54 protein-coding genes and 1 pseudogene (1 of these 55 running past the window's edge) are annotated in these 56,654 nt (G+C 70.6%); 24 read left to right on the top strand and 31 right to left on the bottom strand.

Annotated features, from left to right (window positions below; genetic code table 11):
• Together Psi02_RS12470 and Psi02_RS12475 are read right to left on the bottom strand one after the other, a co-directional pair.
• Positions 1-2,544, bottom strand: a 2,544-nt coding sequence (locus Psi02_RS12470; RefSeq protein ID WP_203973683.1) for an AAA family ATPase, incomplete at its 3' end; no start/stop codon positions are given.
• Between the two features lie 13 nt (positions 2,545-2,557).
• The gene (locus Psi02_RS12475; protein ID WP_203973685.1) at positions 2,558-3,253 is read right to left on the bottom strand and encodes a hypothetical protein; all 696 of its coding nucleotides are present in this window, start codon (positions 3,251-3,253) and stop codon (positions 2,558-2,560) included.
• Between the two features lie 213 nt (positions 3,254-3,466).
• Here Psi02_RS12475 and Psi02_RS12480 point away from each other — a divergent pair, with 213 nt between their 5' ends.
• On the top strand, positions 3,467-4,468 hold the full coding sequence (locus Psi02_RS12480; protein WP_203973687.1) for a pirin family protein: 1,002 nt from the start codon (positions 3,467-3,469) through the stop codon (positions 4,466-4,468).
• Between the two features lie 157 nt (positions 4,469-4,625).
• Positions 4,626-4,949: a carboxymuconolactone decarboxylase family protein gene (locus tag Psi02_RS12485; RefSeq protein ID WP_203973689.1), complete on the top strand. Its 324-nt coding sequence runs from the start codon at positions 4,626-4,628 to the stop codon at positions 4,947-4,949.
• Positions 4,950-4,956: 7 nt separating this feature from the next.
• On the opposite strand, the gene Psi02_RS12490 is transcribed toward Psi02_RS12485, so the two are convergent.
• Positions 4,957-6,216, bottom strand: coding sequence for a nucleotide sugar dehydrogenase (locus Psi02_RS12490; protein ID WP_203973691.1), 1,260 nt, complete (start codon positions 6,214-6,216; stop codon positions 4,957-4,959).
• 135 nt (positions 6,217-6,351) lie between these two features.
• Here Psi02_RS12490 and Psi02_RS12495 point away from each other — a divergent pair, with 135 nt between their 5' ends.
• Positions 6,352-8,637 (top strand): hypothetical protein, encoded by a 2,286-nt coding sequence (locus tag Psi02_RS12495; protein WP_203973693.1) that lies wholly within the window; start codon positions 6,352-6,354, stop codon positions 8,635-8,637.
• On the opposite strand, the gene Psi02_RS12500 is transcribed toward Psi02_RS12495, so the two are convergent.
• Positions 8,634-9,452, bottom strand: coding sequence for an aldo/keto reductase (locus Psi02_RS12500; protein ID WP_373317627.1), 819 nt, complete (start codon positions 9,450-9,452; stop codon positions 8,634-8,636). The genes Psi02_RS12495 and Psi02_RS12500 overlap by 4 nt on opposite strands.
• Positions 9,453-9,466: 14 nt before the next feature.
• Positions 9,467-10,429 carry a glycosyltransferase family 2 protein gene (locus Psi02_RS12505; RefSeq protein ID WP_203973697.1) on the bottom strand — a complete coding sequence of 321 codons (963 nt, stop codon included), beginning with the start codon at positions 10,427-10,429 and terminating at the stop codon, positions 9,467-9,469.
• Positions 10,430-10,506: 77 nt separating this feature from the next.
• Here Psi02_RS12505 and Psi02_RS12510 point away from each other — a divergent pair, with 77 nt between their 5' ends.
• The 8 genes from Psi02_RS12510 to Psi02_RS12545 all read left to right on the top strand — a co-directional run bounded on the left by Psi02_RS12510 (position 10,507) and on the right by Psi02_RS12545 (position 18,128).
• Positions 10,507-10,971 (top strand): GtrA family protein, encoded by a 465-nt coding sequence (locus Psi02_RS12510; protein ID WP_203973699.1) that lies wholly within the window; start codon positions 10,507-10,509, stop codon positions 10,969-10,971.
• 108 nt (positions 10,972-11,079) lie between these two features.
• Positions 11,080-12,147 carry a glucose-1-phosphate thymidylyltransferase gene (locus Psi02_RS12515; RefSeq protein ID WP_203973701.1) on the top strand — a complete coding sequence of 356 codons (1,068 nt, stop codon included), beginning with the start codon at positions 11,080-11,082 and terminating at the stop codon, positions 12,145-12,147.
• Positions 12,144-12,842, top strand: a complete 699-nt coding sequence (locus tag Psi02_RS12520) for a class I SAM-dependent methyltransferase (RefSeq protein WP_203973703.1) — start codon at positions 12,144-12,146, stop codon at positions 12,840-12,842. The genes Psi02_RS12515 and Psi02_RS12520 overlap by 4 nt, the downstream gene beginning before the upstream one ends.
• Positions 12,843-12,849: 7 nt before the next feature.
• Positions 12,850-13,938, top strand: a complete 1,089-nt coding sequence (locus Psi02_RS12525; RefSeq protein ID WP_203973705.1) for a glycosyltransferase family 4 protein — start codon at positions 12,850-12,852, stop codon at positions 13,936-13,938.
• Positions 13,935-15,272, top strand: a complete 1,338-nt coding sequence (locus Psi02_RS12530; protein ID WP_203973707.1) for a polysaccharide biosynthesis protein — start codon at positions 13,935-13,937, stop codon at positions 15,270-15,272. The genes Psi02_RS12525 and Psi02_RS12530 overlap by 4 nt, the downstream gene beginning before the upstream one ends.
• Positions 15,273-15,338: 66 nt before the next feature.
• On the top strand, positions 15,339-15,956 hold the full coding sequence (locus tag Psi02_RS12535) for a methyltransferase domain-containing protein (RefSeq protein WP_203973709.1): 618 nt from the start codon (positions 15,339-15,341) through the stop codon (positions 15,954-15,956).
• Between the two features lie 7 nt (positions 15,957-15,963).
• Positions 15,964-16,947 carry a polysaccharide deacetylase family protein gene (locus Psi02_RS12540; protein WP_203973711.1) on the top strand — a complete coding sequence of 328 codons (984 nt, stop codon included), beginning with the start codon at positions 15,964-15,966 and terminating at the stop codon, positions 16,945-16,947.
• The gene (locus tag Psi02_RS12545; RefSeq protein ID WP_203973713.1) at positions 16,944-18,128 is read left to right on the top strand and encodes a glycosyltransferase; all 1,185 of its coding nucleotides are present in this window, start codon (positions 16,944-16,946) and stop codon (positions 18,126-18,128) included. The genes Psi02_RS12540 and Psi02_RS12545 overlap by 4 nt, the downstream gene beginning before the upstream one ends.
• A 10-nt stretch (positions 18,129-18,138) precedes the next feature.
• Here Psi02_RS12545 and Psi02_RS40080 read toward each other — a convergent pair.
• The 3 genes and pseudogenes from Psi02_RS40080 to Psi02_RS12555 form a co-directional block, all read right to left on the bottom strand.
• Positions 18,139-19,086: pseudogene (locus Psi02_RS40080) on the bottom strand (acyltransferase family protein); the annotation flags it as partial.
• 2 nt (positions 19,087-19,088) lie between these two features.
• Complete coding sequence (locus tag Psi02_RS12550; RefSeq protein ID WP_203973715.1) at positions 19,089-21,419, bottom strand: hypothetical protein; 2,331 nt, start codon at positions 21,417-21,419, stop codon at positions 19,089-19,091.
• Positions 21,416-22,690: a hypothetical protein gene (locus Psi02_RS12555; protein WP_203973717.1), complete on the bottom strand. Its 1,275-nt coding sequence runs from the start codon at positions 22,688-22,690 to the stop codon at positions 21,416-21,418. The genes Psi02_RS12550 and Psi02_RS12555 overlap by 4 nt, the downstream gene beginning before the upstream one ends.
• 267 nt (positions 22,691-22,957) lie before the next feature.
• Between Psi02_RS12555 and Psi02_RS12560 the strand changes: the two genes are divergently transcribed.
• Genes Psi02_RS12560 through Psi02_RS12580 form a run of 5 tightly spaced genes read left to right on the top strand, consistent with a single transcriptional unit; the run spans position 22,958 to position 28,489 of the window.
• Positions 22,958-24,133, top strand: coding sequence for a glycosyltransferase (locus tag Psi02_RS12560; protein ID WP_203973719.1), 1,176 nt, complete (start codon positions 22,958-22,960; stop codon positions 24,131-24,133).
• Positions 24,130-25,086 carry an NAD-dependent epimerase/dehydratase family protein gene (locus Psi02_RS12565; protein WP_203973721.1) on the top strand — a complete coding sequence of 319 codons (957 nt, stop codon included), beginning with the start codon at positions 24,130-24,132 and terminating at the stop codon, positions 25,084-25,086. Before Psi02_RS12560 ends, Psi02_RS12565 begins: the two co-directional genes overlap by 4 nt.
• A gap of 13 nt (positions 25,087-25,099) precedes the next feature.
• On the top strand, positions 25,100-26,083 hold the full coding sequence (locus tag Psi02_RS12570) for an NAD-dependent epimerase/dehydratase family protein (protein ID WP_203973723.1): 984 nt from the start codon (positions 25,100-25,102) through the stop codon (positions 26,081-26,083).
• Positions 26,080-27,120, top strand: a complete 1,041-nt coding sequence (locus Psi02_RS12575; protein WP_203973725.1) for a glycosyltransferase family 4 protein — start codon at positions 26,080-26,082, stop codon at positions 27,118-27,120. Before Psi02_RS12570 ends, Psi02_RS12575 begins: the two co-directional genes overlap by 4 nt.
• Before the next feature lie 4 nt (positions 27,121-27,124).
• Positions 27,125-28,489, top strand: a complete 1,365-nt coding sequence (locus Psi02_RS12580) for a polysaccharide biosynthesis tyrosine autokinase (RefSeq protein WP_203973727.1) — start codon at positions 27,125-27,127, stop codon at positions 28,487-28,489.
• Here Psi02_RS12580 and Psi02_RS12585 read toward each other — a convergent pair.
• The 3 genes from Psi02_RS12585 to Psi02_RS12595 form a co-directional block, all read right to left on the bottom strand.
• Positions 28,450-29,118, bottom strand: a complete 669-nt coding sequence (locus Psi02_RS12585; protein WP_203973729.1) for an arsenate reductase/protein-tyrosine-phosphatase family protein — start codon at positions 29,116-29,118, stop codon at positions 28,450-28,452. The two genes, Psi02_RS12580 and Psi02_RS12585, sit on opposite strands and share 40 nt — an antisense overlap.
• Before the next feature lie 26 nt (positions 29,119-29,144).
• Complete coding sequence (locus tag Psi02_RS12590; protein WP_203973730.1) at positions 29,145-30,086, bottom strand: LCP family protein; 942 nt, start codon at positions 30,084-30,086, stop codon at positions 29,145-29,147.
• A 106-nt stretch (positions 30,087-30,192) separates the two neighbouring features.
• The gene (locus Psi02_RS12595; RefSeq protein ID WP_203973732.1) at positions 30,193-31,416 is read right to left on the bottom strand and encodes an ABC transporter ATP-binding protein; all 1,224 of its coding nucleotides are present in this window, start codon (positions 31,414-31,416) and stop codon (positions 30,193-30,195) included.
• 122 nt (positions 31,417-31,538) lie between these two features.
• Here Psi02_RS12595 and Psi02_RS12600 point away from each other — a divergent pair, with 122 nt between their 5' ends.
• A complete protein-coding gene (locus Psi02_RS12600; RefSeq protein ID WP_203973734.1) occupies positions 31,539-32,525 on the top strand; it encodes a LacI family DNA-binding transcriptional regulator in 987 nt (328 codons plus the stop codon).
• Here Psi02_RS12600 and Psi02_RS12605 read toward each other — a convergent pair.
• The gene (locus Psi02_RS12605; RefSeq protein WP_203973736.1) at positions 32,515-33,003 is read right to left on the bottom strand and encodes a glutathione peroxidase; all 489 of its coding nucleotides are present in this window, start codon (positions 33,001-33,003) and stop codon (positions 32,515-32,517) included. The genes Psi02_RS12600 and Psi02_RS12605 overlap by 11 nt on opposite strands.
• 344 nt (positions 33,004-33,347) lie before the next feature.
• Between Psi02_RS12605 and Psi02_RS12610 the strand changes: the two genes are divergently transcribed.
• On the top strand, positions 33,348-33,854 hold the full coding sequence (locus Psi02_RS12610; RefSeq protein ID WP_203973738.1) for an aggregation-promoting factor C-terminal-like domain-containing protein: 507 nt from the start codon (positions 33,348-33,350) through the stop codon (positions 33,852-33,854).
• A gap of 53 nt (positions 33,855-33,907) precedes the next feature.
• Here Psi02_RS12610 and Psi02_RS12615 read toward each other — a convergent pair whose 3' ends face one another.
• A complete protein-coding gene (locus tag Psi02_RS12615; protein WP_203973740.1) occupies positions 33,908-34,552 on the bottom strand; it encodes a TetR/AcrR family transcriptional regulator C-terminal domain-containing protein in 645 nt (214 codons plus the stop codon).
• A gap of 91 nt (positions 34,553-34,643) precedes the next feature.
• On the opposite strand from Psi02_RS12615, the gene Psi02_RS12620 reads away from it, so the two are divergent.
• Positions 34,644-35,762: a ferritin-like domain-containing protein gene (locus Psi02_RS12620; RefSeq protein ID WP_203973742.1), complete on the top strand. Its 1,119-nt coding sequence runs from the start codon at positions 34,644-34,646 to the stop codon at positions 35,760-35,762.
• 25 nt (positions 35,763-35,787) lie between these two features.
• Here Psi02_RS12620 and Psi02_RS12625 read toward each other — a convergent pair whose 3' ends face one another.
• Genes Psi02_RS12625 through Psi02_RS12635 form a run of 3 tightly spaced genes read right to left on the bottom strand, consistent with a single transcriptional unit; the run spans position 35,788 to position 36,849 of the window.
• Entirely contained in the window at positions 35,788-36,102 is a 315-nt protein-coding gene (locus Psi02_RS12625) for a DUF202 domain-containing protein (RefSeq protein WP_203973744.1), read from the bottom strand.
• On the bottom strand, positions 36,099-36,434 hold the full coding sequence (locus Psi02_RS12630; protein ID WP_203973746.1) for a YidH family protein: 336 nt from the start codon (positions 36,432-36,434) through the stop codon (positions 36,099-36,101). Before Psi02_RS12630 ends, Psi02_RS12625 begins: the two co-directional genes overlap by 4 nt.
• Before the next feature lie 43 nt (positions 36,435-36,477).
• Positions 36,478-36,849 carry a DUF8711 family protein gene (locus tag Psi02_RS12635; RefSeq protein WP_203951406.1) on the bottom strand — a complete coding sequence of 124 codons (372 nt, stop codon included), beginning with the start codon at positions 36,847-36,849 and terminating at the stop codon, positions 36,478-36,480.
• A 49-nt stretch (positions 36,850-36,898) separates the two neighbouring features.
• Between Psi02_RS12635 and Psi02_RS12640 the strand changes: the two genes are divergently transcribed.
• On the top strand, positions 36,899-37,156 hold the full coding sequence (locus Psi02_RS12640; protein ID WP_203973748.1) for a ubiquitin carboxyl-terminal hydrolase 14: 258 nt from the start codon (positions 36,899-36,901) through the stop codon (positions 37,154-37,156).
• A 33-nt stretch (positions 37,157-37,189) separates the two neighbouring features.
• Here the strand turns inward: Psi02_RS12640 and Psi02_RS12645 are convergent, their stop codons facing one another.
• A complete protein-coding gene (locus Psi02_RS12645; protein WP_203973750.1) occupies positions 37,190-38,779 on the bottom strand; it encodes a Na+/H+ antiporter in 1,590 nt (529 codons plus the stop codon).
• A 51-nt stretch (positions 38,780-38,830) separates the two neighbouring features.
• The gene (locus Psi02_RS12650) at positions 38,831-39,877 is read right to left on the bottom strand and encodes a hypothetical protein (RefSeq protein WP_203973752.1); all 1,047 of its coding nucleotides are present in this window, start codon (positions 39,875-39,877) and stop codon (positions 38,831-38,833) included.
• A 223-nt stretch (positions 39,878-40,100) separates the two neighbouring features.
• Between Psi02_RS12650 and Psi02_RS12655 the strand changes: the two genes are divergently transcribed.
• A complete protein-coding gene (locus Psi02_RS12655) occupies positions 40,101-42,074 on the top strand; it encodes an ATP-dependent DNA helicase (protein ID WP_203973754.1) in 1,974 nt (657 codons plus the stop codon).
• A gap of 29 nt (positions 42,075-42,103) precedes the next feature.
• Here Psi02_RS12655 and Psi02_RS12660 read toward each other — a convergent pair whose 3' ends face one another.
• The 11 genes from Psi02_RS12660 to Psi02_RS12710 form a co-directional block, all read right to left on the bottom strand.
• Positions 42,104-43,675 carry an endonuclease/exonuclease/phosphatase family protein gene (locus Psi02_RS12660; RefSeq protein ID WP_203973756.1) on the bottom strand — a complete coding sequence of 524 codons (1,572 nt, stop codon included), beginning with the start codon at positions 43,673-43,675 and terminating at the stop codon, positions 42,104-42,106.
• A 142-nt stretch (positions 43,676-43,817) separates the two neighbouring features.
• Complete coding sequence (locus tag Psi02_RS12665; protein ID WP_275415188.1) at positions 43,818-44,636, bottom strand: MOSC domain-containing protein; 819 nt, start codon at positions 44,634-44,636, stop codon at positions 43,818-43,820.
• A 33-nt stretch (positions 44,637-44,669) separates the two neighbouring features.
• On the bottom strand, positions 44,670-45,452 hold the full coding sequence (locus Psi02_RS12670) for an SGNH/GDSL hydrolase family protein (RefSeq protein ID WP_203973760.1): 783 nt from the start codon (positions 45,450-45,452) through the stop codon (positions 44,670-44,672).
• A 31-nt stretch (positions 45,453-45,483) separates the two neighbouring features.
• A complete protein-coding gene (gene aroQ, locus Psi02_RS12675; RefSeq protein ID WP_203951414.1) occupies positions 45,484-45,918 on the bottom strand; it encodes a type II 3-dehydroquinate dehydratase in 435 nt (144 codons plus the stop codon).
• Complete coding sequence (gene aroB, locus Psi02_RS12680) at positions 45,915-46,991, bottom strand: 3-dehydroquinate synthase (protein WP_203973762.1); 1,077 nt, start codon at positions 46,989-46,991, stop codon at positions 45,915-45,917. Before aroB ends, aroQ begins: the two co-directional genes overlap by 4 nt.
• A complete protein-coding gene (locus Psi02_RS12685; protein ID WP_203973764.1) occupies positions 46,988-47,500 on the bottom strand; it encodes a shikimate kinase in 513 nt (170 codons plus the stop codon). Before Psi02_RS12685 ends, aroB begins: the two co-directional genes overlap by 4 nt.
• Before the next feature lie 14 nt (positions 47,501-47,514).
• Positions 47,515-48,693 carry a chorismate synthase gene (aroC, locus tag Psi02_RS12690; RefSeq protein ID WP_203973766.1) on the bottom strand — a complete coding sequence of 393 codons (1,179 nt, stop codon included), beginning with the start codon at positions 48,691-48,693 and terminating at the stop codon, positions 47,515-47,517.
• Positions 48,694-48,713: 20 nt separating this feature from the next.
• Entirely contained in the window at positions 48,714-49,385 is a 672-nt protein-coding gene (locus Psi02_RS12695) for a prepilin peptidase (protein ID WP_203973768.1), read from the bottom strand.
• Between the two features lie 10 nt (positions 49,386-49,395).
• Complete coding sequence (locus Psi02_RS12700) at positions 49,396-49,956, bottom strand: SseB family protein (RefSeq protein WP_203973770.1); 561 nt, start codon at positions 49,954-49,956, stop codon at positions 49,396-49,398.
• 11 nt (positions 49,957-49,967) lie between these two features.
• On the bottom strand, positions 49,968-51,077 hold the full coding sequence (gene bar, locus Psi02_RS12705) for a barbiturase (RefSeq protein WP_203973772.1): 1,110 nt from the start codon (positions 51,075-51,077) through the stop codon (positions 49,968-49,970).
• On the bottom strand, positions 51,078-52,019 hold the full coding sequence (locus Psi02_RS12710; protein WP_239094838.1) for a carbamate kinase: 942 nt from the start codon (positions 52,017-52,019) through the stop codon (positions 51,078-51,080).
• 134 nt (positions 52,020-52,153) lie between these two features.
• Here Psi02_RS12710 and Psi02_RS12715 point away from each other — a divergent pair, with 134 nt between their 5' ends.
• Entirely contained in the window at positions 52,154-52,492 is a 339-nt protein-coding gene (locus tag Psi02_RS12715; protein WP_203973774.1) for a hypothetical protein, read from the top strand.
• Positions 52,493-52,505: 13 nt separating this feature from the next.
• On the opposite strand, the gene Psi02_RS12720 is transcribed toward Psi02_RS12715, so the two are convergent.
• Both Psi02_RS12720 and Psi02_RS12725 read right to left on the bottom strand, forming a co-directional pair.
• Positions 52,506-53,363 (bottom strand): sulfotransferase family protein, encoded by an 858-nt coding sequence (locus tag Psi02_RS12720; RefSeq protein WP_203951422.1) that lies wholly within the window; start codon positions 53,361-53,363, stop codon positions 52,506-52,508.
• Positions 53,364-53,441: 78 nt separating this feature from the next.
• Positions 53,442-54,605: a pyridoxal phosphate-dependent aminotransferase gene (locus Psi02_RS12725; protein WP_203973775.1), complete on the bottom strand. Its 1,164-nt coding sequence runs from the start codon at positions 54,603-54,605 to the stop codon at positions 53,442-53,444.
• 222 nt (positions 54,606-54,827) lie between these two features.
• Here Psi02_RS12725 and Psi02_RS12730 point away from each other — a divergent pair, with 222 nt between their 5' ends.
• Both Psi02_RS12730 and Psi02_RS12735 read left to right on the top strand, forming a co-directional pair.
• Positions 54,828-56,519 carry an NAD-binding protein gene (locus Psi02_RS12730; RefSeq protein ID WP_203973776.1) on the top strand — a complete coding sequence of 564 codons (1,692 nt, stop codon included), beginning with the start codon at positions 54,828-54,830 and terminating at the stop codon, positions 56,517-56,519.
• Between the two features lie 32 nt (positions 56,520-56,551).
• Positions 56,552-56,654, top strand: partial view of a DUF418 domain-containing protein gene (locus tag Psi02_RS12735; RefSeq protein ID WP_203973777.1) — the start only. The gene runs 884 nt beyond the window's last position; 103 of the gene's 987 nt are visible here — the first part of the coding sequence; its start codon is at positions 56,552-56,554; the stop codon falls past the right edge of the window.

The following is a 56,654-nucleotide window of genomic DNA, read 5'->3' on the forward strand; positions in this document are numbered from 1 at the left end:
GGGACCGGCCGGAGGCGGCCCGCCGTTCCAGGGCACGAAGTCCGGCTGGATCACGTACCCGTTGCCGCCGGCGTTCGGCGGGGCGAAGACCGCCGACTGCGTGCTCCCCACCGGTGCCACCGCGGTGGAGGTGGTCACGGCGGCCGGCTCCAGTTCCAGGACCCGGCTCACCGGGACCGGCAACTCGACCTCGACCCGGCTGTGGGTGCGGTGGGCCTCGGCGGCTGCGACGTGGTAGGCCTCGATCTCGTCGTAGAACGGGTCGGAGGTGTAGATCGTGCCGTCGATGAGCGGGCCGCGCGTGCTCTCGATGACCGCGACGACGTCCTCACCGTCGAGCGTCTTGTGCGTCTCCAGGGCGTGGGCGACGCACAGCACCTCACGGCGGTTGTCCCGCAGCAGCGCCTCGGTCCTGGCCAGCAGGCGGACGAGGTTGTGCTCGATGCGCTCGCCCAGCATGTCCGGAACGATGTCGTCGCGCCGCGAGGACGGCTCGTTCCCGGAGCCGGCTCCTCCCTCGCCGGTCTTGGGCTTCTGCACCGGCTTGCCCGCCATGATCTGGAGTTCCTGCAGCGCGGGCAGTGACGAGACGCCGACGCCCATCCCCCAGTAGGACTCCATGAGCCCGGTGACATAGGTGGCGGAGGTCAGGTCCCCGGAGACGCCGGAGGAGTTGTCGTCGGAGAAGAACATGCGCTCACCGGCGAGGGACGCCAGGGAGACCATGACGTCCGCCTCGTACTCCGAGCGCCATCCCGTGAACTGGTCCTCCGGCTTGATGCTGGAGACCATGCCCAGGTAGTCGGCGCCCTTCTCGATCGTCGCGAGGTCGATCTCGAGGTGGTGCCGCGTCCGGTAGGCCACCACCGCGTGGCACGCCTCGTGGACGGCCACCGCGTGCCGCTCGCGCTCGATGTACTCGACGTTCTCGGGCGGGCCGAGTTGCTTGAGCCGCTTGGCGCGCACCACGTCCGACCACTGGATGACCTCGCGGCCGTCCCGGATCGCGTTGATCAGGGACTCGTTGACCAGGTCCTTGATGGTCGCGCCCGTGGCGTACGGCGTTATGGTGGCCAGCTTGTCGATCTGGGCCTCGGTGAGCTGGTGCTGCACCTTGTCGAAGTAGCCCTCGTAGGTGCGGATGCGACCGGCCTTCGACGGATAGCCGACCTTGTAGATGCGGTCGATGCGGCCGGGCCGCAGCAGAGCCTCGTCGAGGGCGTTCGGCATGTTGGTGGCCATCATGACGAGGATCCGGTACTTGGGCGGCGGCTTGGGCCGCATGCCGAGCAGTCGCCGGACGTGCCGGTTGACGATCCCGCGTGGCTTCTTCAGACCGGACAGCTCGGTCAGCAGCGCCTGGAGGGTTCCCGGGTCGCCGCCACCGCCGCCCATCATGTTGCCGCCCATGACGAACCGGTTGCGCCGAGCCGGCTGTCCTTCGTCCTGCTGCCCGTTCATCGACTGCCGCGCGATCATCGAACGGACGTCTTCCGACAGGTAGGAGAAACCGTGGCAGCCGGCCTGCGCGCCGAACCGGCCCTGCCCCTGGGGACCCTGCTGGGCGAGGCTGCCGCGCCGGCCGAGGGAGTCCGCCTCGTCGAAGAAGACGATGACCCCGCCGTACCGCAGCGCGAGCTTGCGCAGCTTGCGGAACAGCGACTTCACCTTCAGGATGCCGATGCCCATGAACATGTTGACGAACGCGCCCGGGTCGACGAAGACGTACGGCCTGCCCGTCTCGCCCGCGACGGCCTCGGCCATGAGGGTCTTGCCGGTCCCCGGCGGCCCCCACAGGAGCAGGCCGCTCGGCACGTAGCCGCCCTTGTCCTCGATCTCGTCGGGCCGCTCCAGGAAGACGATGTTCTCCTTGACCCGCTCCACCACGTGGTCCTGGCCCCAGACATCGGAGAACCGCGTCTTGATGTCGTCGGGGAAGTAGGTCTCGACGCCGCCTCGCGACAGCAGCCAGAACATGCCGATGAACTGGAAGGCGATGAAGAAGAACGCGAAGGCCAGTTGCGCGGCGTACGGCAGGGCGCTCCAGAGCAGCTGCGGCGCCTTGAACAACGCCAGTACGGGCGAGGTGTCGAGGACGGCCCCGAGGATCAGGGCGAGGACCACGAGCCAGAACAGCCACTTGAGCATCCGCGCCATGCGGAAGCGGTTCCAGTCGCTGAAGCGCCTCTTGCTCCAGCGGTCGGAGCCGCCGAAGACCTTGTGGGTCCAGAACCGGTGGTAGCCCGCCGACCGCTCGCTGATCAGGAAGTGCGCCTGGCGCAGGACCTCGATCCCCATCAGGACGAAGATCCACGGCCTTTCCCTGGCCGTCACCACGAGGGCGTCGGAGAACGACATGATGCCGGTGAAGGACACCACGTTGTACCAGACGAGGACCAGGTAGATGATGCTGAAGATCAGCAGGAACTTGGCACGGTCCCACAGAGAGATCTTCTTACGGGTCTTGGGGTCCCGGTCGTCGGGTCCCGAGCCGGGCGGGCGCAGCCCCTCGGGGTGGACGTGCGGCGGTGGCGCCGTGTTCATATGAGGGGCTCCTTCATTGGTTGAGAAGTCGCGTGACCTTGAAGGACTGGGCGATCTGGTCGATCTCCTTGGACCGCTGCTGGTAGCACGCCGCCGAGCAGCGGATCAGCAGGGTCGAGATGCGTGAGCCGTCAGCCGACAGGTACGACGTCTCATCGAAGGTCTGCACCCCGTTGGCGAGACGGAAGTTGAAGACGCTCCGCACCCCCCGGACACCGTCCTGGGTGGGCAGCACCTGGTCGCCCAGGAGCTCGAAGTTCTTGAACGGATACTCCGCCGCCGACTCCATCTGCTTGCGCGTGTCGTCCGGTACGGCGACCGGCAGCCCGATGGCGTTGCGCATGGAGTCGAGCGAGACCTGGTTCCGCTGGGACTCGGTGAGCGTCTGGACCTTCGCCATCACGAACGGCTGGTCCTCGGATCCGCCGGTGCCGATCAGGAGATGATCGGCCGAGGGCTCGGCCTGGGCGTCGTAGGCGACGCTCCAGGTGAGCTGCTTCTGGACCTGCGCCGTCGCCGACGACGGGTCGCCGAACAGCTGCCCCTCGAGTGCTGCCTGGTCCACTTTCTTCCACGCCGAGGGAACCTTGAAGTAGGTGCCCCCGTCGGCGTCCTTCACGTAGGTGTACTCGGGTCCGGCGCAGCCGGACAACAACAAGGCGGCCGCAGCCGCCGTTATGACCCCCGATATCGCCCGCGATCTATCCACCTGGGCCCAACCTCCGCTTTGCGGGTCTACGAGGTACTACTGCCCGTTTTCTCAGTATCACTCTCAGCCCAGGTCTCGGACAGACTGGAAAACTTGACCAAATCTTGGCCCGATGCTGGCTGCACTTGTGACACGAGGGGAGGAAACCTTGGTGGAGGAATAGTTGATCCGTCAATAGTTGTTGCGCGGAGCGTATTCGACAGAGGAGACCCGATGCCAGCCATCACCGCAGACACGCTTACGCTTCCCCGCCTCCCCCGGCTGCCCGAGGCGGCCACGACGTGGCGTCCCGTCGCCCGCGTCGTCACGGCGCAGCGCTTCCTCGAGGGAGAGGGCTTCGCCGTCCGGCGCCCGTTCCCCGGCGTGGACCTGTCGCTCGCCGACCCTTTCCTGCTTCTCGACCACATGGGGGCCGTGGAGTACGCCCCCGGTGAGGCGAAGGGCACTCCCTGGCACCCGCACCGCGGCTTCGAGACGGTGACGTACATCATGGACGGCGCCTTCCAGCATCGGGACACGAACGGGGGCGGCGGGCTCATCTCCGATGGCGATACCCAGTGGATGACCGCCGGAAGCGGCCTGCAGCACATCGAGCAGCCCCCGCCGGAACTCGTCGCCAGCGGCGGCCTGTTCCACGGAGTGCAGCTCTGGGTGAACCTGCCGCGCGCCCAGAAGTGGGTGCCGCCGCGCTACCAGGACATCCGCGGGGGCGATGTGAAGCTCCTGGCCAGTGACGACGGCTCGTCCCTCGTCCGGGTCATCGCGGGCTCGCTCGCCGGATACGAGGGCCCGGGGGCGACCTACACCCCCATCACCTACGTCCACGCGACGGTGGCCCCCGGCGCGCGGCTGGCCCTCCCGTGGCCCGCCGACTTCAACGCCATGGTCTACGTCCTGAGCGGCGAGGGGAGCATCGGCCCGGACGACCGGACGCTCCGCGAGGGACAACTCGGCGTGTTCGGCGGCTACAAGGGCACCGCGGGCGCGCTGAGCATGCGCGCGGCGGACAACCAGCCGCTCGCCTCGCGCCAGGGCTGGGAGATCCTCGTGCTCGGCGGCCTGCCGATCCGCGAGCCGGTCGCCCGTTACGGGCCGTTCGTCATGAACACCCGCGAGGAGATCGTCACGGCCTTCGAGGACTTCCAGGCGGGCAGGATGGGCGTGGTCCCCGCGGAGCACGTCCCCCACCGGTCGGCCGTGGACGAGTCCTTGTAAGTCAGAACGTAAGCCAGAACGGCGCAACGTTCATGCAACCGTCCTCTTGCGACAATGCGCTCGCACAGGGCCACCCGGCCATGTAACGCCTGATCCCCCCGAACGCGACATATCCGTGCATGTCTCGAAATTTGGGCCGACGGACGTGGAGTGCCGCATGAGCGACAGCATCGATGACCTCGACCGCCGGGCCAGGAGCCTGGAATTCGGGATGGCGGTCGAGCACACGTTCGCGGAGGTGTGGTCGGGAGACGCGCTGACCATCAGGGATCGGCGCCTGCTGCTCCTGGGCCTGCTCGTGGCCCAGGGGCTGGACGATGTGATCGCGCCGCAGCTGGACGCGGCTCTGCGCACCGGGGAGCTGACGCCGAGTGAGCTGCGCGAGATCGTCGTCTTCCTGACCCACTACGCGGGCTGGCCCCGCGGGGCGAAGTTGAACGCCCAGGTCGAGGACCTGATAGCCAGGTTCATGGCCGCCTGAGGCGGGCTCACAGTCTCTCGACGTTGGGTCCGCGGCAGCGGTTGCGCGTGTCGAAGACGAACTCGCTCGACCGCTGCACGAGGTCGTAGTCGAAGCGGTCGTGGTCGGTGAGGACCACGACCGCGTCGGCCCTGGCCAGCTCCTCGCCGGTCGGCTCCACCAGCTCGATCCCCACCGGCAGCAGGAAGTCGTCGACGTGCGGGTCGGCGGCCCTGACCTCCGCGCCGAGCTTGCACAGGGCCTTGGCCACCTCGATCGCGGGAGACTCGCGGCAGTCGCCCGCGTTCTTCTTGTACGAAAGACCGAGCAGGAGGAACCGGCTGCCCCTGATCGAGCGGTAGCGCTGGTTCAGCGCCAGGCCGAGCCGGTGGACGACGTGTTCCGGCATGTGGTCGTTGATGTCGTTGGCCAGCTCCACGAACCGGAAGTTGTGCCCGAGGCTGCGCTTGACCTTCCACGACAGGTATGACGGGTCGATCGGCAGGCAGTGGCCGCCGACGCCGGGGCCGGGAGTGAAGCGCATGAAGCCGAACGGCTTGGTGGAGGCCGCGTCGACGGCCTCCCACACGTCGATGCCGAGCTGCCTCGCGAAGATCGCCAGCTCGTTGACCAGCGCCACGTTGACGTGCCGGAACGTGTTCTCCAGGAGCTTGCACAGCTCCGCCACCCGGAGCGAGGAGACCGGGACCACCTCGCGGACGATCCGGCTGTAGAACGCCTTGACGTGCTCGAGGGAGACCGCGTCGATGCCGGACACGACCTTCGGCGTGTTGTCCAGCCGCCACCGGGTGTTGCCCGGGTCGATCCGTTCCGGGCTGTACCCGAGGTGGAAGTCCTCCGGCGTCCGCAGGCCCGAGCCGTCCTCGAGCAGCGGTCTGAGGTACTCCTCTGACGTGCCCGGATAGGTGGTGGACTCCAGGATCACGGTCACGCCCGGCCGTAGCAGCGGCGCGATCGACTGGCCGGCGGAGCCGATGTGCCGCAGGTCGGGCACGCCGTCGCGCAGCGGGGTCGGCACCGAGATGACGCAGACGTCGAATCCCTCGGCGTCGGCGTAATCGGTGCTCACGCGGTACCGCCCCGATCCGAGGGCGGCGGCGAGCACACCGTCGGGGACGTCCCCGACGCACGACTCGCCGGCGGCGAGACGCTTGACCCGCCACTCGTCGACGTCGATCCCCACGACGTGGAACCCGGCCTCGATCGCACGCATCGCCAGAGGCAGCCCGACATAGCCCTGCCCCACGACCACCAGCCTGTCTCCCATGCCCCACGACTGTAAGAGCCCGGCTCCACGCCCCCGTTCGGGCGGCCTCCCACTCCGGCAAAGGAATCGCAAGAACATCACCGCGCCGATCATGGAAGGGCGGTCCGAAACGTCCGGCCGATCAAGATTGCGCGCATGGCCGAGATCATCGCCGTCAGACCACCCAGGATCGACCCGCCTCGCCGGCCGTCCGCGGGCGAGCGCCTCGGGTCACGGCTCCTGTGGCCGCGGTGGCTGCCTGCGGCGTCCGCCGCGGTCTTCAGCGTCGCGGTGCTCGTCGCCTACGGCGTATCCGTCCGCGACATCGTCGTCTTCTGCGGCTACGTCGCGCTCTGCCTGGGCCTCCCGGGCGTGCTGATGGTCCGCGCGCTGCTCGGCGGGACGCGGTCACACGCCGAGGAGATCGCCCTGGGCCTGACCCTCGGTTACGCCGTGGAGGTCGCCGCCTACATCGCCGCGCGCGCCGTGGGCGCCCCCCTGCTGGTGCTGGCCTGGCCCGCAGGCGTCGTCGGGGCGTTCCTGGTGCTCCCCCGGCTGCGTGCACACTGGCGGCCCGGGCGGCGGCCGCGCCCTCCCGTCTGGTGGTCGTGGTCGATCGCGCTGGTCGTCGTCTATCTGGTCGCGTGGAGCGCGCGCACGGTCTTCAGGGCCACCCCCGTGACCTGGCCCGGACTCGCGGGCTCGTTTCAGGACATGTCCTACCATCTGGCCCTGATCGGTGAGCTGAAGCACCACGTGCCGCCGACCCTGCCGATGGTCGCCGGAGAGCCCCTCTTCTACCACTGGTTCGTCTACGCGCACCTCGCCGCGGCGAGCTGGATCACCGGGATCGAACCGGTCGTGCTCCTGCTCCGGCTGGCCATGCTGCCGATGCTGGCCGCGCTGATCGTGCTGGTCGGGATGCTCGCGCAGCGGATGACGGGCTCCCGGCCCGCCGCCCTGCTCGCCGTCCTCGGCACGCTGTTCGTGGCGCCGCCGAGCCTCTACCTGGGCACCAACGGGGCGTTCACCTGGGGCGGCGTGCCCGACCTCCTGTGGACCAGCCCGACCCAGACCTTCGGCTCCCTGCTGTTCGTCCCCGTCGTGCTGTTCCTCACCGATCTCCTCGGCCGCCGCGGGCCGGCGCGTGGCCGGTGGCCGCTGCTGGGCGTCCTCCTCCTGGCGCTGTCCGGCGCGAAGGCGACCTACCTGCCCCTGCTCGGCGCGGGCCTCGGCCTGGTGGTCGCGGTCCAGGTGGTGCGGCGCCGGTCGCCGTGGGCCGCAGTCGCGGCGCTCGGCATGACGGCCGTCTGCTTCGGCTACGCACAACTCGTGCTCTTCGGGCACACCAGGCAGGGCATGCTGGTCGAGCCGTTGTACTCCATACGCACCACGTGGGAGGAGCAGACCGGCCTGATCGGCCCGGCCGGGCCCTCCGCGCCCGTCCTGTACGGCATCGCGGCGGTGCTCGCGCTGTGCTGGGGCGTCGCCTGGTCGGGAGCCTTCGGGCTGCTCGCGCGGCCACGCCTGCTCGTCCGGCCCGATCTGGTCCTCATACTCGGGTTCGGCGCGGCGGGGCTGGGGACGTTGTTCCTGCTCGGGCACCCGACGAGGAGCCAGCTCTTCTTCGTGTGGGGGGCGGGCCCGTACATGGTGATCGTCGCCGTCCACGGGCTCGTGGTCCTGCTCCGCCGTGCGCGCCTCAGCAGGCGGACGATGGTCACGGCCGCCGGGGGCGGGATGCTCGCGGCCTACCTGATCCCGGTGATCTGCGGGGTCAGGGTGCCGCTGAGCCCGGGCCGGCAGGACGTCGCCCTGTTCCTCCCGTACGTCGTCTTCGTGGCCGTGGCCCTCGTCGCGGCCGCCGCGCTGTGTCTCGCCCGCGGCCGCGTCCGGGCGTGGGCCGTCATGAGTGTCGCCCTGGCCGCCGTCGGCCTGCCCGCCGACGTCCATGCCCGGGTGCTCGCCGTCGGGCGAGACGTTCCCACGGCCGCGGACCCGGGCGTCGCCGTACCGCAGGGCACGATGACGGCCGCGCGCTGGCTTCGCGCCAATTCCGACCCGGACGACCTGGTCGCCACGAACGCCCACTGCCTGTGGGGACAGGACGAGCCCTGCGACAGCCGCCACTTCTGGGTGTCCGCGCTGTCGGAGCGGCGCGTGCTGGTGGAGGGCTGGGCGTACGCCCCGAAGAACCTCGACACCTGGCTTCCGGGCGAGCAGCCCTTCGAGCGCCCCTTCTGGGACACGGCCCGCATCCAGGCCAACGACGCCGTCTTCACCGCGCCGTCCGCCGCCGCCGTACGGGGACTGCGGGACCGGTACGGCGTCCGCTGGCTGTTCGCCGATGAGCGCCTGCTGCCCCCCGGGTCGGCACTCGGCGAGTTCGCGAGCCTCCGGTTCCGGTCCGGCGAGTACGCCGTCTACCGGATCCCGGGTTAGAAGGAGGCGTCGGGGTCGGCGCCGAGCCGGCTGCCGGTGTCCATCCCCGCCATGAACTCCATGTCCTCCGCGTCGAGTTCGAAGCGGAAGACGTCGGCGTTCTCCCTGACGCGGGAGGGCGTCACGGACTTCGGGATCGCGGCGTTGCCCAGCTGGAGGTGCCACCTGAGCACGATCTGGGCCGTGGTCCTGCCGTGCTTGGCCGCGAGGCCTTCGAGCGTGGGATCGCGCAGGAGGTCCCTGCCCCGGCCGAGGGGGCTGTAGGCCATCGTCGCTATCCCCCGCTCCGCGTGGAAGGCGCGCAGGTCCGCCTGGGCCAGGTTCGGATGGAGCTCGACCTGGTTCACCGCGGGCACGACGTCGGACTCGGCGGCCAGGCGCCCGATCGCGCCGGCGGTGAAGTTCGACACCCCGATCGCGCGGACGCGGCCCTCCGCGTAGAGGCTCTCCAGGGCGTGCCAGGTCTTCACGTACATGTCCCGCCCGGGGCAGGGCCAGTGGATCAGGTAGAGGTCCACGTGACCGAGACCCAGGCGGTCCGCGCTCGCGTCGAACGCCCGCAGCGCCTCGTCGTAGCCGTGGTCGTCGTTCCACACCTTCGTGGTGACGAACACCTCAGCGCGCGGCACACCGGAGGCGCGTACGGCACGGCCCACCGACTCCTCGTTCCCGTAGCGGCTGGCGGTGTCGAGGCAGCGGTAGCCGGCCGCCAGCGCCGCGGCCACCGCCGGGCCGGCGCCGTCCGCGGGCACTCTGCCCACGCCGAAGCCGAGCCGCGGCATGACGACGCCGTTGTTGAGCGTGAGCGTCCGCACGTCCGGCATCCCTGTCACAGGTGGGCGTGCGCGTCCGGCCGGGTCGCCGGCACGCCCGGGCCGGCGAGTTCGCGGACGACGTACGCCGGCCGGCCCATTCCGCTTCCGTGGATGCGCCCGACGTACGCGCCGAGGATCCCGATGGCCGTCAGCTGGACCGCGGAGAAGATCGCGACCATCGAGGCGAGCATGGTGAAGCCCGCCACCTTGGTGTCGCCCGCGGCGAAGCTCCACAGGACCACTCCCGCGAGCGCCAGGCCGACGAAGCCCACGAGGAACCCGAGGTAGCTCGCCGCACGGAGCGGCGCCGTGCTGTAGCCGAGCAGCATGTTGACGGCATGCCGGACCAGCAGGCGCGGGGTGTAGTTCGACCGGCCTGCGTGCCGTTCGCTCATGAGCACCCGGACCGAGCCGACCCGCGTCGTGACCCATGACAGCGCCACGTCGACGGACACGTGCGGCCCGGACAGGTCCCGGAAGCCGTCGCGCAGGGCCGTGCGGAATGCGCGGAACGAACTGATCGTCCGCGCGTGCCGGATCCCCAGGACCGCGGCCATCCCCGCCTTCACGGACCTGGAGGCGAGGCTGCGCGCGAAGCCGTGCTCCTCCTCCCGCGGCACGCCGTACACCACGTCGAGAAGGTCGCCCTCGAGCGCGGCGAGCAGGAGCGGGACCTCCTCGGGCAGGTGCTGGAGGTCGTCGTCCATGGTGACGACCACGTCGAACCGTGCCTCCCTGATGCCCGCGACCAGTGCGTTGTGCTGGCCGTAGTTGCGGGACAGGCGGATCGCCCGCACGGAGTCGAAGCGCCGGGTGAGTGCGGCCGCCGCCTGCCAGGTGTCGTCGGGGCCGCCGTCGACCGCGAGGACGACCTCGTGCCGCGGCGAGATCCCGCGCAACACCGACACGAGCCGGGGAACCAGGACAGGAAGTGTTCTCGCGGAGCGGTAACACGGAATGACGACCGACACTGACATTGATCCCCCGACATGATCCATGGATTCCCGCGAGGCAGTTAGGCTCCTCTCGGTCCGGCCCTATCGAGGAGCTTCAGGTGATTGAAATAGCGACCGCCGCCGCGGGCGACGGGAATTCGAAGACCACACGGTCCGCCCTGCGCGCGGCTCTCAGCCGGGAGCGCATCACATATATGGCGGCCGGCGCCACGACCGCCCTCGTCTATTACGTTTTCCTAGGCCTAGGATTGCTCGTGACTGGAGATCGGGTTCCTTACCTTTTTCTTGTCGCCGCCTGTTATTCGGCCACGGTGCCGGCCGCCTATCCCGTGTACCGGCGGCTGGTCTTCCGCGACGCCGGCGGGTCGTGGCTCACCGGCTGCCTGCGGTTCTACGCCGTGGGGGCGTCCTTTCTCGCGGTGTCGATGACCGGCGTGCCCCTGCTGGTGGAACTCGCCGGATTTCCCGTCCTCGTGGCACAGGGACTCATCATCATCGCGAGTCCTCCATTGACCTACCTAATACACAATAAATGGACTTTTCGCTCCGGGCAGCCGGTCTAATATTGGCAACGTCTCGCATCCTGTTCAACAAAAGCCGACGCGCCGGGGCACATCGATTCCCCATTGGCATAAATTCAGGCCCCGGACCTTCGTGGAAGGACACGGGCGATGAAGGCACTTGTTCTGGCCGGCGGCAAGGGCACCAGGTTGCGCCCGCTGACACATACGTCGGCGAAACAACTGGTGCCCGTCGCCAACAAGCCCGTGCTCAATTACGGGCTCGAGGCGATTCGTGACGCCGGGATAACCAGTGTGGGAATGGTCGTCGGCGACACCGGTTCCGAGATCATGCGAGCCGTCGGGGACGGCTCCGAATTCGGCCTCGACGTGACCTACATCCCGCAGGAGGCCCCGCTCGGACTGGCCCACTGCGTACTGATCGCCGCGGAGTTCCTCGCCGACGAACCGTTCGTCATGTACCTGGGGGACAACCTGCTCGTCGGCGGCATCTCGAGCCTCGTCGAGTCCTTCCGCCACCGACCGTGCGACGCGCAGATCCTGCTCACCAGGGTCGCCGATCCCCGGCTCTTCGGGGTCGCCGAACTCGGCCCCGAGGGGGAGATCGTCGGCGTCCAGGAGAAGCCCCTCGTCCCCCGGAGCGACCTCGCCATCGTCGGCGTCTACTCGTTCTCACCGGCGATCCACCAGGCGGTGCGGGCGGTCAGGCCGTCCGCACGCGGGGAACTGGAGATCACCGATGCCATCCAGTGGCTGATCGATACCGGCCGTTCGGTGCGGTCGCACGTGGTCACCGGTTACTGGAAGGACACCGGGCGGGTCCAGGACCTGCTGGAATGCAACCGCATCGTCCTGGAACTGGTCGAGCAGGACATCCGCGGGACCGTCGACGGCCTGACCGAGATCACCGGCAGGGTGTCCGTCGAGCCCGGAGCGGTGGTGGAGAACTCCGTGCTCCGGGGGCCGATCGTCGTCGGAGCCGACACCAAGATCCTTTCATCGTATGTCGGGCCCTTCACGTCGATCGGCCCGGAGTGCGTCATCCAGGACGCCGAGATCGAGGACTCCATCGTCCTCGGCGGCTCGTCCGTGCACGGCGTCTCCCGCGTCGCCCACTCGCTCATCGGGCGCAACGTCGAGGTCAGCCGTGCCGTGGGCACGCCCAACATCCACCAGCTCGTGGTCGGCGACCACAGCAAGATCCAGGTGCGCGCATGAGGACCACGGAGATCCGCCGCATGGTCGAGATCGAGGAGCGGCACTGGTGGTACCGGGAGCGCCGCGCCCTGCTCGCCCGCGAACTCCGCCGCATCCGGAAGGTCGGAACGGCGCTCGACATCGGCGCCGGCGGCGGGGGCAACACCCGGGTGCTGCTGGCACACGGGTGGCACGCGATGGCCGCGGACTACTCCGAGACGGCGGTCGAGCTCGCCCGCGAGCGCGGTCTCGAGGCGATCCACGCCGACGCGCAGGACCTGCCGCTCCCGCCGATGGCGCTGGACCTCGTCCTCGCGTTCGACGTGCTGGAGCACATCGAGCGCGACGACCTGGCCGTCAGGGAGATGGTGCGCGTGCTCCGCCCGGGCGGCACGGCGCTGATCACGGTGCCCTGCGACATGGCCCTGTGGTCGGCCCACGACGTGGCGTGCCAGCACCAGCGGCGGTACTCCAGGGAGGGACTCGTCTCCCTCCTCACCGGGGAAGGCCTGGTCCTCGACCGCGTACGCAGCTGGAACGTGCTGCTCAGGCCGGTCGCCTCCTGGCGCAGGAGGCGCTGCACCGGCTTCGATCTCGAGGAGACGCCGCGCCTGGTCGACGCGCTGCTCACGGCGGTCGTGCGGACCGAGAGGTTCCTCCCGGTCGGATCGTTGCCCGGCGTCTCCCTCATCGTGCGGGCGCACCGGCCGAGATGAGGACGACGTGAGGATCCTGCAGGTGAGTTACCGCCTGCCGCCTGAACCCGGCGGGCTCGAGCGCCACGTCCAGCGCCTGGCCCGCGAGCAGGTCAGATCCGGGCACGAGGTCCTCGTGGCCCGCAGGAGCGGGCACGCCCCCGAGGGCACGCGCGCGCTGCGGGTGACGCCCACCGGGGCCGGCAGGATCGCGTCGCTCAAGTCCGACGTGCTCGCGTTCGCCGTGGACTGCGCCCGCGCGCTCCGGAAGGCCGGTCCGCTCGACGTCGTCCACCTGCACGGCGACCACCGGGAGGCGCTCGCCATCGGACCGGCCGCGCGGCGCCTGGGGATCCCGGTCGTGCTCACCGTGCACGGGTCGCTGTCGGCGCACCACCGGGCGATCATGCCGCTCGCCTTCCGCCATGTCCGCGGCTTCGTCACCGTGGGGAAGCGGCCGGCGGCCGAACTCGCGAAGGTCGGCGTCCCCGCGACGAGGATCCACCAGATGTCCAGCGGTCTCGATCTGGCCCGGATGGAGCCGTTCCGCGAATCGCACCGGTTCGACCCCGGCCTCATCGTCAGCGTCGGTTCCCTGGAGAAGGTGAAGAACCACGCGCTGACCCTCGACGCCTTCCGCCGGCTGCGGATCCTCCGTCCGCACGCGCGCCTGGTCATCGCGGGGGACGGTCCCGAGCGCCGGCATCTCGAACGGCTCGCGGGGCCGGGGGTGGAGTTCACCGGGCGCCTGACGGAGGACGAGGTGTACGCGCTGGTGAGCCGGGCCCACGCCTTCGTGCTCGCCTCCCGGCGCCTTCCGTCGATCGGAGAGGGAATCCCCACCGCCGCCCTCGAGGCGCTCGCGCTGGGCACCGCCGTCATCCTCTCCTCTGACATCTCGCTCGACCCCGTCGTGACCGACAGGACCGCCTACCGCACCTTCCGGAGCGGATCCGCGCCGGAGTTGCTGGCGCAGATGGCGGCGGCGATCGACGACGACACTCCCCGCGCCGAGGTCGCCGAACGCGGCCGGCGAGCGGTGGCCGGCCTCGACTGGCCGGCGGTCGCCGCCGCGGTCGGCGGCTGGTACGAGCGGTTCGGCATCGGCTTCAGGTGACCGGCCGGTTCAGCCCGCCTGGCCGGCGTCACCTGCACACCTTCACCTCCCTGACGGCGGCGGGCCTCGCCGAGGCCGTCGTGTCCTCGCTCGGCGTCGTCGCCCTGGTGCGGCTCACGGGAACCGAACGGGCCGGGCAGGCGATCTTCGCGCAGTCGGTGGCGGGCGTCTGGTTCCTGCTGTGCGACCCCCGCCTGGAGAACGCCGCCCAGCGGTTCGTCCCCGCCGAGCACCGGGCGACGGGAGGAGGGTCCGCCCTCTTCCTGCGCCTGGTCCGCTGGGACGTGGCCGGCCGTGTGGCGACGACCGTGCTCGGCCTCGCCGCGGTGCCCGTCACGTGGCTGCTGGGCTTCGCCGGGCCGGGCCTGGCGCTCATGCTCGCCCTCGCCGTCGTCGCGCGCGGCCTCACCGGGCCGAACGGCGCGCCCCGCGCGGCGTTCGCGCTGACCGACCGGCTGCGCTCCTTCGGGGTGCTGCGTCTCGCGTGCGCCGGCTTGTCTCTGGCGCTGTCGGTGGCGGGAATGCTCGTGTGGGGCGCGCCGGGCTTCCTGGCCGGGCAGGCGGTGAGCGCGCTGGTGGTCGCCGTGACGCAGATCGTCCTGGCCGTGCGCGCGGTGCGCGCGGCGATGGGCCCGCCCGGCCGGCCGGGTCCGGTTCCCCCGGGCCTCCTGGGCTTCACCGTCAAGGCGTCCGGCGGCACGGCCCTGGCGGAGGTGTCCGACTCCGGCATACTCGCCGTCGCGGGTCTCCTCGGGGGCTCCACGCTCGTGACCCTTCTCAAGATCGCATCTGCTCCCGGGCGGCTCTACGCGTCGATGATCATGCCGGTGGCCTCGATGTTGTACCCGCGGTTGTGCCGGGCCGTCGCGGACGGAGAGGTGAGCACGCGCGGCCGCCGGGACCTCCGGCGGGCCACCCTCCTGCTCGCCGCCGTGGGCACGCTCACGCTGGGCGTCGCCGTCCTCGTCGTCGACGACGTCCTGCGCCTCGTCTACGGGAGCCGGTACGGCGGGCTCGCCGCGGTCGCCGCGGTCCTCGTCGCCGCCGCGTGCGTGAAGGGGCTGGTCTGCTGGTCGAACGTGCTCCCCCTCGCTCTGGGCCGGCCGGGCTGGCGGCTCGCCTACCTGGGGGCGGAGGGGCTCGCCCTGGTCGGGCTCCTCCTGCTCGCCGGCCTCGCCGCGCGGGACGCCGCGGGGACGTCGCTCCTGTTCGCCTGTGGGACGCTGGCCGTCTCCGTCTGCTGCGCGGGCACCTGGCTCACCCTGCTGGGCAGGTTCGCCGACGACGACGCCAAGGAGCCCAAAAGGCCGCTCCGGGCCGGCGTCCGTTCCTGAAAGACACGATCATCTGGCGCGTGTCGGCGTGGCGCGCCCAGGGGCGGCGGTGCTCCTGTGGCCACCATGAAGCAGCTCACCAGGAAGGTCGAGGTCGCCCGGCGGCACGGCGCCGGAAGCGTCTCCAAGGCCCTGACACTCCGGGCCCTGCGGTTTCCCCTGTGGCTGGTGTACCGGCCGGAGAAATGGCATCTGCGTGGATTCCACACGACCAACTACAAGAAGATGGCGGTGGCCCTCGCCCACGAGGTGCCCGCGCCCCTGAACGTGGTCGTCGACGTCGGGTGCGGCCTGGGCGAGATCCTCAACCGGGTGGACGCGCCGCGCCGGATCGGCCTCGACGTCGAGCCCGGGGTCATCTCCTGGGCCCGGCTCCTGCAGCGCTTCACCCGGTCGGACGTCGAGTTCAGGGCCGGGAGCTTCGAGTCGCTCACGCCGGCCGACCCCGAAGTGATCGATCTCGTGATCGCGCTCGGCTGGTTCCACTACATGGCGGACGAGTGGATCGAGGACCGGATGCGCACGCTGCTCGCGACCCGGCGGGTCCGCTACGTCATGGTCGACGAGTTCCCCGCCCAGGCCGGCCGGATCGAGGGGATCTTCGACGACTTCGGCGAGCCCGTACGGCGCTGCCACGACTGGCAGGACGGCAAGACCCTGTTCCTCTACCGCTGCGACGGGTGACCGGCCGATGGGAGACCAGACCTTCCTCATCACCGTCGACGTGGAGGCCGACGACGCGTGGGACCACTCCAGGCCGGTCACCACCGAGAACGCCGCCTGCCTTCCCCGCTTCCAGGCGATGTGCGAACGGCACGGACTGCGGCCCACCTACCTCGCCGACTGGACGATGGCGTGCAGCCCCGTGTTCCAGGCGTTCGGACGGTCGGTCGTGGAGCGCGACGCGGGTGAGATCGGCATGCACCTGCACGCCTGGACCACGCCTCCCTTCGTGCCCCTGACTCAGGACGATCACCGGTGCAAGCCGTTCCTGATCGACTTCCCGGAGACCGTCATGGCGGCGAAGATCGAGACGGCGACGCGTGCGCTGGAGACGGCCTTCGGCCTCTCCCCCACCAGTCACCGGGCCGGCCGGTGGATGCTGGACGCCGCCTACGCGCGCCTGCTCATCGAGCACGGCTACCTGACCGACTGCTCGGTGACTCCGGGCGTCTCCTGGAAGGGCACGTGGGGAGCGCCGGGCGGCGCCGGGCCGCAGGACTACTCGCGGTTCCCCTCCGCTCCGTACTTCGTCGACCCCATGGCCGTCGACCGGCCCGGACGCTCCCCGCTTCTGGAGGTGCCGATGACCATCACCCCCCGCCGGCACCCGCGGCCGGTGGAGACGGCGCGCCGTCTCGTCTCCCGTTCCGGCCTCTCCAGGCGCGTCTGGGGGCGGCTTTTCCCCGAGACCGCGTGGATGCGCCCGAACGGCAGGAACCTGGACGGCATGCTCGGCCTCGCGCGCGCGGCGCGGGAGGACGGACGCGATCACGTCGAGTTCATGCTGCACTCGTCGGAGCTCATGCCGGGCGGCAGCCCGTACTTCGGGAGCGCCCGCGCGGTCGAGGGGCTCTACCGGCACCTCGACGTGCTCTTCGCCCACGTGTCCGGCGAGTTCGAGGGCCGGACGCTGTCGGAGTACCGCGCCCGCTTCACGGTGGGGACTCCGTGACCCGCGTCCACGTCTGCGAGGTGATCAAGACGCTGGACACGGGCGGGGCGGAGGTCCTGCTCGTCGAGCGCCTGCGAGCCGCTCCGCGCAGGGGCAGGCGCTACACCGTCGTGTGCCTGCGGGCCTCGACCGGGGAGCTCATCGGCCGGCTGCGCGCCTCGGGGATCGACGTCGTCGACCTGACCGCGTGCCCGCGCCCGTTCCGTCTCGCCCGCCTCGCGCAGGTGGTCGTCCGCCTCGCGCCCGACGTGGTCAACGTGCACTCGCCGGTTCCCGCGTCGGTGCTGCGGCCGCTCTGCCGTCTGTGGCGCAGGCGGCCCGCCGTGGTCTCGACCGTGCACAGCGTCCGGTTCCGCTGGCCCACGATGCTCCTCGACCGCGCGACGGGATGGCTGGACACCCATACGGTGGCCGTCTCCCCGCAGGTGGCCCGGGGCGCCACCACCTGGGGTTCCCGCCGCCTGTCGACCCGCGTCCACGGCGTCGACGTCGCCAGGCAACGACGCCGTGCCGAGCGGCGGGATGCCATCCGGCGTGAGTGGGACGTGCCCGAGGACGCCTTCCTCATCGTGCACGTGGCCAACTTCCGGCCGGTGAAGAACCACGCCCTGCTGGTCGACGCCGCCGCCGCCGTGACCGCCCGCGATCCCCGCGCCTGTTTCCTGCTCGCCGGATCCGGTCCCCTGCTCGACCGTACGGCCCGCAGGATCGCCGGCCTCGGCCTCACCTCGGTCCGGCTGCTCGGGCCCGTGCCCGACGCGGGCCGCCTGATCGCCTCGGCCGACCTGCTGGTGCTCAGCTCAACCTACGAAGGGCTGCCCGTCGTGGTGATGGAGGCGCTGGCCGCGGGTGTGCCGGTGGTCTCGACGGAGGTCGGCGGCGTCCCCGACCTGGTCAGATCCGGCCACAACGGCTACCTGACGCCGCCCGGCGACGCGGACGCCCTCGCCGCGGGCATCCTGGCCGCGATGCGGCCCGGCGAGCACCGCCGCCTTAGCGACGGCGCGCTCGCCGGATCCGGGCTCGTGGACATCACCCGCGCGGCCCGATGGTTCGACCGCCTGTACGACCGCCTGTCGGGACAGGCCCGCGCGCGGGCGCCTCGGCGGCCGCTTCCGGCAGCCACCGCAGTGTCCGCTCGCCCAGCCACCGCCGGGCGGGCTTCTCGAACACCTCGGTGAGGACGAGGCAGCCCAGGGCGAGCAGGGTGATGAACAGCAACCCCAGCCCCGGGCCGACCTCCGGGGCGCGGAGCCCCACGTAGATCAGCACGGAGTACAGCCAGATGTGCATCACGTAGAGGGCGTACGACGCGCGGCCGAGCTTGTCGCACAGGAGGCCGGTCACGCCGCTCGGCTCCGACCTCGCGCCCAGCAGCACCAGCACGGGGAGCACCACGAGGGCGCAGATCAGCTGCCCCACGTATCCCATCGGGATGAGCGCGAGCACCGGCAGCGCCAGGAGCAGGACGACGGGCCGAACGCGGGGGACGCGCAGGCGCTCGTGGTACCGGTAGATCAGCGCGCCGAGCAGGAACGCGTACATCACCCGGGCGAACCCGCCCGGGATGGTGAGCCACACGATGCCGAGCGCGGTCGACTTGAACGCGACGGCGGCGACGGACAGCAGCACGCCGCAGGCCACGAGTGTCCCGATCGCGAACCTGGTCCGCCGCAGGCGGTGCCACAGCACGACCCAGGTGGCGTTCGCGACGAGCTCGAAGAAGACCGACCACATCACCGGGTTGAGGGGGAACAGGCCGGCGGTGAACGGCGTCGGCAACATCAGCAGCGCGAAGGGGACGGTCAGCAGGAGGCCGGCCCAGCTCCACCCGGAGTCGTCCACGTGCAGGAGGATCGCCAGGAGGGCGTAGACGACGCCCAGGCCGATGCTCAAAATGTAGAGCGGATACAGCCGGACGAACCGGAGCCGCATGAAGGACCGCGCGGTCATGCCGTCGCGCACGCGGTCGTCGTACACGTGGGCGAGGACGAAGCCGCTGAGCCCGAAGAACAGGTCGACCGCGATCTGCGCGGACGGGATCCACGGGCGGAAGTAGTCCGGCATGTGGTGGGCGGCGATGCAGAACGCCGCGACCCCGCGGATCCCGTCCAGCGTCCGGTAGTTCTTGCGCCTCATCGTCAGGTCCTTGCCGTGGTGGTGTGCGGATCGGTCGGGCGGGCGGGGACCCGGTAGACGGCGTAGCCGCCGGAGCGGAACCGCAGGGTCGCGTACGCGCCGATGTCGGCGCCGGGCGGGACGCGGCTCTCGTCGGCCACCAGCCAGGCCACGCCGTACCGGTCGCGCAGGCGCTCGACGGAGGCCGCCGAGGGGGATGTGAAGACGGCGTCGTTGACCCGCAGCCGCTCGCCGTCCCAGAACGGCGACGACAGCAGCGGCGCGCCCGGACGCCATCGCGCCAGGTTGGCCGGCGTGTACGCCCAGCCCTCGACGAGGACGCGCCGCTCGGAGAGCGCGGTCACCCAGAAGTGCCTGCTGTCGCAGGGGGTCTCGCCTCCCCACCGGCAGTGTTCGTTGGTGGCGATCAGGTCGTCGGGCTCGGAGTGCGCGCGCAGCCAGCGCGCCGCCGCCATGGCGCCGGGCGGGGTCGTGACCGGTCCCTCGTCGGCGTCCTCGGCGACGGAGGCCGCCGTACCGTCCACGAGCAGTTGGAGACGGGTCTGCCAGGCGGCGGGTACGGCGGCGGCCGTCATCATGACGAGCACCAGGGTCCACGCGCGGAGCCGCCGCCTGAGCGCGACGACGGTGAGCGCCGCCGCGGCCGCCACGGCAACCAGGAGGAGGTGCGGCAGGTAGAGGGCGCTCTCCGGCTCATCCGGCCCGAGGGGCACGGTGACGGCGCACGCCGTGCGGATGGTGTACGCCACCGCGAGACCCGCGGCGGCCGCGCACCAGATCGCCGGTCGTGGCGTCCTCTCCCGCCGGGCCACCGCGAAGACGCCGTAGGCCGCGAGTATCGCCAGGTAGGGATAGGCCGCCTGCAGGAAGTACCCCTGGTTGAGCGTGGGGCTGCCCAGCGCCAGGATCGCCCCGAGTCCGCCCGCGCCCACGCCGATCATGAGGACCACGCCCGGCCGCCCGAGCGCCCGCGGCCTGCTCAGCAACCCGAGAGCCCCGCACCAGGTCGCCGCCCACGACAACACGTGCAACGACGCGATCCCGAGCACCGACGCCGCCCCCGGAGCCGCCTGGCCGTCCGAACCCGTCAGGTCCCGCCACGCCGGTCCCATGAGGGACAGCGGCTCGACGGAGGTGGCATAGCTTGCTCCGCCGTACAACACGAACTGCGCGTAGGCGAGACAGGCGCCCGCGGCCGCGAGCGCGGTGAGGGCGGGTGCGCGCGGCCGGCGCCGCCGCACGAGGTCCCCCGCGACCACCGCGGAAAGCCCCGCGACGAGCAGCGGCAGGTACGTCGCCTTGGCGCCCATGAGGGCGAGCAGCAGTACGGCGAACAGGAGCCAGGTCCGCACGGCCCGCCCGCGGCCCTCCAGGAGGTCGACGAGGAGCAGGACGACCGGCGCGAACACCAGCGCGCCGAGGGTCTGGGACGGACTCATCCACGGCGTGTGCTGGACGCCGGTCCACAGCAGGAGTCCGTTCGCGTTCAGGTAGAGGCTGGGGATCGCGACGAAGATCGTGCCCACGACCGCCAGCGCGGCGCCCGGCCAGGAGCCGATCACACGGCGGCCGATGGTCCCCACGATGACGACGAACGCCGCCAGCATGGGCAGCGCCGCGAGGCGGAGCAGCAGGACGACGGGGTCCACACCGGTGATCCAGCTCGCCGCCGCGAGGTGCGCGTAGACGAACCAGTGGTAGAGCAGGGGCTCTCCGGCGACCATCGGAAGGGTGGGCGGCATGTGGTGCCGCAACTCGCCGATCAGGGCGAGGTGGAACTGCAGGTCCGGATGGGACGCCGCGAGCGCCGGCCAGGTGAGCGCGGTGCTCCGGAAGAAGGTGAAGGCGCCCCACCCCACCAGGTACACGACCATCAGGCCGATGAACCACGACCAGGCGGCGGGCGCGGGCTTCCGTGCCGGTCGCCTCCAGTGCGGACGCAACCGGGGGACGGCGAGGAAGGCCGCGTACGTCGCGACCGGCCACGCCAGGACCAGCAGGGGTGCGCCCACCGCCCGGGCGGCGACGTATGCGGGGATCTCGACGGCGTAGCCGAGCGTCACCCCGAGGGCGATCTCCTCGGCCAGGGTGAGCGAGCCCCGGTACGACGCCCGGATCAGCAACTGGCCGGGAAACGCGAGGCACAGGAACACGTACGCCGCGAACCGGGCCGTCTCCCCCGGCGAGACGCCGAACCTCACGAGCACGGCGACGGTGAACGCGACGGCGAGCGCCGCGGGCGACCATCGCCAGACGCGGGAACGCCATATGCGGCCTCGCCGGCGTCCGCCCGTTTCCGCCGCCGGCTCCGCCAGTGACGACGTTGTGATCATGCGCGCAAGTTTGACGACGCGAATCCGCCGATCCCGTCCGGACTTTCCTGTGTGGCGATGTCCTTGCCGTTCCTTTGTCTCCCCGGCCGTGTTCTCGACCACGCGACCGCGGCCAAAAGGCTCGTGACCATCACGATGGGCATGCGCTGCCGGAATATCAGGCCGACATTGGCCATGGTGGTGGCATAGGTGATCAGGCCGGGAACGATGAACAGCAGCAGGATCACGAGCATGGCGCGATCGTCGCGCCACAACCGGCGGCCCCCGCGGAACGCGCTGTAGAGAATGAAATACCACACGAGCATGTCGACCTTGCCGAGCTGCAGGACCACGCTGCCGCCCATCCAGGGAAACGGCGCCAGCAACGTGTAGAGCAGTTTCGGGGCGATCGCATTCCAGGCGTTTCCGCCGTCGTCGAAAATCACGCCGGAACCGCCGTCGGCATTGGCGCGGCGGGCGAACTCCGACTGCCCGTATTCCAGCTGCCCCTGCATGATCTCGACCGGTCCCCCGTCGGCGCTCATGACGAAAAGCGCGGCGAGGACGGACACGATGAGGGCGATGTGCAGCGGGCGCGGAAGGGGCGACCTTCTGACCACCGCGGAACTGAGCACCAGCGGCACCGCGCACATCGCCACCATGTACGGCCGGACATACCACAGGGCCCACAACAAGGGCCCGAGGGCGAGGAGTCTGCGCACGTCGAAGCGCTGGGCGTTGGAGGCCGCGAGGGCCAGGCAGGACACGACGAGGAGCACGTTGAGGCCGTCCTTGAAGGTGTCCGACGTGTGCAGGAGGAACGCCGGCATGAAGGCCGTCACGACGAGCAGGAGGAACGCCGCCCGCTCGTCCGCGCCGACGATCAGCGCGAACCGGTACATGACGATGCACAGCAGGCACGCGATGAGCGCCACGACGCCCGTGCACGCGAACGGCGCCGGCCCCCCGCACAGATAGACGACGATCGCGAAGAGATTGCACGGAACGGCCGCGAAGGAAAGGGAGGGAATCTGCTCCGCCGTGACGAACTGGAATCCCTCGTTGCGCCAGTAGGCGGCGACCTCCACGGCCTTCATTTCGTACCAGAAGTTGTCGCCGCCATAGTGGATGAGGGAGCCGCGCAACACCAGGACGTGAACCAGCAATCTGGCGCCGTACGCCAGCAGGAGCACGGGCAGCGCCCGCCGCGCCACCGAGGCGCCCAGAGCGGCGCGAACAATAAGGACGAGGGCCGCCGTCGTGACGACGACGATGAGGAATTGCACGGACATCCGCCCTCGGTCGGCCTTTCAGGAATACGGCGCCAGCGACGCTAGCGCCGTGCCCGCGTGATATCGGCCGGGGCGAACGCCCATGGCACGGCGATTACCTTTTTCTGCGGATTCTTTCCGAGCGCTCCCCCGCGCGATTCACGCCCACCGGCGACTCGATCATGCGCGGGTCGGGATAGGGAAAACATTTCCCCTCCGCCTCCACAGCGCCGGTGAACAGACCAAAGGGCCAGCTAGCTTCTCCAAAGTGACCAAGAAGGAGCTCGCATGAAACCGGACGGCCGGATCCGTGTCATGCAGATCATCGCCCGGATGAATGTCGGCGGCCCGGCCACTCAGGTGTCCGGGCTGTCCGAGCGGCTCAACGCCGCGGAGTTCGACCACCGCCTCTACACGGGTTACGTCGACGGCGGCGAGGGAGACCACCTGCAGTTGCGTCATACGACGATCCCGGTCCACCGGATCCCCGGCCTCGGACGGTCGATCAAGCCCGCCGACGACTACCGCGCCCTGTTCCGCCTCATCAGCGCCATGCGCGAGTTCCGTCCCGACGTCATCCAGACCCGGACCACCAAGGCGGGGGCGCTCGGCCGGGTTGCGGCCCGCATGTCCGGCGTCGACGCGGCACGGGTCCACGTCTTCCACGGCCACCTTCTCCAGGGCTACTTCTCGGGGTTCAAGCGGTCGGTCTACACCCGGTCGGAACGCTTCCTCGCCTCCCTGTCCGACCGGCTGGTCACCGTCGGCGCCCGGGTCCGCGACGATCTCCTGGCGGCCGGCATCGGCAGGCCGGAACAGTACGTCGTGATCCCGCCGGGTGTCCGGCTCGGCCCGGTCCCGGACAGGGCCGAGGCACGCGCGGCACTCGGCATCCCCGCCGACGTCCCCGTCGTGGCGTACGTCGGCAGGCTCACCAAGGTGAAGCGGCCCGACCGGTTCGTCGACGCCGCGAACGCCGTACTCGAGCGGATCCCCGGCTGCCGCTTCCTCGTCTGCGGAAGCGGTGAGCTCAAGGAGGAGATGGAACGGAACGTCCACCCGATCTGGGACTCCTTCCGCCTCCTCGGCTGGCGGCGCGACGTCGAGACCGTGTACGCCGCGGCCGACGTGGTCATGCTGACCTCCGACAACGAGGGCACGCCCCTCGCGCTCGTCGAGGCGGGGATGGCGGGCGTCCCCGTGGTCTCCACCCGGGTCGGCAGCGTCGCCGAGGTCGTCCGCCACGGTTCCACCGGCCTGCTGGCCAATCGGGACGCCGGCGAACTGGCCGCGCACGCGATCCGCCTGCTGTCCGACCCGCATCTCGCCCGCGGCATGGGCGAGGCCGCCAAGGAGTGGACGACGCGCAACTTCGCGGTGGAACGGCTGGTCGCCGACACCGAGGCGCTCTACCGGTCGCTCCATGGCTCGTCGAAACCGCGCCGTGGAGTGAGCAGCCGGTGAAGGTCCTCGTCACGGGGGGCGCGGGGTTCATCGGCGCGAACCTCTGCCGCGCGCTCGCGGTCCGCCCCGAGATCGAACGCGTCACGGTCCTCGACGATCTGAGCAGCGGCGACCCCCGCAATCTCGACGGCGTCGACGTGGACCTCGTGCCGGGCAGCATCCTCGACCAGGGCCTGCTCTCCGGGCTCGTCTCCTCGGCGGGCACGGTGATCCACCTCGCCGCGCGCACATCGGTCCCGCGGTCCATCAAGGACCCCATCGCCGCGCACACCGTGAACGCGACCGGCACCCTCCACGTCCTGGAGGCCTGCCGCTCCGCCGGTCCCCACGTGATCCTCGCGTCCTCGTCGTCGGTCTACGGCGACGTCCTCGAGCCGTACAAGCACGAGGACCTCCCGACCCGCCCGCTCAGCCCGTACGGCGCCAGCAAGCTCGCCACCGAGGCCTACGCGGTCGCGTACGGGCGCAGCTTCGGGCTGCCGGTGCTGCCCTTCCGCTTCTTCAACGTGTACGGGCCGCTGCAATCCGCGGGACACCCCTACGCCGCCGTCGTCCCCGTGTTCCTTTCCGCGGCGCTGCGCGGCCGCCCCCTCCCGATCCACGGTGACGGAACCCAGGCCCGCGACTTCACCTTCGTGCGCTCGGTCACCGACGTCCTGGTGGACGCCACCCTGCGCCGGGTCACGAACCCCACGCCGGTGAACCTCGCGTTCGGCACCCGTGTCTCGCTGCTGGACCTGCGCGACCGGCTCGCGACCGTGCTCGGCCGGGACGTCGGCACCGAGTTCCTGCCGGCCAGGACGGGCGACATCCGCGAGTCCCAGGCGTCCAGCCGGCTGCTGCACGACCTGTTCCCGCAGGTTCGGCCCGTGTCGCTCGACGACGGCCTCCGCATGACCGCCGCCTGGCTGCAGCAGCAGGCCATGAGTTCCCAGCCAGTCTCTTACATGTAATGGGGAGAAGTCGGTGAACACCTCAGCAAGGAGCTACCTGATCACAGGAGGGAGCGGATTCGTCGGGTCACACCTGACCGACGCGCTGCTCGCCCGCGGGGACTCCGTCGTGATCCTCGACAACCTGTCCACGGGACGGCTCACCAACCTCCGGCCGCACCCCCGGCTGCGATTCGTGCAGGGTTCGGTGCTCGACGAGCTCGTGGTCGACGAGCTGGTCCACCAGTGCGAGGTCGTGGTGCACCTCGCCGCCGCGGTCGGCGTCAAGCTGATCGTCGAGCAGCCGCTGCGCTGCCTGACGACCAACATCCGCGGCGCGGAGATCGTCATCGAGGCCGCGCACCGGTACCGCAAGAAGATCATGCTGACGAGCACCAGCGAGATCTACGGCAAGAACTCGTCGGGGCCGCTGCGGGAGGACTCCGACCGTGTGCTCGGCAGCCCCGCCGTCGTGCGGTGGGCCTACAGCACGGCCAAGGCGGTCGAGGAGATCCTCGCCAACGCCTACTTCAAGGAGCGCGGCCTGCCGACGATCGTCGTCCGCCTGTTCAACACGGTGGGCCCGAGGCAGAGCCCGGCCTACGGCATGGTCATCCCCAGGCTCGTACGGCAGGCCCTCAACGGCACGCCCCTGTCCGTCTTCGGCGACGGGACCCAGACCCGGTGCTTCGCGCACGTGGCGGACATCGTCGACGCCCTCCTGGGCCTGCTCGACACCGAGGCGGCCATCGGGCAGACCTTCAACGTGGGCTCCACCGAGGAGGTGAGCATCCTGGAGCTGGCCAAGCTCGTCATCGAGCACACCGGCTCCACCTCCGGGGTCGACCTCGTCCCCTACCACGAGGCCTACGAGCACGGCTTCGAGGACATGACACGCCGGGTGCCGGACACCGCCAAGCTGCGCGCGCTGACGGGATGGACGCCCCGGCGCTCACTCGACGAGATCCTGGCCGAGGTCGTCCAGGAGGCACGCGACGATCTGGTGTCATCCCGGTGAACGCGGTGATCGCCCTCATGGCGGGCCTGGCCGCCTGCCTGCTGAGTGCGGCGACGATGGCTCCGCTGAGACGCCTGGCCCTCCGATGGGGCCTGACCGACCGGCCGGCCGGCCACAAGGCCCACGCCCGGCCGACCGCGTTCCTGGGGGGCGTCGGGATCGCGCTGGGCACCGCCCTGCCGACCGCGGCGGCGCTCGGCTTCAGCGACCTGCGGGTCACCGCGATCCTCCTGGCCGCCCTCGCGGTCGCCGTACTCGGCCTGATCGACGACATCCGGTCGCTCCCCGTGGCGGCGCGGCTCATCGTCGAGTCGGTCGCCGCCGGAGGCGTCGTGGCCTCGGGAGTTCAGATCACCCTCACCGGCCAGTGGATGGACGGCCCGCTGACGGTGATGTGGATCGTCGTGATGACCAACTCCTACAACCTCCTCGACAACATGGACGGCGCGCTGGGCGCGGTGACGGCCGCCACCGCGGTCTTCCTCGTGGGGGCGGCCTTCGTCGCCTCGCAGCCGGCGCTGGCGATCCTGCTGTCCGCGCTGGCCTGCGCCTCCCTCGGCTTCCTCGCCCACAACTGGGCGCCCGCCCGGATGTTCATGGGCGACTCCGGCTCGCTGTTCATCGGCTTCGTCCTGACCTGCTCGACGATCGCCCTGGCGACCGGGCTGACTCCGGGCGCCATCTACGCCGGCCTGCTGCTCCCCGCGTTCGTCGCGGTCGTGGACACCGGCGTCGTCATGGTGTCCCGGGTGCTCGCGGGCCGGCCGCCGCTCAGCGGGGGAACCGACCACGTCACCCACCGCCTCCAGCGGACCGGCCTCGGCAGCCGGGCGATCGCCGTCTCGCTCGCCACGGCGGCGGCGATGACGGGGGCGCTGTCCCTGACGGTCACGCTCGGCTGGTTTCCGCCGCTCGAGACGGCGATCGTCGCGGGCATGACCGCAATCATCCTGATCGGCCTGCTCCAAGGTGTGGACGTCTACACACCGGCCCGGCCGTCCGGGGAGCTCTCAAGAATCAGCCAAAGGCGGCGGTGATCCTGTGGATCTGCTCTATTTCGTTCGGCTCACGCGCAGGAACTGGCCGCTCATCCTCCTGTCGCTGCTCATCGGCCTGGCCGGAGCGCTCGCCGTGACCGCGAGGATGCCTCCCCAGTACGTCGCGACCATCACCATGCTCGTCTCCGGCTACGACAAGGAGGGCAGCCTGTCCGCCGCGATCCAGGCGGGAGCGCTGTCGCAGCAGAGGGTCCAGTCGTACGCGACGCTCATCACGAGCCGCCGGGTCGTCGGCCAGATCACCCGGGAGCAGGACGTCGAGAGCGTCCAGGCCAAGATCCACGCGGAGGCCATCCCCGCCACGGTGCTGCTGCGCGCCACCGTCACCGACAGCAGCGCCGCCCGCGCCGCCCGCCTGGCCAACGACCTCGGCGACACCTTCACTCAGCTGATCAACCAGATCGAACGTCCGACGCAGGACAAACGCCCCAGCGTGAAGGTGAGCGTGGTGGACCGGGCGGAGGTGCCGGACACTCCGGTCAGCCCACGGCCGCTGGTCAACGTCGGGATCGCCGAACTGATCGCTCTCCTCGTCGCGCTCACGGCCCTCGTCCTGCGCGACCTTCTCGACACCACCATCAGAACCTCCGAGGCGCTCCAGGAGACCTCGAGAGGACCGGTCCTCGCGACCATCGGCTACGAGCGGAACGCCAGGAGGTATCCCCTCATCCTGCGCAGCCACGGCCGGTCGACCAGGGCCGAGGCCTTCCGGTCGCTCCGCACCAACCTGCAGTTCATCGGCGTCGACCACCAGCCCCGATCGCTGGTCGTGACCAGTTGCCTGCCCGGTGAGGGCAAGTCCTCGACGTCCACCAACCTGGCGATCACGCTCGCCCAGGCCGGTTGGCGGGTGATCCTGGTGGACGGCGACCTCCGCCGGCCCCGCATCCCGGCCTACCTCGGCATCGAGGGCGCCGCCGGGATCACGGACGTGCTGATCAGCGAGACGCGTCTTGAGGACGTCATCCAGCCCTGGGGCGGGCCCGGACTGTTCGTGCTGCCGAGCGGGCAGGTCCCGCCGAACCCGAGTGAGCTGCTCAGCTCACAGGGGATGCGGAACGTCCTCACCGAGCTCACGTCCCGGTTCGACATCGTGATCATCGACGCCCCGCCGCTGCTCCCCGTCACCGACGGCGCGGCACTCGCGGCGATCTGCGACGGCGCCCTGCTCGTCGCCCGGTACGGCAGGACCCGCAGAGAGCAGTTGACCCGCGCCGTCGACCTGCTGTCCTCCATCAACGCCCGGCTGGTGGGGACGGTGCTGAACTTCGCCCCCGCCAAGAGCCGGAACCACGGTTACGACTACGGCTACGAGGCCGCGGAGGCCAGGACGCCGGTCGACGCCTGACTCTCGGGCACGGCCGCGGTGAGCAGACGGAAGGGGCCGTTGAGCGCTTCGGCGATCCGGCGGCCCGCCTCGCGGTGCCTGCGCCGGGATCGCCCGTTGGGGTCCGGAATGTCGGGCTGGTCCACCAGGATCAGCCCCCGCTGGGCCCGTACCTCGGCGACCAGCGCCCGCATCCGCTCGACCGGATCCGCCAGATGGACGACCCTCCAGGGATGCACCGCGGCGGCGAGCGCGCCGAACTCCGCGATCGTGAAGGCGTGCGCGGCGGCGGCCGGGTGCATCGCCACCGACTCGGCGCGGTGCCGTACGCCCGCGCCCAGCACGAGGTCGGCGCCGGCCACCAGGTCGGGGGTGAGCCGCCGGGACGCGAAGGCCGCGTGGGGCTCGCCGCCCAGCTTGACGACCGCGCGGCGGGCACGCTCGGTCATCGGCCTGCCCGGCTCCGAGCGGATGCCCGCGCTGGCCACGACGAGGGGCGAGCCGGGCCCGAGCATCGCGCGCGCGAGCCCCTCCGCCATCGGAGACCGGCAGACGTTGCCGGTGCACACGAACAGAATGCGGAACGTCGTCTCGAAGGGCCGGGCGGGCGTCCCTGAGGGGACTCCGCCGTCGGGCCGTGTCGCGGCCATGTCACCGTCCTGGTCGTTGTAGTGGGTCAGTCGCGGGAGGTCGTCGGGGCTCCGGGCATCGCGGCCCATTGGGCGCGTGCGCGGGAGGCGTCGAGGAGGAGCACGGGCTCGGGCCCCATCCATGAGGCGCGGGAGTGCGGCGTCTCGATTCGGGTGCTCCCCGGGCCGACCCGCGCGGCCTGTCCGGCGAGCCGGCGGATGTCCACCGTCGCGTCCACGCTGACCGACCGGGCGAATGCGCGGATCAGCGCGTCCACGCGGAAGGGGTTGGCCAGCAGGCCGATGTCGGTGGCCTTGGCGCCGAGCGCGTGGAGGAAGGCCTGTTGCCACCCGGCCCCGCCGCGGTCGTCGCACGTGTGCCCGCAGGCCGAGCGGCCGCGGACGTATCCCAGCGCCGCATGGCCGGTCAGATGACGGCCGCCGAGGTCGACGCCGCCGAGGATGTCGATCACGTTCCCGAGGCCGGTGAAGTCGAGGATCGCGAAGTGGTCGATCCGCACGCGCATGAGGTGCTCGACGGTCTCGACGAGCAGCGGGGACCCACCCAGGGCGAACACGTCGCCGATCTTCCCGGTGCCGTGACCGGGGATCGGCACCCACGAGTCACGCGGCAGGGACAGCGCCTGCGGCGGCGAGGCGCCGGAGGAGAGCCGGACGAGCATCAGGACGTCGGAGCGCCGCTCGTCGGGCGTCCAGAAGGGGCCGCGCCGGTCGGACCCGACGACCAGCCAGGTCTCCCCCGGTGAGGAATCGGGGGGAAGACGTCTGTTCTCCGGCGGGAACGCGTTCGGGATCCGCGTGATCTCCTGCTCGTAGGAGCGGAGCAGCAGGTAGCCGCCGCCCGCCGTACCCATGAGAAGGGTCAGCGTGACGATTCCGCAGACGGCGGCGATTCTGCGCCACCTGCGCGGCCGCGGCGGGGCCTGGACGCCGTCGTCGCGTCCGGCGGCCTGCCGCGTACCTTCCATGCCCGCGACGCTAGATCTCCTTCGCGTCGCGGCGGACCGCGGCGCTCCGGGCTTTACTCATTTCTGCCGGTACGGCGGAACCCTCCGCCGTACCGGCAGCGGGCGCCTACGCGCCGACGTTGGCCTCGTGGCCGATGGACAGGCCCGAGTCGACGTCGAAGAAGTGCAGGTTGTGCGTGTCGACGACCAGCTCGATGTCCTGGCCGGGACGGACGTGGCTGCGGGCGTTGACGCGGGCGGTCCACAGGGACTTGTCGCCGGCCAGGGGCAGCGCCGCCGCCTCCTCCTCGTCACCGTCGTGCTGAGCGGCCACGGTGTCCTTGTGCTCGACCGGCGGGGCGTCGATCGTGAACAGGACGTTGATCTCGGAGCCGAGCTCCTCGGTGACGTTCGCGCGCACGGGGATGCGCACCCAGCCGGCGGCGTTGCCGTTGGCGGCGACCGAGTCCTCGAAGTCCGACGGGCGGATGCCGAGGATGATCTTCTTGCCGATGTAGCGGTCGAGGCCGGGCTTCTCGTCGAAGGTCGAGTCCGGAACCGGCAGCTTGTAGTCCGCGAAGGCGACGGCCGCGCCGTCGTCGTCCCGGGTGAGCTCGGCGTAGGTGAAGTTCATGGACGGAGAGCCCATGAAGCCGGCGACGAACAGGTTCACCGGGCTGTCGAACAGGTTCTGCGGGGTGTCCACCTGCTGGAGCAGGCCGTCGCGCAGCACGCAGACCCGGTCGCCGAGGGTCATGGCCTCGACCTGGTCGTGGGTGACGTAGACGGTGGTGACGCCGAGGCGCTCGTGAAGCTGGTTCAGCGAGGCGCGCATGGAGACGCGGAGCTTGGCGTCGAGGTTCGACAGCGGCTCGTCCATGAGGAACGCCTGCGGCTCGCGGACGATGGCGCGGCCCATGGCGACACGCTGGCGCTGACCACCGGAGAGCGCGGCGGGCTTGCGCTTGAGGTACTGCTCCAGGCCGAGCATCCGGGCGGCGTCGCCGACGCGCTTCTGGATCTCCGCCTTGGGCATCTTGCGGAGCTTGAGGCCGAACGCGAGGTTCTCCTCGACGGTCATGTGGGGGTACAGCGCGTAGTTCTGGAACACCATCGCGATGTCCCGGTCCTTCGGAGGCAGGTGGTTGACCACCCGGTCCCCGATGGAGATCTCGCCACCGCTGATGTCCTCAAGGCCGGCGATCATCCGCAGGGCGGTGGACTTGCCACATCCCGACGGGCCGACCAGCACCATGAACTCGCCGTCCCTGATCTCAAGGTTCAGGCCGTTGACGGCCTTGACGCCTCCTGCGTAGATCTTGTCGACGTTGCTCAGAACGATTGAAGCCATGCCAGTCCTTCGCGGTTCCCAAACAAGGTACTTGGATACGTTTTCAGGAATCTCACCCGAACTACCGTCTAATGTCAAGGTTTTGGTCCCATAAGGGATGGAAGCATGATGGAATCGTTTCCATGAACATGGCGCAACGCCGTACGACGATCAAGGACGTCGCGGAGGCGGCGGGGGTCGGGGTCGCCACGGTTTCCCGCGTCCTGTCGGGGGGGTCGGCCAGCGCCGAGACGCGCGAACGCGTCCTGGCGACGGCGGCCCGGCTCGACTACCGGCCGAGCGCCCTGGGGCGCAACCTCCGGCAGCAGCGGTCCGGGGGGATCGGGCTTCTCGTCCCGGACATCACCGACAGCTTCTACGCCCGGCTGACCGACGGCGTGCTGTCGTGCGCCCGGTCGTACGGCGAGCCGGTGACGATCGGGGTGACCGGGGACGACCCGGAGCAGGAGGCCGAGCTCATCGGCACGCTCATCGAGCAGAGCATGGACCGGGTCATCGCGGTCCCCTCGGGCGACGGCGAGACGTGGGCGCCCGCGCTGCGCGCCGGCCTGAACGTGGTCTTCGCGGACAGGCAGGTGCGCGACGACGTCCCCGGAGTGGTCGCCGACGACCGCGCCGGGGTCCGCACCGCGGTGGAGTACCTCGTCGGCCTCGGCCACAAGAAGATCGCCTTCCTGGCCCGGCACGGGCAGTCGCAGCGGGTGGCCGCCTTCACCGACACGCTCACCTCGATGGGCGTGCCGGTGGATCCGGAACTCGTCGTCCACGCGCGCGCCAGCCGCGACTCGGCGTACGCGGCCGCCGCGGGGCTGCTGCAGCACCGCGCCGACCTCACGGCGGTGCTGACCGGGGGCAACATGCTCGGCGAGGCCACGGTCCTGGCCGCGCGGGAGCTCCACGTGCGGATCCCGAGGGACGTGTCGCTCGTCATGTTCGACGACGTGCCCTGGGCCGAGCTGTGCTCTCCCCCGCTGACGGTCATCGCACAGCCCGCCCAGGACGTGGGCTACCGCGCCGCCGAGCTGGTCCTGCGGCAGGGACGCCGTCCGCGGACGGTGACCCTGCCGACCGAGCTCATCGTGCGGGCCAGTTGCGGGCCTAGGAGATGACCTTCTCGATCGCCTCGACGACCTCGGGGGACTCCGGCTCGACGCGGGGCCGGAACCTCGCCACGACCTCGCCGTCGGCGGTGAGGAGGAACTTCTCGAAGTTCCACTGAACGTCGCCGGCGGCGCCCTCCGCGTCCGCGGTCGCGGTCAGCCCCGTGTACAGCGGATGCCTGTCGTCGCCGTTGACCTCGGTCTTGTCCAGCAGCGGGAAGTCCACGCCGTAGGTGGTCGAGCAGAACTCCTGGATCTCCTCGGCCGAGCCCGGCTCCTGGCCCATGAACTGGTTGCACGGGACGCCGACGACGGTGAACCCCCGGTCGGCATAGCTCTCCTGAAGCCGGACGAGTCCGGCGTACTGCGGCGTCAGACCACACTTCGAGGCGACGTTGACCACGAGGGCCGCGCGGCCGCCGAGGATTTCACCCAGGGTCGTGGAGGCGCCCTCAAGGGTGTTGACGGGTGTTTCGAGAAGGCTCATGAGCGGACTATACCGAATGATGTTCGGTACCGGACGCGCCGGTGGCGCTCCCGAACATCCAGGTCAAGGGCGGCCGGTCAACGTCATCGCCGTCCCGCGAGACGCCCGCCGCCCGGAACCGAATCGGCAAAGAACCGTCCGCCGCGTGTCGCAGGTGGCGGCCGTGGGCCGGGTCGGCGTACTTCAATCCGCCTAAAGGACCCGTCGCGGTGCCTGCCGGAAGTTGTCTTGGATCCGGTGCAGGCCGAGCGGACGGCCGCGCTCACGCCATGAGCGCGGTACGGCCGGCGATCGCGTGCCACACGCGCCCGCCTTCCGCACGCGACCCGACGACAAGGACCGATTTGGACAGTTTCAGTGTTCTGCGCAACACAGCGGTGGCCGTGATCGCGATCAGCGTGATCGGCGGCGCGAGCGCCACACCGGCGATGGCCGAGCAGTCCACGACCAGCCAGGACGCGCAGACCAGTCAAGGCATCCATGTCGCGACATGGAAGATGCGCGTCACGGTGAAGGCCCGCAAGATTCACCGGGCGCCCGCACCGACGAGGACCCGCAGCAAGGCCTACGCCTTCCGCCTCGTCAGCCGGCGGGCATGGCCGAGCACGCAGTTCGAGTGCCTCGACAGCCTGTGGACCCGGGAGAGCAACTGGGACCACCGGGCCTACAACGCGGGCTCCGGCGCCTACGGGATCCCGCAGGCTCTGCCCGGAAGCAAGATGGGGTACGTCGCCGAGGACTGGCGGTTCAACCCGCAGACCCAGATCCGTTGGGGCCTGCGGTACATCAAGGGCCGGTACGGCTCACCATGCGGCGCCTGGGGTCACTTCCAGTCGCACAACTGGTACTGAGCAGGTCCGGGAACGCCCAGGGGAAGGGACCGTTCCTTCGAGGCGCCCGGGGGTCATCCCCGGGCGCTTCGCCTTCCGGCCTGCTTCCCCGCCCGTACGGACATCGCCTGGACCAGCAACTCCAGCCCGAACTCGAACTCCTCGTCGTGGTCGCACGAGGTCAGGTAGGGCGCCAGCGAGCTCACCTCGGGGAACAGGGCGGGATCGACGTCGACCGTGGTCGCGTCGCCCCGCACGGGCGCGAACGTCGGAGTGACGCCCACCTCCCTGAGCAGCGAGCCGACGATGTAGGCGACGAACATGCGCAACATGCGCACGGCCTCGCTCCCCTCGAACCCCGCGTCGCGCAGCGTGGACAGGGCCCGCTCGACCGGGAGCAGCCCGGCCGTGGAGTGGAGCTGACGGCTGAACACCACCATCGTCGAGCGCGGGTAGTGGTGGGCGATCTGCCGGAACGCCCTCGCCTGGACGCGCACCCGGTCGGTCCAGTGCGCCGACGGGTCGTCGGTGAACTCGATCTTCGACAGGACGCTCTCGGAGATGGCGTCGAGCAGCGCCGCCTTGTTGGGAACGTGGTTGTAGAGCGACATGACTCCGACCCCGAGCCCGGCCGCGATCCTGCGCATGGAGACGGCGTCGGCGCCCTCGCGCTCGATGAGGTCGACGGCGGCGTCGACGATCCTGCTGCGGCTGAGCATGTGGCGATTCTCTCCCACCCCGTTGACGGACGTACAGCGTACGTGCCAGTCTCGAAATCACTACGTACGGTGTACGTCGAGGAGGGCCCCCGTGTCGACCCACGAGCTCTACACCATCCCCGCCGAGCTCTCCACATGGGACGTGGAGATGACCGGTGCCGCGCGGTTCACCTGGGAGTACGACGACGGCAGAGACCGCATGCTCGCCCTGTACCAGAAGGGCAAGGACAAGCAGTGGGACTCCGTCAAACGGATCGACTGGGACATCGAGGTCGATCCGTACGACGTGCTCGGCGTCCCCGACCAGTCGATCTCCATCTACGGCACGCCGCTCTGGGAGCGCATGAGCGAGCAGCAGCGCAAGGACGTCCGGCTGCACAGCGCCTCCTGGCAGTTCTCCCAGTTCCTGCACGGCGAGCAGGGCGCCATGATCTGCTCGGCCCGGATCGTCGAGTCCGTGCCCGATCTCGACTCGAAGTTCTACGCCGCGACGCAGACGATGGACGAGGCGCGGCACGCGGAGACCTACGCCCGCTTCCTCCAGGACAAGGTCGGGCTCGTCTATCCCATCAACCAGCACCTCAAGGCGCTGCTGGACAGCACGCTCGGCGACTCCCGGTGGGACATGCCGTACCTCGGGATGCAGGTGCTGATCGAGGGCCTCGCGCTGGCCGCGTTCGGCGTGATGCGCGACATCACCACCAAGCCGCTGCCCAAGCAGATCCTGGCGTACGTCATGCAGGACGAGGCCAGGCACGTCGCCTTCGGCCGGATGGCCCTGCGGGACTACTACCGCGACCTGTCGGAGGCCGAGCGGCGCGAGCGTGAGGACTTCGTCATCGAGGGCTGCTATCTCATGCGCGACCGCCTCCGCGGCCAGGAGACCTGGGAGACCCTCGGCCTGAGCAAGGACGAGGTGGCCCAGGCCATGGAGGCCACCGACCGGTCGGAGTACCTCAGGCTGTTCCGCTCCCTGCTGTTCAGCCGCATCGTGCCCTGCGTCAAGGACATCGGGCTGTGGAGCCCCCGTCTGCAGAAGGCCTACGCCGACATGGGCGTGCTCGACATGGCGGGGCAGAGCCTCGACGCCCTCATGAAGCAGGACGAGGAGATCGCGGAGAAACTGGACGCGGAGCGTTTCACCCAGGAGGAGTCCGAACGGCACGCCGAGGTGGCCGAGACCATCGAGGCGGCACGCGAAGAGAGCTGACAGTCCCGCCGGCCCGCGGGCGGGACTACACGCGGGACAGGACCAGCGCCAGCGACCCGGCGACCACGCAGAGCACGCCGGCCCACGCGAGGCGCGCGTCCGCCGTGTCGTCCAGCGGGCCGGCCTCGCGCAGCGCCCGCTCGACCCGCCTGTACCGCGCGCCGGTGCGCAGGAGCAGAATCGCTCCGCAGAGCGCGGCGACCGCGAAGGGCGCGATCATCCCCGGTCCTTCGCCGCCGCGCAGGCCCGCTCCGGCCGCGACGAGGCCGGCGACCGCCAGGAGCGTCGCCGTCCTGACCCAGGCCAGCCGCGTCCGCTCGCTGTGCAGTCCGGCGGTCATCGCCCGAGGAGGATCAGGAGAAGGGCGACGACCGCCACCGCGGCGACGCCGTACCCGAAGAGGGGGGCGAGGGCGGGCGGCGGAAGCGGCTGGTCACGGCGCAGAGCCCGCTGGATGTGCCGCCACCGCGGGTAGGCGGTGGCGGCGGAGACGGCGGACAACGACACGAGCACCAGGGCCAGCAGCGTGCGGACCCACGGCACGAAGACGCCCTCGGGCACGACCGCCATGGCGATGCCTCCGGCGCTGAGGGCCAAAGACGTGCTCAGCCAGGTGAGGTACGTGCGTTCGTTGGCCAACGTGAACCTGGGGTCCGGCTCGTGCCCATCCATGGGAACAGGGTAGTTTTGCCCCTTTTCCCCTGGCTTTGCCGGGTTACAGGCAGGCCTCGGTGATCTGCTTCAGGTAGGCGGCGCTGTCGGTGGCCGCCTTCTGGGCGGCGTCGACGGCGGCGTTGGCGTCGTCCACGTTGAGCTTCTGGAGGCTGTCGGACATCCCCTGCAGCGCTTCCTTGAGGGTGGTGTCCCCCGCGTCGTTGGCGAGGTCGTTCAGCTTGGCGGCACCGTCGGAGATCTCCTTCTGCATCGCCTCGGGATCGTTGGCCGCGGCGGTGACCTTGCTGATCGTCTCACTGATCAGCTTGGGCGCCTCGAGACAGGACTGCGCCTTGTCGGCGGCGGAGCATCCGGAGAGCAACAGGACCGAGGCGGCCACGGCGGCAGCGGCGGAGAGGGGGAGGGGTCGCATGGCCAGAACCCTACCCAATCGTAATTTCGGCCGGGCTAGCATCAGCTTTATGGATATCTGTGAGCATTTGCAGTCCGCGGGCGACCCTCCGCCCCTCCCCGCGGAGGGATGCGCCGAGTGCCTGGAGACGGGCGGGCGCTGGGTCCACCTGCGCAAGTGTCTTTCATGCGGCCACGTGGGCTGTTGCGACTCCTCCCCCAGCCGCCACGCGACCGCGCACTTCCACCAGTCCGGGCATCCGGTGATGCGGTCCTACGAACCGGGCGAGGAATGGCGCTGGTGCTTCGTGGACAACGCGCTCGGCTGAACGCCGGGCCGCCGGAGGCCGCGGCCGGGGAGGTCAGCTCCGTTCGAGCGTGGCCTCCTCGAAGTCGAGTTCCTGCATCACCCGGTGGAGCACCTCGTCGTCGATCCGCCGCTCGTCCCTCAGCCGTACGAACACCTCACGCTGGGCGGTGAGCATCTCGCGGCGGAGCCGCCGGTAGGCCGTCGACGGGGTCTCCGCGCCGTCGAGGCCGGTGCCTCCGCCGAGCCTCTCCCATCCCCGCAGCGCCGTACGCTCGGCGCGTGACCGCAACTGCTCGACGACCTCCTCGTGGACGTCGAGGACGCCGTCGGCGATCAGCTCCTCCAGCCGCGCCAGCGCGGCCGCCGACGCGGCCTGCTGGGCGGCCGCCTCCGCGAGGTCGTCGGAGTAGCGCTCCGCGTCGTTGGACACGCCGAGCCGCCTGATCAGCCACGGGAACGACAGGCCCTGCACGATCAGGGTGCCGATGACGACGGCGAACGTCAGGAACAACACCAGGTTGCGCTGAGGGAAGTCCTCCGGCAGACCGAAGGCCGCCGCGAGCGAGACCACCCCGCGCATGCCCGCCCAGCTCGTGAGCACCACGTTGCGCCAGGCGGGCGCCCGCGCCTCCCGCTCGCGCACCCTTCTGATCAGCCTCGGCGCGTAGACGGTGATCGGCACCCACAGCGCCCGGAGCACCACGGCGAGCAGGAACAGGACGACCGCGTACACCCCCACCCGGGTGAGGTTCTCATCCGCAAGCCCCATGAGGATCGGCCGCACCTGCAGGCCGATCAGGGCGAACACGATCGACTCCAGCACGAGATCGGCGACCTTCCACACGGCGCCGGACAGGATGCGGGTGCCGTAGCTCGTGCGGCTCATCTGGTGGCCCAGATAGATTCCGGCGATCACCACGGAGATCACTCCGGACGCGTGCACGGCCTCCGCCGCGATGTAGGCGCCATACGGGACGAGCAGCGAGATCCCGTTGGCGATCAGTGAGTCGCTGAGCCTGCGCAGCAGGGCCGCCACGACGTACGCGATCGCGAGCCCGATCACGATGCCGGCCCCGGCCGAGTAGAGGAACTCCGCGCCGGCGCCGAACAGGTCGGCCGCGGTTCCCGCGACGGCCGCCGCGACGGCCACCCGGTACGCCGTGAGCGCCGTGGCGTCGTTGAACAGGCCTTCCCCGACGAGGATCGTGATCGACTTGCGCGGCAGGCCGAGCTTCCTGCCGACCGCGATGGCGGACACGGCGTCCGTCGGCGCCACGATGGCGCCGAGCGCGAACGCCGCGGCGAGCGGGAGCCGCGGGATCAGCGCGTGCGCGATGAGCCCGATCACGACCGTGTTGAACAGGACGAGCCCGACCGCGAGCAGCCCGACCACCTGCTTCACGGCACGCAGGCGCAGATATGAGCTGTCGAGCGCCGCCGAGTAGAGCATCGGCGGCAGGAACACGGAAAGGACGATCTCCGGGTCCAGCGCATAGCTGGGCATCCCGGGAACGAACGAGGCGACCAGCCCCGCGACGACGAGCAGCAGGGGCGCGGACCACCCCCGTCCTCTCGCGACGGCGGTGACGGCCAGAGCGCCGGCGGGAAGTAACAGGAACTGCGATGCGGTGGAGATGTCCATCAACAGATGAGGTTACTTATATCGGGGGCTCCCGATGACCCGCCGGACTTGTCACCAGACGCGCTGGTCGTCCCGGGGGTCGTCGGGCCGCTGCTCCGGCCGCTGGTCCGGCCGTATGCGCTCGCCCGTGGCGTACATGGGCTCCTGCGGATAGTCCTGGCCGTATTCCTGCTGATAGTCCTGCGGGTACGGCCGGCCCTGGCCGAGGCCGAGCGGGTCGCTCGGGTCGACCCGTCCCTGCGGCTGCGGCGGGTACGGCGGGGTCTGCGGACCCGTGTCGTACTGGTAGCCGGCCTGGCCGGGATGTCCCGCCGCGGGCTGGCCGGGGTGACCTCCGGCGGGCCTGGCCGGGCGACCCGGCTGGCCGGGGTGACCTCCGGCAGGCTGACCTGGACGGCCGGGCTGAACGGGCTGTCCCGGGTGAACGGGCTGGCCCTGCTGGCCGGGGTGATGCCCGGGAGGCGGCGCGCCGTACTGGCGGGGAGGCTCCTCGTAGGGGCCGGGGGCGAACGGCCGGTCGCGGGGCACCTCGCGGGGGGCCTCCCTGGGCGGAGCCCCGCGTGCCACGAGGACGTCGTTCGATCCCATCGGCGGCTGCGGGCCGCTGGGCCCCCCGTACGGGTCGACCGCCGGCCCGCCGTACGGATCCGGTGCGGGGTTTCCGTACGGGTCCGGTGCCTGCCCGCCGTACTGGTCCGGTGCCGGCCGCGAGTACTGGCCGGTGCCCGGGTAGTCCGGGTATTCGGGCTGGGGAGCGGGATAGTCGGAAGGATGTCCGGCGTACTCAGGCTGCCCGGGGTACTCAGGCTGTCCGGGGTATTCGGGCTGGACCGCGTCCTGACGCGCCATGGGGCCGGTGCCGGGATCCTGTCCGTCGTCGACGTACTGGCCGCCCGCCTCCGCGTAGCCGTCGTCGAGACCGTCGATGAGGCGCCCGACGTCATCCATGGGCATCCGGAAACTCCCGGTGCACATCTCGCCGCGCCACAGGCTCAGGACCAGCGTTCCCTCGTGCCAGGTCACCCGGAGAACCCGGTCCTGGCCGCGGGCGTCGAAGAACACCTCACCGAATGATGGCAACGGGACAACTTCCGACATGACAGACATAGTGCCTTTACCTGCCCTTATCCGTCCACTCGACCTCGGGAAACCCTACCGAACGTCTTTCCTATCCTCTTTGTCCCCTACTCGGTAGATCGTCGTTGACCTTGAGAGTGTGACGCCTAGTGTGCCACGGGAGACGATTTCCGGCTCCTGGAACGCCAGGATGCAACCGCCCGCTCACGCCTCGGATGTCGGCGGCAGCGGGTAGCGTTCTCCCGTGCCCAAGGACAGTCGCGACCTCCCGCCCGTCGAGGAACTGCTCACCACCGCGGTGACGGAGCTGGGCGGCTCCGAGCGCCCCGGGCAGGTCAAGATGGCCCAAGCGGTGCGCGACGCCGTCGAGAGCAAGGAGCACCTCGCGGTCCAGGCGGGCACGGGTACCGGCAAGTCGCTCGCCTACCTGGTGCCCGCCATCCGGCACGCCGCGGAGACCGACAACGCCGTCGTGGTGTCGACCGCCACGATCGCCCTGCAGCGCCAGCTCGTCGACCGCGACCTGCCCAGGCTCGCCGACGCGCTCGAGGGCGTGCTCGCCCATCGGCCGGAGTTCGCGATCCTCAAGGGCCGCCGCAACTACCTGTGCCGCCACAAGATGGGCGCGGGCATGCCCGACGACGAGGAGGACCAGCTCTTCGATCCCCGCGAGGTGAGCGCGACCGGGCGGATGGTCCAGCGGATCCAGGAGTGGGCCTCGGAGACCGAGACGGGCGACCGCGACGAGCTCGTCCCCGGCGTCAGCGACCAGGCGTGGCGGCAGTTCTCCGTGCACGCCAAGGAATGCCTCGGCGCGCAGCGCTGCCCGAGCGGCGCGGAGTGCTTCGCCGAGCTGGCCAGGGAGCGTGCCGGCCAGGCCGACGTGGTGGTCACCAACCACGCGCTGCTCGCCATCGACGCCATGGAGGACTTCCCCGTCCTGCCGGAACACGACGTCGTCGTCGTCGACGAGGCCCACGAGCTGGTCGACCGGGTCACGTCGGTGGTCACCGACGAGCTGTCGGAGGGCACGGTGGGCGTCGCCGTCCGCCGCGTCGGAAGGCTGATCGAGCAGGCGCTGGCCGACCGGCTCCAGGAGGCCGGTGAGGACCTCGCGGCCCTGCTCACCGCCGCTCCGCCCGGCCGGGTCGACGACCTGCCGCAGTCGCTGGGGCTGACCCTCGCCCTGGTCCGTGACTCCGCGTACGCCTGCATCAAAGCCCTGGGCCCGCGGAACAAGGACAAGGACGACCCGGAGAACGCCGGCCTGCGCAAGGCGACGTTCACCGCCCTCGACGAGGTGCACGACACCGCCCAGCGCATGCTCGACGCGTTCGGCGGAGACTCCGAGGCCGACCGGGCGGAGGTCGTCTGGCTCGACGAGGGACGCGGCCGGATCCCCCCGACCCTGCGCGTGGCGCCCCTGTCGGTCGGCGGGATGTTGCGCGACAAGCTGTTCGGCGACCGCACGGTCGTCCTCACCAGCGCCACCCTCGCACTGGGCGGCTCCTTCGACGGCATGGCCCGCCAGTGGGGGCTCAGCGGAGACGACTGGACCGGTCTCGACGTCGGGTCGCCCTTCGACCACCCGCGCAGCGGGATCCTCTATGTGGCCAAGCACCTTCCGCAGCCCGGCCGCGACGGCCTGCCCGAGGAGTACCTCACCGAGATCACCGAACTGATCGAGGCCGCGGGCGGGCGCACGCTCGGATTGTTCTCCTCGATGCGGGCCGCGAAGGCCGCCACCGAGGCACTGCGCGAGCGGCTGGACGTGCCGTTGCTCTGCCAGGGCGACGACTCGACCTCGCAGTTGGTCAAGCAGTTCGCCGCCGACCCGGCGACGTGCCTGTTCGGGACGCTGTCCCTGTGGCAGGGCGTGGACGTGCCCGGCCCTTCGCTCACCCTGGTCATCATCGACCGCATCCCGTTCCCCCGGCCCGACGATCCGCTGGCCTCCGCACGGCAGCGGCACGTCGCCGCGACCGGCGGCAACGGCTTCATGGCGGTCGCGGCGACGCACGCGGCGCTGCTCCTGGCGCAGGGGGCGGGCCGCCTCCTGCGGTCGATGAACGACAGGGGCGTCGTGGCGGTGCTCGACCCCCGGCTGGCCACCGCCCGATACGGCGGGTTCCTGCTGGGCTCGCTGCCGCCGTTCTGGCGCACGACCGACCCGGCCAAGGTCCGTGAGGCGCTGACCCGCCTCACGGACGGAGCCTGACCGGGCAGGCGGTCGCTACTTCCCGGTCACTACTTGGTCACCGTGAACATGGCCGACTGGGCCACCGAGACCACTCCGTCGTCGGGCAGAAGCCGCACGACATACCGGCCCGGGGGCAGCGGCCAGGAGGAGTCCGCTCCGATCGACTTCGGTCCGATCTTCGCCTGTCCCTCGATCGCCGAGCCGGTGTAGGTGTACACGAGGTACTCGGAGGTGTCCTGGCACTTGCCTCCCGGGCAGGCGTAGACCGAGACCCAGTCCAGACCCATGCCGGGTGCGTTCGACCAGTCGACCTTGATCGATTCGCCCTGCTTGTAGCTGCTCTTGCCGACCGACACCTTGGTCGGCTCGCCCGCGGGGTAGAGCCAGACCGGCGCCTTGGAGACGACCTTGCCCCGGGAGACGAGGGCGACGGCGTAGGCGCCGCGGCGCAGGCCCTTCGTCGGCAACGTGACCGTTCCGTCGGTCCTGCCTGACTTCGTCGGGCGCGAGGTGACGGCCCGGCCCTTCGCGTCCCGCAGTTCCACCCGCTCGCCCTGCCGTCCGGCGGCGTGGAAGGCGACGGGGAGGTCCTTGCCGATCGTGACCCGGCGGGTGGCCGGTGACACCAGAACCTGAGGCACCGCCGGCACGACGTCCAGCGTGGACACGACTCCCCGGTGGTCGGTCGGCCAGGGCGACACACCCACGCCGACGTCGGGTCCGCCCTTCTCGCCGACCACCGTGCTGTCGATCGTGCGGGTCGGACCGGAGGTCAGCACCCAGTCGATCCGGTCGAACACCTCGTGCGCGTCGGCCTCCGGGCTGCCCGGCGTCCAGGTGAAACCGGGGACGGCGACGGGATCCGGGTGCGCTTCGCGATAGGTGTCCCGCAGCCCCGCAGCCGCCAGAGCGCTGCTGGCCGGCCACTTCACCGCGTAGGGAACGTCTGCGCGCTCGGCCGCGACCGCGGGCGTCCAATCCAGGTGGGAGGGGCTGTTGAAGTCTCCGGTCAGCATGACCGGGATGCCCTTGCGGGCCAGCGCGGGGAGCACCTTGACCAGGTCCTGCACGGCGGGCAGGCGGGTCTTGCGCTCAAGGTCGAGCACCTGCTTCACGGTGCCGCCGTCCCGGACGAGGTACGGGCCGTAGGGGTCGGACGGCAGGTGGGTGTTGGCGACGGCCACGACACGGCCCGGGGCCACCTCGACGTACACGTACAGGCCATTGCTGCCCGGCGGGTCGATGATGGGGAACCGCGACATCACATGGGCCCGGTCGCTGCCGTACCAGCCGAGCGCCGACGCGATCCTCTCGACGTTCCGCTCCGGCTCCTGCACCCCGACGATGTCGGCACGCGCCTGCGTGACGGCGCGTTCGATCTGCACCAGGGTCTGCGGGCACCCGTTCGGCGTCGCGCAGAAATCGCCGGTCTTCAGATCGAGGTCGTCGCCCCCGTAGAAGATGTTGAGCGTCATCACCCGGAGTCGTTCGTGCTCTACGGCACTGTGCCCGCCGGTCGTCGCGACCGCGGACGTCGATCCCAGCGAGAGCATCGCGGCCGCGATCAGCGCCCCGGCGGATACCACCACGCGCCGTCGCTTCAATCGTTTCAAATTCACGGTTCGCTCCTCACTCGTCCCCTCGGCACGCCGGCCACCGGCCGGCACGAGCGGGGCCAACGTTAGGAGCGAACGGGAGGCCACAGCTCCCCATAACCCCTGTCCGCTGGGCGAACTTGCCCTGAACCGCGATCGAACAGCGTCACGAGGGCGTGACGGGATCCCCCACGCGGATCGCGCCGGGGTTCCTGGGCACCAGCCGGACGCCGAACCAGGTCTTGCCGTCCCATCGGCGGTGTCTGGCCAGCGTCCGCAGCGGTTCCTTGCCTTTGACCCACGTGTCCGGGTCGATCGTCGTGACGGCACAGCGGTCGCACGACTCTGAGACGCGGAAATCCACCTCACCGATGCGGACCCCCGCCCAGCCGTCCTCCGCGTACGGCTCCGCACCGTCGACGACCACATTGGGCCGGAACCTGGCGACCGACAGAGGCTGAGGCGGCACCTCCCCCCGTTCTAGGGCGCCTTCGGCGATCCAGTCGTCGAGGCGGCGCAGCGAGGCGGCCGAGGTGAGCAGCAACGGAGCGTCCCAGGCGAAGCTGACGACGTCTCCGGGAAGCCCGCCGTGACGAGCGGAGACCGGCCGCAGGCGAGGGTCGTCCAGCCAGACGAGCCGTGCCGGACAGCCCAGCAACCGGGTGAACCACGCGTGCGCCGCCTCGTCGGCGGCGACGGCCCGGTCGAGACCGGAGAACCCGACGGGCACGGCGGGGCCGGTCGCAGGGGGGACCGTCAGGTCGGGGAGACCCGGAGCGGACAGCGCGAGACCTCCGCCGGCGAGGTCGCGGGCCCGCACCGAGACCATGCGGGAGAACTCACCGAGCCACAGGTTCTCGCCGTCCTCGCCGACCACGGCCCAGCGGCGGTCCCCCTCGAGCCCCCACGGATGTACGAGAGCGCTCTCACGCGACAGTCCCATCGCGGATTTCAATGGATAGATACGGATTCCCGTAAGCTCCATTCCCCGAGCTTACGTCGCGTGAGAGCGCTCTCGCTAGCTGAGCGGAGTCAGACCCGGGCGCTTGGGGTCGAGGTCGTCGCCGGAGGACGTGCCCCGCACGCGGCGGCCGACCCACGGCGCCAGGTGTTCGCGCACCCACTGGACGTCCTCGCGGCGCTTGAGCCTCGCGTCCACCTTCTCGCGCGCCGGCCACGTCATCCGCCAGTCGTCCGACGGGACGCCGAGCACGTCGAGGACCTTCCCCGCGACGATGCGGTGGCCTTCGGCGTTCAGGTGCAGCCTGTCCGCGCTCCACGCCCGCCAGTCCCGCAGTGCCTGCAGCGACCAGATGTCCACCAGGCGGCAGCCGTACAGGTCGGCGATCCCGCGGACGTGCATGAAGAAGATGGCGAACTTGCCGCGTGCCACGCGCATGATCGGCGTGTCCCGGGGGTCCATGCCGGTGAACAGCAGCACCTCGGCGCCGCTGCCGCGCAGGGTCCGCACGGCCGACGCGAGCTTCTTGGCCATCCGGTCGGGGTCGGCGCCCGGCCGGAGCAGGTCGTTCCCGCCCGCGCAGAAGCTGATCAGATCCGGCCGCATCTCGACCGCCTGCGGCACCTGCGACTCGACGATCTGGTCGATGAGCTTGCCGCGGATCGCCAGGTTGGCGTACGCGAACCCGGGTTCCTGCTCGGCCAACCGCTCGGCCACCCGGTCGGCCCACCCGCGGTACCGGGTCACCTGACCTGCGACGACGGGCGGATCGGCGAGGAGGGGGTCGTTCAGGCCTTCGGTGAAACTATCTCCTATTGCGACATATGACCTGTAACTCATCGAACCCCGCCTTGCTCTGCTGTATCAGTCGTTACTCACCAGTATCGGCGATCGCGCGGAGTGCCAGTTCATATGACCGCATGCCGAAACCGGCGATCGTCCCCGTCGCGACGGCCGCCACGACCGAGGTGTGGCGGAACTCCTCCCGGGCGCTGGGGTTGGACAGATGCACCTCGACCAGGGGTGCCGTCCGCTGGGCGATCGCGTCGCGCAACGCGTAGGAGTAATGGGTGAACGCCGCCGGGTTGAGGACGACGGGAGTGCGGGAATCGGCGGCCTCGTGGATCCAGCCGACCAGTTCCGCCTCGTCGTCGGTCTGCCTGACCTCCACCGACAGGCCGAGCTCCCGGCCGGTCTCCCGGCACAGGGCAGACAGGTCGTCGAAGGTCTGCGCGCCGTAGACGTCGGGCTCGCGGCTTCCGAGACGCCCGAGGTTGGGACCGTTCAGCACGAGCACGGCCCTCATCGGCCGACCTCCCGGTAGGCGGCTTCGAGTAGTTCCTCCGACGGGTTCTCCAGGCGCGACACCTTGGCGATCCCGTCGAGCACGACGAAGCGCAACGTGGCCCCGCGGCTCTTCTTGTCGACCCGCATGTGGTCGCGGAGCTCTGGCCACGCCTCCTTGCGGTAGGCCGTGGGCAGCCCGACCGAGGCGAGGATGGAGCGTGTCCGCTCGACGACGTCCCTGCCGATCCGGCCGTCGAGGCGGGAAAGCTCGGCCGCGTACACGAGGCCGATCGCCACGGCCTCCCCGTGCCGGATGTGGAAGTGCTCGACCCGCTCGATCGCGTGGGCCAGGGTGTGACCGTAGTTGAGGATCTCCCGCACGCCGCTCTCGCGCAGGTCGGCGCCCACGACGTCGGCCTTGACCTGGATCTTCCGCTCGATCAGCTGGCGGGTGTGCCCGCCCTCCGGCGTGCAGGCCCCGGCCGGGTCGTCCTCGATCAGCATGAGGATCGTGGGGTCGGCGATGAAGCCGCCCTTGATCACCTCGGCGAGCCCGGCGACGTAGTCCTCGCGGGGCACGCTCACCAGCGTCGCCAGATCGCACAGGACGCCCGCGGGAGGGTGGAAGGAGCCGACGAGGTTCTTGCCCTCGGGGGTGTTGATGCCGGTCTTGCCGCCGACGGCCGCGTCCACCATGCCCAGCAACGTGGTGGGGACCTGCACCACCTGCACGCCGCGCAGCCAGGTCGCGGCCGCGAACCCGGCCAGGTCCGTGGTCGCTCCCCCGCCGACGCCGACGACCGCGTCGGACCGCGTCACGCCGTAACGTCCGAACGCCGACCAGAGCTCGGCCGCGACCTCGACGGACTTGGCCGCCTCGCCGTCGGGGACCGGCAGGGAGAGCACCTCGAGCCCCGCGGTCTCCAGCACCCCGCACACCGGCCGCGCGATCTCGGGGAGGCTGGCCGGGTGGACCACCGCCACCGTCTGGACGCCCGCGGCGAGCAGCCCGGGCAACTCGCCCAGGACGCCGGTGCCGACGACGACGTCGTAGGGGCTGTCCCCCCGCACGGTGATGCGCGTGGCGGTCACAGCGTGGCCGCGATCTCGGCGACGATGTCCGCGGGCTCCCGGTCGTCGGTCTCCACCGTGGTGACGGCCAGCCGCTCGTAGACCGGGCGGCGCTCCTCCATCAGCTTCCTCAGCTGGCTGCGCGGGTTGAGCACCAGCAGGGGCCTGGCGGAGGCGAGGCCGACCCGCTTGACCGCCTGGTCGAGCCCCACCCGCAGGTAGACGACCCGATGACCGGCCAGCAACTCCTGCGTCGGACCGTGCAGGACCGCCCCGCCGCCGAGCGACAGCACGCCGTCGTGGCCCTCCAGCGCGGCCTGTACGGCCACCGCCTCCAGCTCGCGGAACCTGGCCTCGCCGTCCTCGACGAACACGTCGCTCACCGGTTTGCCCGCGACGGCCTCGACGTCGGTGTCGGTGTCGCGGAAGGACAGCCCGAGGCGGTCCGCGAGGAGCAGGCCGATCGTCGACTTGCCGGAACCCGGCGGCCCGATGAGGACCACCGTGGGCTGTTGAGACGCGGAACTCATGATCACAGACCTTATTACTTGATCACCAGAGAAGAGAGGTAACCCGCCAGGTTGCGGGCGACCTCTTCGACCGAGTCGCCGCCGAACTTCTCTACGGCGGCGTCGGCCAGCACGAGTGCGACCATCGCCTCGGCGACGATCGCCGCCGCGGGCACGGCGCACACGTCGGAACGCTCGTGGTGGGCCGTGGCCGCCTCGCCCGTCAGCACGTCGACCGTCGCGAGCGCCCGGGGAACGGTGGAGATCGGCTTCATGGCGGCGCTGACCCGCAGGGGCTCCCCGTTGGTCATGCCGCCCTCGACGCCGCCGGCCCGGTTCGTGATCCGCCGGACGCCGCCGGCGGTGTTCTCGATCTCGTCGTGGGCCCGCGAGCCCGGCCGCCGCGCGGTCTCGAAGCCGTCGCCGACCGCCACGCCCTTGATCGCCTGGATGCCCATCAGCGCACCGGCGAGCCGGGAGTCGAGTCGCCGGTCCCAGTGGGTGTAGCTGCCGAGACCCGGCGGCAGGCCGTAGGCGAGGACCTCGACGACTCCGCCCAGCGTGTCGCCGTCCTTGTGCGCCTTGTCGATCTCGGCCACCATCGCGGCGCTCGCCGCGGGATCCACGCAGCGCACGGGATCGGCGTCGACCGCCGCCATGTCGCCGGGACCGGGGAGGACGCCGGCGGGCGCGGACGCCCCGCCGATGGCCACCACGTGGCTGACGATGTCGACGCCGAGGGCCTGCTTGAGGAAGCTCCGGGCGACCTGGCCGAGTGCCACACGGGCGGCGGTCTCCCGGGCGCTGGCCCGGTCGAGCACCGGGCGCGCGTCGTCGAAGCCGTACTTCTGCATGCCCGCGAGGTCGGCGTGGCCGGGCCGGGGACGCGATCGCGGCGCGTTGCGCGCCTGCCCCTCGAGGAGCTCGGGGTCGACCGGGTCGGCGGCCATCACCGTCTCCCACTTGGGCCACTCCGTGTTGCCCACCCGGATGGCCACGGGCGAGCCGAGCGTGCGGCCGTGCCGTACGCCGCCGGAGATCGTCACCACGTCCTGCTCGAACTTCATCCGCGCGCCGCGGCCGTAGCCGAGGCGGCGGCGGCGCAGCGCCTCGTCGATCTCGGCGGTGGTCACCGCCACTCCCGCGGGCAGTCCCTCCAGGATCGCGAGAAGCTCGGGGCCGTGTGACTCCCCTGCCGTCAACCAGCGCAACATGCTGACAAGTCTTCCATGTGTCACACGCGGGTCAGCACCGCCACGAGGGCCGCGACGAGCATGAACGGCCCGAAGGGGAACTCGGTGCCGCGATTCGCCCGGCGCGTGACCAGGAGGCCGACCGCGTAGATCGCGCCGAGGAAGTGGCCGCCCAGTCCGGCGACGATCGCGGCCTGCGAGCCGAGCGCGCCGGTGAGCAGGCCGACGATCCCGGCGAGCTTGACGTCTCCGAGCCCCAGTCCGGCGGGACGGATGAACCACAGGACGGCGTAGATCCCGGCGAGGACGAGCCCCCAGATCACGGCCGAGGCCAGGTGCCCGGAGGGGAGGAGGAGCGCGAGGATGATCGGGTAGGACGGCAGCGTGATCATGTCGGGCAGCCGGAAGGTCCGCCAGTCGATCACGGCGAGGGCGACCCCGGCCACCACCGCGTAGAGCCACGGTGCGAGGAGCCAGCCGTCGTGGAGCCGCCAGGTGACCAGCCCGGCCGCGAGCGCGGTCACGCCCTCGATCAGGTACGGCCGGCGGGGCAGAGGGACGATCCGGATCGCCCGCGCGAAGGCCTGCCGGGCCTCCTTGCGGTGGTCCTCCACATCGGTGCCGAACCCGTCGGCGACGGCGCGCGCGTACGAACCGGCGATCAGCCCGAGGAACGCCGCGACGGCGACGGGCACGGCCACCTGGACGACCATGACCCCGCCCCTATCCGCGCCGCCTCCGGGACCACCATCGTCGCGGACTGTCCCCCAGCCGCGCCACGGTGGCGCCGGGAAGCGCCTCCACCAGCCGGTCGACGGCCGACGAGTCGCGTCTGGCCTCCTCGATCGTGGCGAGGGCCTGGAGCATCCCGCCCTCGATCACGAAGGGGACGGGCCCGGCGACGTCGACGACCACGGCCGCCGCGTCCTCGTGGCGGGCGGCCTGGCACACCTGGGGAGCGGTCGCCTGGACGGGGCGGGCGTCCGCGCGCCACCTCCGCATCGCCTCGGCCCCCGTGAAGGCGAGAACCGCCTCCCGGCCGTCCTTGCCGACGAGCTTGGGGAGCGCCATCTCGCTCTCCTTCTCCTGCCTCAGCCCGTGCTCCCCCACCTCGGACTCGGTGAGCAGGGCCACGACCGGCACGAGCAGCCTCGCCTCGCCGATGGCCGCGAGCACGTCGGCGGCGGTCGCCGTCCCGGCCTCGAAGCCGGAAAGGGCCGCGGAGACCGACGCGTCCGCGCCGCCGTCGTCGTCAGGTCTGAGAGGCTGCGGAATGGCGGGCACGGCTCACGACCCTACCCAGCGAGGTCGGCTATGGCGATGACGGGGCCGCCTCCCGAGGGGCCCTGGTGGACGGCCGCGACGGAGACGAACACGGCCGGGTCGCCGGTCACGCCGGCCGCGACGCCTCCCACGGTGGCCTTGATCTGCCGGTGCCAGTGCACGTCGGAGTCGTCCAGCATGATGTTGCGCCGTCCGCGGACCCGGCCCGAGGGATCGGCCTCGCACTTCATGAAGACGTTGACCAGGCGGTCGCCCAGGTCGTCGGGGTGGGGGCGCTCGGGAAGCTCGATGCCGGAGTCGCGGATGGCCTCCCAGATGCCGTCGGCGTCCAGGGCGTCCTTCATGACCGAGTGACCCGCCCGGTAGCGGCCGCCGATGCCCCGGACGTTGCCGACCACCACGATCTGGGCCACGTCGAGTTCGACGCCGCTGGAGCACGAGGCGACCGACGAGTAGAGGGACAGGTCCTTGTGGATCTGCTCGGCCGCGGGCATCTCGATCTCCCCCAGGGCGACGGCGATGCCGAGCGCGGTCGTGGAGTTGGAGATGTCCATCGACTTGAGCGTGTCCTCGGTGACGACCGACTGCCCGCGGCGTTTGGCGTCGGTGATCGTCGAAAGCGTGAGCAGCGGGGTCTTGGTCTGCACGTAGTGGACGTCGGCCGGGTCGTCGATTCCGGCGATCTTCATGGCCTCCCGCACTCCGGCGGCCACCTTCTCCACCATGGCGGGCCTGCCGATGTCCTCGGGCAGGATCACCTCGCTCATCGCCACGCCGACGCTGACCCGCGGCTCGTCGGTCGGCACGGCCTTGGCCGGATCGAGGCTCGCGAAGACGGTGGCGTGCGGGCTGAGCACGCCGTCGGTGCCGCCGGACCAGACGAGGGGCACCTGCCTGACCTCGTCCTCCGACCGCGTCCCCTTGGCCACGAGCACCTCGCGGAAGGCCCGGTCGGCGAGGATGCGGGTGTAGTCGTTCACCCCTCCGTTGCCCTCGGTCTTCCCGATCACCGCCAGGACCCGGTCGGCCTCGATGACTCCGTCGTCGATCAGCCTGGCGAGCCCGGACGCGTCGGTGACGCTCTCGATGGCGACTTTCCGTACCTCGATCGGATCCGGCATCTATCTCTCCACCCCTCTGGATACCCTTGTACCGATATTTCCTGATAGCGCCTCGCCGATGTGCTCCAACGAGGTGATCACTGCCCGCCGCCCGCCGTCCTCGGCGAAACGCAGGGCCGCCTCCACCTTCGGCCCCATGCTGCCGCCGGCGAAGTGCCCGGCGGCCTGCAGGACACGGAGCGCGTCCGTGGTGATCTCCTCGATCGGCCGGGCGGACGCCGTGCCGAACCCGATGACCGCGTTCGGCACGTCGGTCGCGATGACCAGGTCCGTCGCGCGCACGGCCCGGGCCAGCGCCGCGGCCGCGAGGTCCTTGTCGATGACGGCCTCGACGCCGTCGAGCGTGCCGTCCGCGCCGCGGATGACGGGCACTCCCCCGCCTCCGGCGGCGACCACCGTGTACCCCGCCTCCATGAGGGCGATCGCGGCGGGCGCGTCGAGGATCTCCACGGGCTGGGGCGAGGCGACGACCCTGCGCCAGCCACGCTCGAACCGCCGCCAGGTCTGGCCCCGGCCCTCGATGCGGCGGGCCTCCGCCTCCTCGAAGTACTGCCCGATGGGCTTCACCGGATCCTGGAACGCGGGATCGTCGCGATCGACCAGCGTCCGGGTCACCACGGTGGCCAGCCGGGCCCGCTCGGGTGCCAGCGCGCGCTCCAGCGCGTTCATCATGAGGGTGCCGATCGTGCCCTGCGTCTGCGCGACGCACCAGTCCAGCGGGACCGGCGGCAGGACATGGGCGGTGAGCTGGTTCTTCAGCAGGATGTTGCCGACCTGCGGGCCGTTGCCGTGGGTGAGCATCACCTCGTGACCGGCCCTGATGAGGCTCGCGACGTGTGTCATCGCCCGCCCGATCGCCCGGTGCTGGTCAGCCGGCGCGGCGCTCCCGTCGGGAGCGGTCATGGCGTTGCCGCCCAGTGCGATCAGTATGCGTCCGCCCACATCGCGAAACTATCCAGCTCACGACCGCCCTACATTGGCGAATATCGCCCATCGAACGCCCATCCTTCGGCAAGCCTTCGCATCTTTGGCCCGGATCTGCCGCAGCGGCGCGAAATGACGGCAGAATCGACTTCGTGCCCCCCGAGAAGCTGGAACCCAACGAAGTCGGCGCGGCCTTCGCCGCCCGCCGCGAGCTCGGCCCCCAGTACGAACTGGAGCTCGCCGAATCGCTCGTCGACAGGGTCAACGCCGTGATCGACTCACGGCTGGCCGAGAAGAAGGGCAAGCGCCCGCCGCTCGACTGGGCGCAGATGACGCTCGGCCTGGGTTCGCTCGCGTTGTCCATCCCCCTGGTGGCTATCGTGTCCTCCGACGGTCCCGGCACGCTCGGGCTCATGCTCGTCTTCGGCGTCATAGCCGTGGTGAACCTGGCCTACGTGCTCACCCGGGCCCTGCACAACACCCGCGACTGAACGGGCCCGCCCCTTACATGTAATCCCATTTGCGGCTGATGTCGTGGAGCGCTTCCGGCACGTCCTCGGGGGACGGTAGGGCCCGCCCCCGCTGGACGGCACCGGACCGGATCTTGTCCCGCCAGTCGCCGATGCCCTTGACGAACTCCTCGTCCTGCCGTTCGCCGTACCGCAACATGGACGGCTCCCAGTCCACGCCGAGGAACTCGCAGATCCGCCTCAGCTGGGTCTCCGGCTCGTCCGTGAGTTCCTCGTACCGCACGGTCAGGCCCGCCAGTCGGCTCCTGGCGTTCTCCAGGTACGTCATGTAGTTCAAGGTGTGCCGGACGGCCTCCTCCGGGGAACGCCGCTCGGGATCGGCCTCCGCCCAGGACTGGGCGATCGACATCGGGTGCCTGATCAGGAAGATGAACCGCGCCTCCGGCCAGCACGTCGAGATCCGCCGCCAGGCGAAGACGTTGCTCGGCGTCTTCTCCACGAGGATGCGCTTGCCGCTCCTGGCGAGCTCCCGGTGGAGGAGGCGGTCCCAGAGGATGTGCTCGATGTCGCTCTGCGTGTGCCCCAGGGTGTCCATCGCCTGCCGTAACGGCTCGGTGGGGAGGTTGACCGACAGGCGGCGCACGTGCAGTTCGTGGGGTGCGTGGATCTCGGAGTGGCAGTTCAGCATGACGCGCAACAACGTCGACCCCGAGCGCACCGAGGACAACACGAACACGGGGTCGCGCAGGAGGCGGTCGGTGGCACGATCGGCCGGAGGCCGCACGGCGTCGTTGGGCATCCGCATGAACATCTCAGGGATCGAGTCAGGCCGCTTGATCGAGTATCCGGTCAGGCCGACGAGTTTCGAGTTGACCTTGCGTTTCCAATTCATGACCTTGAAACCTTAACGCCCGGTTAAAAACGGTGCCAAGGCAATGCAAGCACTTCACAGGCAGGTGACAGGCACACTTCAGCCAAGACGCTGGAGGCGGGTGACGGCCTCGTCGATGACCTCGTCCTTCTTGCAGAAGGCGAAGCGCACGAAATGCCGCCCGCGTTCCCGGCGGTCGTAGAAGACCTGGGTGGGGATGGCGACCACGCCGGCGAGCTCGGGCAGCCGCATGGCGAACTCGAGGCCGTCGTCGAACCCCAGCGGGCGGATGTCGGTCTGGACGAAGTAGGTGCCGGCGGGGCGGAGCACCTCGAACCCGGCCGTGCGCAATCCCGCCATCAGCCGGTCGCGCTTGGCCTGCAGGGCCGCCCGCTGCGCGGCCACCCATTCCATCTCCTCCCGCAGCGCGAACGCCACGGCCAGCTGCCACGGGGCACTGGAGGTGAAGGTCAGGAACTGCTTGACCGTCTGGACGGCCCGCGTCAGCGAAGGCGGCGCGCAGATCCAGCCGGTCTTCCAGCCGGTCACACTGAAGCTCTTGCCGGCCGACGAGATCATGATCGTTCGCTCCCGCATGCCGGGAAGGGTCGCGAGGGGGACGTGCTCGACGTCGTCGAAGGTCAGGTGCTCGTAGACCTCGTCGGTGATGGCGATCAGGTCGTGTTCCCGGCAGACCGCCGCGATCTCCTCGAGCTCGGCCCGGGTGAAGACGGTCCCCGTGGGGTTGTGCGGAGAGTTGACCAGGACGGCCCTGGTCCGGGGGCCGACGGCGGCGGCCAGTTCCGCGGGGTCGAAGGTGAAGCGGCCCGCGTCGACCCGCAGGGTCACGGGCCTGCGCACGGCTCCCGCGAGCGCGACGGCCGCGCCGTAGGAGTCGTAGAAGGGCTCGAAGACGATCACTTCGTCGCCGGCCTCGCAGACGGCGAGCACGGCGGCCGCGATCGCCTCCGTGGCGCCGACCGTGACCAGGACCTCGGTGCCGGGGTCGTAGGACAGGCCGTACCAGTCCTTACGGTGATCGGAGACGGCCTGCCGCAACTCCGGGACGCCGGGGCCCGGCGGGTACTGGTTCAGTCCGCCCTTGATCGCCTCGACGGCGCGTTCGAGCATGCGGGCGGGCCCGTCGGTGTCGGGGAAGCCCTGGCCCAGATTGATCGAACCCGTGTCCACGGCCAGCTTCGTCATCGTCGCGAAGACGGTCGTGCCGAACTCGCGCATCCGTCCCACCAGCGGCTCTTCCACAGCGGCCACTTTATGCCCGGGCGGCCTCGACCCCATAGCCCGGCCGGACGGTCGTCGCGGCTCCTCCGCGCGAGCTGGAGCCTCTGTGAATTCCGGCAAAAAGACCAATTCGGGCCGATTGGCCGACTTCACGCTTAACGGCTCTAGATGGTGCCGTTTCACCGGGTTACTTTCTAGGGATCGGAACATTTGGCACGTGCCACCCAGTGAAGGACGAGAGGAATGACGCTTTCCGCGACCTTTGTGGTACGGGTCGCTTTCGTGATTCTCGGGCTCTCGGCACTGGCGGCCGGATACATCGGACTGGACATCCTCGCGCCGGTCATGGAGGGACGGCCCCCCACACGTCTCGACATCCTCTACTGGGACCTGCAGCTGTTCGTCTTCGACTCCGCTCCTCTCGGAGGAAACGGGCCTCTGCCGGCCGCGCTGGAATTCGCCCGGTTCGCCGCGCCGGGAGTCACCGTTTACACCCTGGTCGAAGGCGCCCGTCTGCTCCTTTCTTCAGAAATGCGGCGGATACGCGCCCGCGAATCCCGTGACCACGTCGTCGTGTGCGGATCCGGAGCGGTGGCGATCGCCCTGGTCGAGAAACTCCGCCGCACGAGCGAGAGAATCGTGATGATCGGCCCGTCGGCCACCCCTCCCATGAGCGACAACAAGGTCCTGTACGTCAACGGTGACGCCCGGAGCCCTTCGACGCTGCGGGCCGCCGGCGTGCAGCGGGCCTCGGTGCTGTACGCCTGCGAAGCCGACAGCTCCGTCAACACCGCCATCGCACTGGCCGCGCACGGTATGCCCAGGAGTGGTGACCGGCACCCCCTCTCCGCGTACGCGCACATATCCGATCCCGACCTGTGCGCCGCCCTCCGCGCGCGCAGACTCAGCCTCCCCGGTACGCCGCGGCTGCGACTGGACTTCTTCAACCTCGACGAGCTGGCCGCCCGCGTGCTGCTCGAACAGCACCCCATCGTGAACGACCGGCCCATCGTGGTGATCGGGCTCGACGCGTTCGGCCGCAGCCTGCTCACCGAGATCGCCAGGCGACGGCGCCTGCAGGGCTCCCCTCCGCACCGCCTGCCGGTCACGGTGATCGACGCCCACGCGAGCCAGGCCGCACCCGCCCTGTGCCGCAGATTCGAGTTCATCAGCGAGGTGTGCACGCTCACCTGCCACGACGTCTCACCCAGCGACCTGCCGCTGACCGACCTGCTGCCCGGAGAGACGCCTCAGCGGGTGTTCGTCTGCTACGCCGACCAGGACCTGGCGCTCAAGACGGCGCTCACATCCCTTCGGCTGTGGTGTTGCGGGCCCGGCTCCCTGGTCGTGCGGGTCGAGCAGACGGCCACGTTCGGCAGCGCCTTCGACGACGTCCGGCTGCTGGAGGGGCTCTCCGGGGCCCTGCGCATCTTCGCGATCAACGAGGCGGCGGGCGATCCTCAGCTGATCACCGAGGATCTGGTCGAGACCCTCGCGCGCGCGATCCACGACAACTACCTCCTCGTCAACGCGGCCCGCCACACCACCGCCGCCGCGAACGCCTCCATGGTCGGCTGGGACGGGTTGCCTGCGCATCTGAAAGCGGCCAACCGGGCGCAGGCGGAGGACATCGGCCGCAAACTCGCCGGCATCGGCTGCGCGCTCGCCCCGCGGGTCGAACCGGAACTCGCCTTCGCCTTCAAGGACCACGAGATCGAGCGACTCTCGCAGATGGAGCACGAGCGCTGGCTCAAGGACCTGATCGGGAACGGCTGGGCGTGGGGCCCGATGAGGGACCCCGAGCGGAGACGGCATCCCGACCTGGACAGCTGGGACAGGCTGTCGGCGGACGCCAAGGAGAAGGCCCGCGACACCGTGCTGAGCCTGCCGCGGATCCTCGCCGACGCGGGCTTCCAGATCGTCAGAATCTCGTGACCGGCCCCGGGGTCCGTGGTGGACTGGCCGGCATGGACCACTCCCCGGTGACCGGCCGCGTCCGCTCGCTCGACGCGCTCCGCGGACTCGCGATCTGCGGGATCATGCTCGTCAACACCTGGCAGCACACCCTCG

It is taken from the genome of Planotetraspora silvatica (genome assembly GCF_016863315.1).
Classification (GTDB): domain Bacteria; phylum Actinomycetota; class Actinomycetes; order Streptosporangiales; family Streptosporangiaceae; genus Planotetraspora; species Planotetraspora silvatica.

Coding starts and splice junctions, on each gene's coding strand:
- Psi02_RS12480 (WP_203973687.1), top strand. CDS start 3,467: ATGCCAGCCATCACCGCAGACACGCTTACGCTTCCCCGCCTCCCCCGG.
- Psi02_RS12485 (WP_203973689.1), top strand. CDS start 4,626: ATGAGCGACAGCATCGATGACCTCGACCGCCGGGCCAGGAGCCTGGAA.
- Psi02_RS12490 (WP_203973691.1), bottom strand. CDS start 6,216: ATGGGAGACAGGCTGGTGGTCGTGGGGCAGGGCTATGTCGGGCTGCCT.
- Psi02_RS12495 (WP_203973693.1), top strand. CDS start 6,352: ATGGCCGAGATCATCGCCGTCAGACCACCCAGGATCGACCCGCCTCGC.
- Psi02_RS12505 (WP_203973697.1), bottom strand. CDS start 10,429: ATGTCAGTGTCGGTCGTCATTCCGTGTTACCGCTCCGCGAGAACACTT.
- Psi02_RS12515 (WP_203973701.1), top strand. CDS start 11,080: ATGAAGGCACTTGTTCTGGCCGGCGGCAAGGGCACCAGGTTGCGCCCG.
- Psi02_RS12520 (WP_203973703.1), top strand. CDS start 12,144: ATGAGGACCACGGAGATCCGCCGCATGGTCGAGATCGAGGAGCGGCAC.
- Psi02_RS12535 (WP_203973709.1), top strand. CDS start 15,339: ATGAAGCAGCTCACCAGGAAGGTCGAGGTCGCCCGGCGGCACGGCGCC.
- Psi02_RS12540 (WP_203973711.1), top strand. CDS start 15,964: ATGGGAGACCAGACCTTCCTCATCACCGTCGACGTGGAGGCCGACGAC.
- Psi02_RS12550 (WP_203973715.1), bottom strand. CDS start 21,419: ATGATCACAACGTCGTCACTGGCGGAGCCGGCGGCGGAAACGGGCGGA.
- Psi02_RS12555 (WP_203973717.1), bottom strand. CDS start 22,690: ATGTCCGTGCAATTCCTCATCGTCGTCGTCACGACGGCGGCCCTCGTC.
- Psi02_RS12560 (WP_203973719.1), top strand. CDS start 22,958: ATGAAACCGGACGGCCGGATCCGTGTCATGCAGATCATCGCCCGGATG.
- Psi02_RS12585 (WP_203973729.1), bottom strand. CDS start 29,118: ATGGCCGCGACACGGCCCGACGGCGGAGTCCCCTCAGGGACGCCCGCC.
- Psi02_RS12590 (WP_203973730.1), bottom strand. CDS start 30,086: ATGGAAGGTACGCGGCAGGCCGCCGGACGCGACGACGGCGTCCAGGCC.
- Psi02_RS12595 (WP_203973732.1), bottom strand. CDS start 31,416: ATGGCTTCAATCGTTCTGAGCAACGTCGACAAGATCTACGCAGGAGGC.
- Psi02_RS12600 (WP_203973734.1), top strand. CDS start 31,539: ATGAACATGGCGCAACGCCGTACGACGATCAAGGACGTCGCGGAGGCG.
- Psi02_RS12605 (WP_203973736.1), bottom strand. CDS start 33,003: ATGAGCCTTCTCGAAACACCCGTCAACACCCTTGAGGGCGCCTCCACG.
- Psi02_RS12615 (WP_203973740.1), bottom strand. CDS start 34,552: ATGCTCAGCCGCAGCAGGATCGTCGACGCCGCCGTCGACCTCATCGAG.
- Psi02_RS12625 (WP_203973744.1), bottom strand. CDS start 36,102: ATGACCGCCGGACTGCACAGCGAGCGGACGCGGCTGGCCTGGGTCAGG.
- Psi02_RS12630 (WP_203973746.1), bottom strand. CDS start 36,434: ATGGATGGGCACGAGCCGGACCCCAGGTTCACGTTGGCCAACGAACGC.
- Psi02_RS12635 (WP_203951406.1), bottom strand. CDS start 36,849: ATGCGACCCCTCCCCCTCTCCGCCGCTGCCGCCGTGGCCGCCTCGGTC.
- Psi02_RS12640 (WP_203973748.1), top strand. CDS start 36,899: ATGGATATCTGTGAGCATTTGCAGTCCGCGGGCGACCCTCCGCCCCTC.
- Psi02_RS12645 (WP_203973750.1), bottom strand. CDS start 38,779: ATGGACATCTCCACCGCATCGCAGTTCCTGTTACTTCCCGCCGGCGCT.
- Psi02_RS12650 (WP_203973752.1), bottom strand. CDS start 39,877: ATGTCGGAAGTTGTCCCGTTGCCATCATTCGGTGAGGTGTTCTTCGAC.
- Psi02_RS12665 (WP_275415188.1), bottom strand. CDS start 44,636: ATGGAGCTTACGGGAATCCGTATCTATCCATTGAAATCCGCGATGGGA.
- Psi02_RS12670 (WP_203973760.1), bottom strand. CDS start 45,452: ATGAGTTACAGGTCATATGTCGCAATAGGAGATAGTTTCACCGAAGGC.
- aroQ (WP_203951414.1), bottom strand. CDS start 45,918: ATGAGGGCCGTGCTCGTGCTGAACGGTCCCAACCTCGGGCGTCTCGGA.
- Psi02_RS12685 (WP_203973764.1), bottom strand. CDS start 47,500: ATGAGTTCCGCGTCTCAACAGCCCACGGTGGTCCTCATCGGGCCGCCG.
- aroC (WP_203973766.1), bottom strand. CDS start 48,693: ATGTTGCGCTGGTTGACGGCAGGGGAGTCACACGGCCCCGAGCTTCTC.
- Psi02_RS12695 (WP_203973768.1), bottom strand. CDS start 49,385: ATGGTCGTCCAGGTGGCCGTGCCCGTCGCCGTCGCGGCGTTCCTCGGG.
- bar (WP_203973772.1), bottom strand. CDS start 51,077: ATGCCGGATCCGATCGAGGTACGGAAAGTCGCCATCGAGAGCGTCACC.
- Psi02_RS12720 (WP_203951422.1), bottom strand. CDS start 53,363: ATGAATTGGAAACGCAAGGTCAACTCGAAACTCGTCGGCCTGACCGGA.
- Psi02_RS12730 (WP_203973776.1), top strand. CDS start 54,828: ATGACGCTTTCCGCGACCTTTGTGGTACGGGTCGCTTTCGTGATTCTC.